Origin of the sequence: Rhizobium hidalgonense (assembly GCF_005862185.2) — a bacterium.
In the GTDB taxonomy this organism is placed as follows: domain Bacteria; phylum Pseudomonadota; class Alphaproteobacteria; order Rhizobiales; family Rhizobiaceae; genus Rhizobium; species Rhizobium hidalgonense.
In genome coordinates this window covers 1,462,572-1,520,242 of the sequence record NZ_CP054027.1, presented here as the reverse complement: position 1 = coordinate 1,520,242, position 57,671 = coordinate 1,462,572, and the positions used below count along the sequence as shown (strand labels likewise).

General features: G+C 61.5%; 49 protein-coding genes and 1 pseudogene (2 of these 50 cut by a window edge). 12 read left to right on the top strand and 38 right to left on the bottom strand.

Annotation, left to right across the window (positions count from 1 at the left end; all coding sequences use genetic code 11):
* The 3 genes from FFM81_RS07140 to FFM81_RS07130 form a co-directional block, all read right to left on the bottom strand.
* On the bottom strand, positions 1-464 hold the beginning of the coding sequence (locus FFM81_RS07140) for an AsmA family protein (protein WP_003564965.1). It extends 3,241 nt beyond the left edge of the window; only the first 464 of its 3,705 coding nucleotides appear in the window; the start codon lies at positions 462-464; the stop codon falls past the left edge of the window.
* A gap of 89 nt (positions 465-553) precedes the next feature.
* Entirely contained in the window at positions 554-1,966 is a 1,413-nt protein-coding gene (locus FFM81_RS07135; RefSeq protein WP_003564966.1) for an FAD-binding oxidoreductase, read from the bottom strand.
* 210 nt (positions 1,967-2,176) lie between these two features.
* Positions 2,177-3,211, bottom strand: a complete 1,035-nt coding sequence (locus tag FFM81_RS07130) for an aldo/keto reductase (RefSeq protein WP_138385730.1) — start codon at positions 3,209-3,211, stop codon at positions 2,177-2,179.
* Positions 3,212-3,303: 92 nt separating this feature from the next.
* On the opposite strand from FFM81_RS07130, the gene FFM81_RS07125 reads away from it, so the two are divergent.
* On the top strand, positions 3,304-4,206 hold the full coding sequence (locus FFM81_RS07125; RefSeq protein ID WP_138385729.1) for a LysR family transcriptional regulator: 903 nt from the start codon (positions 3,304-3,306) through the stop codon (positions 4,204-4,206).
* Between the two features lie 249 nt (positions 4,207-4,455).
* Complete coding sequence (locus FFM81_RS07120) at positions 4,456-5,550, top strand: AbrB family transcriptional regulator (protein WP_138385728.1); 1,095 nt, start codon at positions 4,456-4,458, stop codon at positions 5,548-5,550.
* Here the strand turns inward: FFM81_RS07120 and FFM81_RS07115 are convergent.
* Entirely contained in the window at positions 5,510-6,421 is a 912-nt protein-coding gene (locus FFM81_RS07115) for an AraC family transcriptional regulator (protein WP_138385727.1), read from the bottom strand. The genes FFM81_RS07120 and FFM81_RS07115 overlap by 41 nt on opposite strands.
* 40 nt (positions 6,422-6,461) lie before the next feature.
* Here FFM81_RS07115 and FFM81_RS07110 point away from each other — a divergent pair, with 40 nt between their 5' ends.
* Positions 6,462-6,869 carry a DUF2000 family protein gene (locus tag FFM81_RS07110; protein WP_003564974.1) on the top strand — a complete coding sequence of 136 codons (408 nt, stop codon included), beginning with the start codon at positions 6,462-6,464 and terminating at the stop codon, positions 6,867-6,869.
* Between the two features lie 50 nt (positions 6,870-6,919).
* Here the strand turns inward: FFM81_RS07110 and FFM81_RS07105 are convergent, their stop codons facing one another.
* The 9 genes from FFM81_RS07105 to FFM81_RS07065 form a co-directional block, all read right to left on the bottom strand.
* On the bottom strand, positions 6,920-7,585 hold the full coding sequence (locus tag FFM81_RS07105; RefSeq protein WP_003564977.1) for a YiaD family glycine zipper/OmpA-like lipoprotein: 666 nt from the start codon (positions 7,583-7,585) through the stop codon (positions 6,920-6,922).
* Positions 7,586-7,828: 243 nt separating this feature from the next.
* Complete coding sequence (locus FFM81_RS07100; RefSeq protein WP_097534130.1) at positions 7,829-8,827, bottom strand: flagellin N-terminal helical domain-containing protein; 999 nt, start codon at positions 8,825-8,827, stop codon at positions 7,829-7,831.
* Between the two features lie 276 nt (positions 8,828-9,103).
* The gene (locus FFM81_RS07095; protein WP_138385726.1) at positions 9,104-12,259 is read right to left on the bottom strand and encodes an efflux RND transporter permease subunit; all 3,156 of its coding nucleotides are present in this window, start codon (positions 12,257-12,259) and stop codon (positions 9,104-9,106) included.
* Positions 12,256-13,467, bottom strand: coding sequence for an efflux RND transporter periplasmic adaptor subunit (locus FFM81_RS07090; protein ID WP_097534126.1), 1,212 nt, complete (start codon positions 13,465-13,467; stop codon positions 12,256-12,258). Before FFM81_RS07090 ends, FFM81_RS07095 begins: the two co-directional genes overlap by 4 nt.
* A 266-nt stretch (positions 13,468-13,733) precedes the next feature.
* Positions 13,734-14,642 carry an adenylate/guanylate cyclase domain-containing protein gene (locus tag FFM81_RS07085; protein WP_138385725.1) on the bottom strand — a complete coding sequence of 303 codons (909 nt, stop codon included), beginning with the start codon at positions 14,640-14,642 and terminating at the stop codon, positions 13,734-13,736.
* Between the two features lie 169 nt (positions 14,643-14,811).
* Positions 14,812-16,362 carry a SpoVR family protein gene (locus FFM81_RS07080; protein WP_003564984.1) on the bottom strand — a complete coding sequence of 517 codons (1,551 nt, stop codon included), beginning with the start codon at positions 16,360-16,362 and terminating at the stop codon, positions 14,812-14,814.
* Positions 16,359-17,633 carry a YeaH/YhbH family protein gene (locus tag FFM81_RS07075; protein ID WP_003564986.1) on the bottom strand — a complete coding sequence of 425 codons (1,275 nt, stop codon included), beginning with the start codon at positions 17,631-17,633 and terminating at the stop codon, positions 16,359-16,361. The genes FFM81_RS07080 and FFM81_RS07075 overlap by 4 nt, the downstream gene beginning before the upstream one ends.
* A 12-nt stretch (positions 17,634-17,645) precedes the next feature.
* On the bottom strand, positions 17,646-19,589 hold the full coding sequence (locus tag FFM81_RS07070) for a PrkA family serine protein kinase (RefSeq protein ID WP_138385724.1): 1,944 nt from the start codon (positions 19,587-19,589) through the stop codon (positions 17,646-17,648).
* 405 nt (positions 19,590-19,994) lie between these two features.
* Positions 19,995-20,471, bottom strand: coding sequence for a VOC family protein (locus FFM81_RS07065; RefSeq protein ID WP_128398011.1), 477 nt, complete (start codon positions 20,469-20,471; stop codon positions 19,995-19,997).
* 227 nt (positions 20,472-20,698) lie between these two features.
* Between FFM81_RS07065 and FFM81_RS07060 the strand changes: the two genes are divergently transcribed.
* Complete coding sequence (locus tag FFM81_RS07060) at positions 20,699-23,176, top strand: ATP-dependent helicase (protein WP_003564991.1); 2,478 nt, start codon at positions 20,699-20,701, stop codon at positions 23,174-23,176.
* A 27-nt stretch (positions 23,177-23,203) separates the two neighbouring features.
* On the opposite strand, the gene FFM81_RS07055 is transcribed toward FFM81_RS07060, so the two are convergent.
* Positions 23,204-23,551 (bottom strand): hypothetical protein, encoded by a 348-nt coding sequence (locus FFM81_RS07055; protein WP_003564993.1) that lies wholly within the window; start codon positions 23,549-23,551, stop codon positions 23,204-23,206.
* Between the two features lie 429 nt (positions 23,552-23,980).
* Here FFM81_RS07055 and FFM81_RS07050 point away from each other — a divergent pair, with 429 nt between their 5' ends.
* Both FFM81_RS07050 and pncA read left to right on the top strand, forming a co-directional pair.
* The gene (locus FFM81_RS07050; protein WP_138385723.1) at positions 23,981-24,484 is read left to right on the top strand and encodes an EF-hand domain-containing protein; all 504 of its coding nucleotides are present in this window, start codon (positions 23,981-23,983) and stop codon (positions 24,482-24,484) included.
* Positions 24,485-24,815: 331 nt separating this feature from the next.
* Positions 24,816-25,442, top strand: a complete 627-nt coding sequence (gene pncA / locus FFM81_RS07045) for a bifunctional nicotinamidase/pyrazinamidase (RefSeq protein ID WP_138385722.1) — start codon at positions 24,816-24,818, stop codon at positions 25,440-25,442.
* 36 nt (positions 25,443-25,478) lie between these two features.
* On the opposite strand, the gene FFM81_RS07040 is transcribed toward pncA, so the two are convergent.
* Both FFM81_RS07040 and FFM81_RS07035 read right to left on the bottom strand, forming a co-directional pair.
* Positions 25,479-27,071, bottom strand: a complete 1,593-nt coding sequence (locus FFM81_RS07040) for a hypothetical protein (RefSeq protein ID WP_138385721.1) — start codon at positions 27,069-27,071, stop codon at positions 25,479-25,481.
* Positions 27,072-27,157: 86 nt separating this feature from the next.
* Entirely contained in the window at positions 27,158-27,412 is a 255-nt protein-coding gene (locus FFM81_RS07035) for a DUF2164 domain-containing protein (RefSeq protein ID WP_138385720.1), read from the bottom strand.
* A 131-nt stretch (positions 27,413-27,543) separates the two neighbouring features.
* On the opposite strand from FFM81_RS07035, the gene FFM81_RS07030 reads away from it, so the two are divergent.
* Both FFM81_RS07030 and FFM81_RS07025 read left to right on the top strand, forming a co-directional pair.
* Entirely contained in the window at positions 27,544-28,275 is a 732-nt protein-coding gene (locus tag FFM81_RS07030) for an AzlC family ABC transporter permease (RefSeq protein ID WP_128398014.1), read from the top strand.
* A 3-nt stretch (positions 28,276-28,278) separates the two neighbouring features.
* Positions 28,279-28,587 (top strand): AzlD family protein, encoded by a 309-nt coding sequence (locus FFM81_RS07025; RefSeq protein WP_003565005.1) that lies wholly within the window; start codon positions 28,279-28,281, stop codon positions 28,585-28,587.
* Between the two features lie 67 nt (positions 28,588-28,654).
* Here FFM81_RS07025 and FFM81_RS07020 read toward each other — a convergent pair whose 3' ends face one another.
* A complete protein-coding gene (locus tag FFM81_RS07020) occupies positions 28,655-30,490 on the bottom strand; it encodes an aminopeptidase P family protein (RefSeq protein WP_138385719.1) in 1,836 nt (611 codons plus the stop codon).
* A gap of 278 nt (positions 30,491-30,768) precedes the next feature.
* On the opposite strand from FFM81_RS07020, the gene FFM81_RS07015 reads away from it, so the two are divergent.
* Positions 30,769-30,942 (top strand): hypothetical protein, encoded by a 174-nt coding sequence (locus tag FFM81_RS07015; protein ID WP_003593393.1) that lies wholly within the window; start codon positions 30,769-30,771, stop codon positions 30,940-30,942.
* Positions 30,943-31,157: 215 nt separating this feature from the next.
* Here FFM81_RS07015 and FFM81_RS07010 read toward each other — a convergent pair whose 3' ends face one another.
* On the bottom strand, positions 31,158-32,036 hold the full coding sequence (locus FFM81_RS07010) for a 50S ribosomal protein L11 methyltransferase (RefSeq protein ID WP_138385718.1): 879 nt from the start codon (positions 32,034-32,036) through the stop codon (positions 31,158-31,160).
* A gap of 67 nt (positions 32,037-32,103) precedes the next feature.
* A complete protein-coding gene (locus tag FFM81_RS07005) occupies positions 32,104-32,706 on the bottom strand; it encodes an SCO family protein (protein WP_138385717.1) in 603 nt (200 codons plus the stop codon).
* 409 nt (positions 32,707-33,115) lie between these two features.
* On the opposite strand from FFM81_RS07005, the gene FFM81_RS07000 reads away from it, so the two are divergent.
* Positions 33,116-33,586: a chemotaxis protein CheW gene (locus FFM81_RS07000; protein ID WP_003565015.1), complete on the top strand. Its 471-nt coding sequence runs from the start codon at positions 33,116-33,118 to the stop codon at positions 33,584-33,586.
* A 135-nt stretch (positions 33,587-33,721) separates the two neighbouring features.
* Here the strand turns inward: FFM81_RS07000 and FFM81_RS06995 are convergent, their stop codons facing one another.
* Together FFM81_RS06995 and FFM81_RS06990 are read right to left on the bottom strand one after the other, a co-directional pair.
* On the bottom strand, positions 33,722-34,213 hold the full coding sequence (locus FFM81_RS06995) for a CreA family protein (protein WP_003565018.1): 492 nt from the start codon (positions 34,211-34,213) through the stop codon (positions 33,722-33,724).
* 77 nt (positions 34,214-34,290) lie between these two features.
* Positions 34,291-34,881 carry a 3'-5' exonuclease gene (locus FFM81_RS06990; protein ID WP_003565020.1) on the bottom strand — a complete coding sequence of 197 codons (591 nt, stop codon included), beginning with the start codon at positions 34,879-34,881 and terminating at the stop codon, positions 34,291-34,293.
* A gap of 283 nt (positions 34,882-35,164) precedes the next feature.
* On the opposite strand from FFM81_RS06990, the gene FFM81_RS06985 reads away from it, so the two are divergent.
* A complete protein-coding gene (locus tag FFM81_RS06985) occupies positions 35,165-35,701 on the top strand; it encodes a GNAT family N-acetyltransferase (RefSeq protein ID WP_025416624.1) in 537 nt (178 codons plus the stop codon).
* Between the two features lie 34 nt (positions 35,702-35,735).
* Here the strand turns inward: FFM81_RS06985 and ligA are convergent.
* From ligA to aqpZ, 10 genes and pseudogenes are all read right to left on the bottom strand, one after another.
* A pseudogene (ligA, locus tag FFM81_RS06980) lies at positions 35,736-37,891 on the bottom strand (NAD-dependent DNA ligase LigA).
* A gap of 334 nt (positions 37,892-38,225) precedes the next feature.
* Positions 38,226-38,753 carry a DUF6886 family protein gene (locus FFM81_RS06975; RefSeq protein ID WP_003565026.1) on the bottom strand — a complete coding sequence of 176 codons (528 nt, stop codon included), beginning with the start codon at positions 38,751-38,753 and terminating at the stop codon, positions 38,226-38,228.
* An 87-nt stretch (positions 38,754-38,840) separates the two neighbouring features.
* Complete coding sequence (gene recN, locus FFM81_RS06970) at positions 38,841-40,514, bottom strand: DNA repair protein RecN (RefSeq protein ID WP_097534111.1); 1,674 nt, start codon at positions 40,512-40,514, stop codon at positions 38,841-38,843.
* Positions 40,515-40,519: 5 nt separating this feature from the next.
* Complete coding sequence (locus FFM81_RS06965) at positions 40,520-41,389, bottom strand: outer membrane protein assembly factor BamD (protein ID WP_025416627.1); 870 nt, start codon at positions 41,387-41,389, stop codon at positions 40,520-40,522.
* A gap of 244 nt (positions 41,390-41,633) precedes the next feature.
* A complete protein-coding gene (gene lpxC / locus FFM81_RS06960) occupies positions 41,634-42,590 on the bottom strand; it encodes a UDP-3-O-acyl-N-acetylglucosamine deacetylase (protein ID WP_003565030.1) in 957 nt (318 codons plus the stop codon).
* A gap of 260 nt (positions 42,591-42,850) precedes the next feature.
* Positions 42,851-44,566: a cell division protein FtsZ gene (ftsZ, locus tag FFM81_RS06955; protein ID WP_003565032.1), complete on the bottom strand. Its 1,716-nt coding sequence runs from the start codon at positions 44,564-44,566 to the stop codon at positions 42,851-42,853.
* A 55-nt stretch (positions 44,567-44,621) separates the two neighbouring features.
* Entirely contained in the window at positions 44,622-45,953 is a 1,332-nt protein-coding gene (ftsA, locus tag FFM81_RS06950) for a cell division protein FtsA (RefSeq protein WP_003565034.1), read from the bottom strand.
* Positions 45,950-46,882, bottom strand: a complete 933-nt coding sequence (locus FFM81_RS06945) for a cell division protein FtsQ/DivIB (protein ID WP_025416629.1) — start codon at positions 46,880-46,882, stop codon at positions 45,950-45,952. The genes ftsA and FFM81_RS06945 overlap by 4 nt, the downstream gene beginning before the upstream one ends.
* Entirely contained in the window at positions 46,870-47,796 is a 927-nt protein-coding gene (locus FFM81_RS06940) for a D-alanine--D-alanine ligase (RefSeq protein WP_097534109.1), read from the bottom strand. The genes FFM81_RS06945 and FFM81_RS06940 overlap by 13 nt, the downstream gene beginning before the upstream one ends.
* Before the next feature lie 227 nt (positions 47,797-48,023).
* Complete coding sequence (gene aqpZ, locus FFM81_RS06935; protein WP_097534108.1) at positions 48,024-48,710, bottom strand: aquaporin Z; 687 nt, start codon at positions 48,708-48,710, stop codon at positions 48,024-48,026.
* Positions 48,711-48,925: 215 nt separating this feature from the next.
* Between aqpZ and FFM81_RS06930 the strand changes: the two genes are divergently transcribed.
* Entirely contained in the window at positions 48,926-49,855 is a 930-nt protein-coding gene (locus FFM81_RS06930; protein WP_097534107.1) for a UDP-glucose 4-epimerase family protein, read from the top strand.
* A gap of 3 nt (positions 49,856-49,858) precedes the next feature.
* Here the strand turns inward: FFM81_RS06930 and murB are convergent, their stop codons facing one another.
* The 7 genes in view from murB to FFM81_RS06895 are tightly spaced (at most 22 nt apart) and all read right to left on the bottom strand, a layout consistent with a single transcriptional unit that may run on beyond the window.
* Positions 49,859-50,833, bottom strand: coding sequence for a UDP-N-acetylmuramate dehydrogenase (murB, locus tag FFM81_RS06925; RefSeq protein ID WP_138385715.1), 975 nt, complete (start codon positions 50,831-50,833; stop codon positions 49,859-49,861).
* Positions 50,830-52,245 (bottom strand): UDP-N-acetylmuramate--L-alanine ligase, encoded by a 1,416-nt coding sequence (gene murC / locus FFM81_RS06920; protein ID WP_003565047.1) that lies wholly within the window; start codon positions 52,243-52,245, stop codon positions 50,830-50,832. Before murC ends, murB begins: the two co-directional genes overlap by 4 nt.
* Positions 52,242-53,366, bottom strand: coding sequence for an undecaprenyldiphospho-muramoylpentapeptide beta-N-acetylglucosaminyltransferase (gene murG, locus FFM81_RS06915; RefSeq protein WP_138385714.1), 1,125 nt, complete (start codon positions 53,364-53,366; stop codon positions 52,242-52,244). The genes murC and murG overlap by 4 nt, the downstream gene beginning before the upstream one ends.
* 6 nt (positions 53,367-53,372) lie before the next feature.
* Positions 53,373-54,527, bottom strand: coding sequence for a putative lipid II flippase FtsW (gene ftsW / locus FFM81_RS06910; RefSeq protein WP_003565051.1), 1,155 nt, complete (start codon positions 54,525-54,527; stop codon positions 53,373-53,375).
* A gap of 1 nt (position 54,528) precedes the next feature.
* On the bottom strand, positions 54,529-55,941 hold the full coding sequence (gene murD / locus FFM81_RS06905; protein WP_138385713.1) for a UDP-N-acetylmuramoyl-L-alanine--D-glutamate ligase: 1,413 nt from the start codon (positions 55,939-55,941) through the stop codon (positions 54,529-54,531).
* A 7-nt stretch (positions 55,942-55,948) separates the two neighbouring features.
* A complete protein-coding gene (gene mraY, locus FFM81_RS06900; protein ID WP_003565055.1) occupies positions 55,949-57,049 on the bottom strand; it encodes a phospho-N-acetylmuramoyl-pentapeptide-transferase in 1,101 nt (366 codons plus the stop codon).
* Between the two features lie 22 nt (positions 57,050-57,071).
* Positions 57,072-57,671: the 3' end of a UDP-N-acetylmuramoylalanyl-D-glutamyl-2,6-diaminopimelate--D-alanyl-D-alanine ligase gene (locus tag FFM81_RS06895; protein ID WP_138385712.1), read on the bottom strand. The gene runs 840 nt beyond the window's last position; 600 of the gene's 1,440 nt are visible here — the last part of the coding sequence; its start codon lies beyond the right edge, outside the window; the stop codon is at positions 57,072-57,074.

The window sequence follows — 57,671 nt, the reverse complement described above, 5'->3', positions numbered from 1 at the left end:
TGGTCGTCGATGAACTCGACTTCGCCGCCATTGACATGCACGTTTTCGAGAACGACGTTTTTCGCCGGTATTTCGGCGCGGCTGCCGCGCATCCAGTCGAGCGTGCCGTCCTTGAGCAATCTCAGACGCACCTTCGGATTGACGACGCGCATGTCGAAGATCAGCGCCTCGCCCGACAGGAAAGGCGCAAGCTCCGCATCCATGGAGAACTGCTCGACCTTGACGATCGGCGTGCCGTCAGCTTCCTGGCCGACGCGCACGTCATGCAGCGTGACCGACGGAAACGGCAGGAGTCGTGCATCCACCGTGCCGTAGACGGTGACTTTCTTGCCGATGATGCGGCTTGCCTGATCCTCGAAATTCTTGCGGAAATCCGTCCAGTCGATGAACAGCGGCGCAAGCAGCGCCACAAACAGCACTACGACGATCACTCCCCCCAGAAAGACGAGGAACCGGCCTACCAATGCAAGGATTCTCCATTCGGGAATATCTTGCTGACACTAGCGCTATTCATATCGGGGGCAAGGCCCAAGTTCATGAGAGTATTCCGTTTTCAGCCATGGTGAAAAATCTTGCCGGGATTGAAGATATTGTCCGGATCGAGCGCCTGTTTCACCTGTCGCATCAAATCCACCGTGCCTCCCAGCTCCTGCTCGAGGAACGCCATCTTACCCTGCCCGATCCCGTGTTCACCGGTGCATGTGCCGTCCATGTCGAGCGCCCGCCGATTGAGCCGCTGCACGAAACTCTCGGCCTTGGCGATGTCTTCGGCGCTTTTGTCATCGAACAGCAGCAGCACATGGAAGTTCCCGTCGCCGGCATGGCCGACGATCGGGCCGAGCAGTCCATGGGCCTCGATATCGGCCTGCGTTTCGGAAACACAATCGGCAAGCCGCGATATCGGAACACAAACATCGGTCGAAAGTGCGGCAAGCCCGGGCGCCAGCGCCCTTGCCGACCAATAGGCATCGTGGCGCGCCTTCCAGAGCTTCGTCCGTTCCTCGGCATTGGCGGTCCACAGGAATTCGCCCCCGCCGCATTCCGCCGCGATCTCGCCAAAGGCTGCCGATTGCAGCGGCACCGTCTCGTCGGTACCATGGAATTCGAGGAAGAGCGTTGGGCTTTCGGCATAGGAAAGCTTGGAATAGGCATTGCAGGCCCGCATCTGCATCGTATCGAGCAGTTCGATGCGCGCCACCGGAATGCCCATCTGGATCGTCATGATGACGGCATCGCAGGCAGCCTTCACGCTCGGAAAGGCGCAGGCGCCGCCGGCGATCTTCTGCGGGATCGCCTGCAGGCGCAGCGTCACCGAGGTCAGGATGCCGAGCGTGCCCTCGGCGCCGACGAAGAGTCGCGTGAGATCGTAGCCGGCGGAAGATTTGCGGGCGCGCCGGGCCGTGCGGATCTCCTCGCCATTCGCGGTGACGGCGGTGACGGCAAGGACATTGTCCTTCATCGTCCCATAGCGCACGGCATTGGTGCCGGAGGCCCGCGTCGAGGCCATGCCGCCGATCGAGGCATTGGCGCCGGGATCGATCGGGAAAAACAGGCCGGTATCGCGCAGATGGATGTTCAGCGCCTCGCGCGTCACACCCGGCTCGACGGTGCAGTCGAGATCCTCGGGATTGACCTCGAGCACCCGATTCATGCGGCTGAAATCGATCGAAATACCGCCATTGGCGGCATTGACCTGGCCCTCCAGCGAGGTACCGACGCCGAAACCGATCACCGGCGCCTTATGGGTCGCACACGCCCGGACCGCCGCCTTCACGTCCTCGGCGCTTTCGGCGAACAGTACGCCGTCCGGCAGTTGCGGCGGGATGTAGGTCGTCGTGTGGGCATGCTGTTCGCGGAAGGATCGGCCGGTCTGAAAGCGCTCGCCGAAGCTCTGCTTGAGAATGCCGAGCACGGCTGATATCCCCGCCTCGTTGCGTGTGCCGGCTTTCGCGTCCTTCAGCGCCATCCCTTTGATCTCCCTGCTACAGCGCCGCGCGTCTCTTCAGACGCGCAATGGACGCTGTAGAACTTTCAAATTGCTGCATAATTTCATCCTTAAATCGATTTCGATTTAAGGAATTATGCAGCAGGCTGGGTATGCGGCAAGTCAAAGCGGCTGTCCAGTTAAGAATGGCAGAAGATTTCATTCCCCTTTTCTTATACGCCCGTCCTGCGCCTAGACGATCGGTGGGTTGAGCCGCGCAAAACCCTCCTGCCGCCGATAGGGGAAATAGGGATAGGGCGCCGTCACGGCGCTGACGGCGTCGAGCCTTTCGACTTGCTCCTTCGAGAGGCTCCAGCCGACCGCGCCGAGGTTCTGCCTGAGTTGCTCCTCGTTGCGGGCGCCGATGATGACACTCGATACCGTCGGTCGGCCAAGGAGCCAGTTGATCGCGATCTGCGGCACCGTCCGGCCTGTATCCTGCGCAATGCCATCCAGCTCCTCGACGATGTCGAACAGCTTTTCGTCGTCGACGGGCGGGCCGTATTGTGCCGTGTCGTGCAGCCGGCTTGCCTTAGGCAGCGGCTCTCCGCGGCGGATCTTGCCGGTCAGCCGTCCCCAGGCAAGCGGGCTCCAGACCAGGGCGCCGACACCCTGGTCGGCGCCGAGCGGCATGAGCTCCCATTCGTAATCGCGCCCCGCCAGCGAATAATAAACCTGATGGGCGACATAATGCGGATGGCCGTGGCGCTCGGCGGCTGCGAGCGATTTCATCAGCTCCCAGCCGGCAAAATTGGAAACGCCGACATAGCGGATCTTGCCTGCCGCAACGAGCCCGTCGAGCGTCGATAGCACTTCTTCCACCGACGTCGAGGCATCGAAAGCGTGAAGCTGCAAAAGGTCGATGTAGTCGGTGCCGAGCCGGCGCAGCGCATCTTCCGTCGCGCGGATCAGCCGCGCCCGCGACGTCCCCCAGTCCTGCGGCCCTTGCCCCATCGGCAGTGCCGTCTTCGTCGAGATCAGCACGGCATCGCGCCGGCCGCGGATCGCCTGGCCGAGCACGTTTTCGGAAGCACCGGCCGAATAGACGTCGGCCGTGTCGAACAGATTGACGCCGGCTTCGAGGCAGATGTCGACGAGCCGACGGGCCTCTTCCGCATCGGTAGTGCCCCAGGCCCCGAACAGCGGGCCGCTGCCGCCGAATGTGCCGGCGCCGAAGCTCAAGGCCGGCACCTTGAGGCCGGATGCGCCGAGATTCCTGTATTCCATGGACTTGTCTCCTTTGTTTCCTAAGAGATAGACCCAGCCCGTTCGGTGATATAGATTGCCTTAAAGCAAATCATCTGTGACATGAATTCATCGTGAGCCGTCAGGACATCAATCGCTCCGGCGAAATGGAAGTCTTCGTCAGCGTCGTCGAGCGCGGCGGTTTTTCCGCGGCCGCTACGGCGCGACGCATGACGCCGTCGGCCGTCAGCAAGCTCGTCGCCCGGCTGGAGACACGCCTCGGCGCCCGCCTTGTCAATCGCTCGACGCGGAAGCTGCAACTGACGCCGGAAGGCTGCGCCTTCTATGAGCGCAGCATCGCGATCCTTGCCGATATCACCGAGGCCGAACGCCAGGCTTCCACCGGCGAGCAAGCCTCGGGCCGCATCCGCATCAACACCAGCGGCTCCTTCGGCAATCATGTGCTGGCGCCGCTAGTGCCGGCCTTCATGGCGCTTCATCCCGCCGTCACGCTGGATATTTCCCATACCGACAGAATCGTCGATCTGATGGAGGAGCGCGCCGACGTCGCGATCCGCGCCGGCCCCTTGAAGAATTCCAGCCTAATCGCCCGCAAGCTCGGCGCCACCGGCAAAATCATCGTCGCCTCGCCGGATTATCTAAAGCATCACGGTGAACCGCGCAGCGTCGCCGATCTCCACCGCCATTGCCGCATCGGCTTTTCCTATGCCCGGGCCGTCGAGGGCTGGCCGCTGCGCGAGGACGGCGAAACGGTAACGATCCCGATCACCCCTGGCGTCCAGGTCGGGGACGGCGAAGCCATGCGGTATCTGGCATTATCCGGCGCCGGCCTTGCGCGGCTGACCGCCTTCACCGTGCGCGCCGATATCGACGCCGGGCGATTGACGCCAGTGCTCGATGCGGCCAATCCCGGCGATCTCGAAGAATTCTACGCCGTCTATATGGGCCAGGGCGGCCCGCTGCCGACGCGCGTGCGCGCCCTGCTCGATTTTCTCGCCGGCCATGTGCGCCTCTGATAAATTTCGCCCAAACCGCTCTCAAGCGACGACTTGGAAAAACAATAACTTGAAGCGGCCGGATGAATCAGTTTGGCATCCCCGCGGTCGGCGAGAAGCCAGATTTCGCAATTGACCGCGCGCCTTTCACCCACCTATACCAGACCCGCGCCAGCCGGTCCTTGCAGCCGGCCTCTCTTCGTCATGCCGGAGCTTCCTCCCATCTTCAGCCTCAGGGCTTGGCACCGGCCAGGAAAGATACGGGGATTCATGCCATTCAGCGACGCACGCCGCCTGTTGCGGGATGCCGGCCTGTCGAAATGGGCGCTGCTACTCGCGCTTTCCACAGCCTTCACCATCTTCCTCGAACTCTTCGCCCTGCCCGCCTCGCTGCTGATCGGGCCGATGGTGGCAGCGATCCTGCTGGCGCTTACCGTCGGCAAGGGAAAGCTCCGCGTGCCCTTCTGGCCGCTGCAGTTCGGCCAGATCCTCGTCGGCCTGATGATGGCGCGCACCATCACTCCCGACATACTCGGCACCATGGCAAAAGACGCGCCGCTTTTCCTGCTGTTCATCTTCTCGGTCATCGCCATCGCCACCGGCCTCGGCTGGCTGCTGACACGCTGGCAGGTGCTACCCGGCACGACCGCGGTCTGGGGCTCTTCGCCCGGCGGCGCCTCCGCCATGGTCATCATGTCGGAAGCCTATGGCGCCGATGCCCGCCTCGTCGCCTTCATGCAATATCTGCGTGTCGTCTTCGTTGCCGTCGGCGCCTCGGTGATCTCGCGTCTTTGGGTGGCGGCCGACGGCGCCGAACCGCCGCCGCTCATCCTCTTCCCCGCGGTCGACTGGATGGCCTTTGCGGCAACGATGGCTTTTGCGGCCGTTTGCACCTATGGCGTCCGCCGAATGCGCATCCAGGGCGGCACGATCATCGTGCCGCTCTTTCTCGGCGCCTTTCTGCAAGGCATCGGTCTCTTGAAGATCGAGCTGCCGATGTGGCTGCTCGCCCTCGCCTATGCGCTCGTCGGCTGGAGCATCGGCCTGCGGTTCACCCGCTCGATTCTTGAGCATGTGGCACGCGCCCTGCCGCGGGTCTCCGCCTGCATCGTGCTGCTGATGGCGCTCTGCGGCTGCATGGCGGCCGCCCTCCATATCTTCGCCGGCATCGATCCACTGACGGCCTATCTCGCCACCAGCCCCGGCGGCGCCGATTCCGTCGCCATCATCGCCGCCTCCAGCGATGTCGACGTGCCCTTCGTGATGGCGATGCAGACCGGCCGTTTCCTGGTGATCCTGATGATCGGCCCGATGCTGGCCCGCTTCATCGCCAGCCGGTCCGGACTTGCGGAAAATCCCGCATAAAGCGCGGGGCGGACTTGTGGGCGAGCGTTGCCCACTGCCCAGGTGTCATTCCATAGGCCTTCTTGAAATGCCGGTTGAGGTGGCTCTGGTCGGCAAAGCCGGTCGCCGCCGCCGCGTCCGAAATCCCCTCTCCTGCGCCGATCATGGCGCGGGCCCGCTGCAGCCGCCGCATCAGGAGATAGCGGTGCGGGCTGGTGGCGAAGGCCACCCGGAAATGCCGCGACAGCGCGAAACGGTCGAGACCCGTCACCGCTTCCAGCTCGCTTGAGCATACCGCTCGGGTCGCATGCGCCTCGAGATAATCCCGCGCCGCCCGTGCCTGCCGCCAGGCGACAGCTCCGAGCGGCCGGCGCGGCATCTGGGCATGCCTGGACAGCCCGCCCGCCACCCTCGACACGAAATCGTCGACGAAAAGCTCGTCCAGCTCGCGATCGAGTTCGCCGAGTGCGGCAAGCAGCACACCCGCCAGCGCCGGATCGCCGATGACGGGTTCACCGATGAAAGGCAGGCCGACGCCATCGGCCTCCAGGCATTCGAGAAGCAGCGACGGCTCCAGGTAAAGCATGCGATAGTGCAGGCCGTCCTCGGTCCCGGCCCCGCCGTCATGCTCCTCATCGGGATGCAGCACGATCACTTGGCCCGGCAGGCTGAAACGTCGCTCGCCGCGATAGCGGAAAGTCTGCACGCCCTTCAGCGTCACGCCAAGTGCATAGGTGTCGTGGCGGTGCGGCTCGAAGGCATTGCCTGAAAACTGCGCCTCGATGCGCTCGATGCCGGGAAAGGCCGGAGCCGCCAGGATGGCGTTGCCGGACGGTCCCGCGCACAAACGTTCAAGACCTTCGAAGGCCTGCGGATGTAGATCCTGGCTCAATGCGCCCGATACTCCATAACCCGAGGTGAAAGACAGTCAGATGTTTGATACCAAAATTGCCGTCGTACTGCGAAACAATCTTGCCGGCTGGCAGAAGCTGAACGTTACCGCCTTCCTGATGACCGGCATCGCCGGCGGGCATCCCGAAATCATCGGCGAGCCCTACAAGGACCGCGCCGGCAATCTCTATAATCCGCTGTCGATCCAGCCGATCATCGTACTCTCGGCCGACGAGGCGGCGATGTCGACCATCCATCGCCGTGCGCTGGAACGTGACGTCACCGCCTCTCTCTTCATCGAGGAGATGTTTGCGACTGGCCATGATGCCGCCAACCGCGCCGTCTTCGCCGAATTTACGCCCGACGATGCCAAGGTGGTCGGCATCGCAATACGGGCCGAAAAAAAGATCGTCGACAAGATCACCAAGGGTGCGACGATGCAGCAGTAATAAAAACGGCCGGGCATAGCCCGGCCGCTTCAAAGACGGAAAAATCCGGCTCAGCCCTGTGTAATCGGCGCGATCTGGATCTCGACGCGGCGGTTCTGGGCGCGGCCGGCCTCGCTGGCGTTGGAGGCGACGGGCTGCGACGGGCCGAAACCGACAGCGGAGACGCGGCGCTGGTCGATACCCTGGCCGCCGAGATAATCGGCAACAGAAAGCGCGCGGCGCTGCGACAGGTCCTGATTGTGCTGCAGGCTGCCGGTCGAATCCGTGTGGCCGTTGACGTCGATCAGCGTGCGATTGAATTTGCGCAGCACGATCGCCACCGAATTCAGTGTCGGATAGAAGCCCGGCTTCACCGCGTCCTGGTCGACGTCGAAGGTGATGTTCGACGGCATGTTGAGGATGATGTTGTCGCCGTTGCGGGTTACCGAAATGCCGGTGCCTTCGAGCTGGGCGCGAAGCTCGGATTCCTGCTGGTCCATGTAATTGCCGATCGCGCCGCCGGCGAGCGCGCCGACACCGGCGCCGATCAGCGCCGCGTTGCGCTTACCGTGGCCGCCGCCGCCGACAGCCACGCCGACTAGAGCGCCGCCAAGCGCGCCAAGCGCCGCGCCACCCGCCGTATTGGAAACCTTCTGTTCGCCGGTATAGGGGTCGGTGGTGGTGCAGGCGCTGAGATAGCTTGCTGCAACAGCCAGAAGTAGGAATTTCTTGATCATGGACAGGATGGTCTCCGTTCGAAGCTGATGCGAGCAAATGGCAAGGATTGCGGCAAGAAAATGAAGATGCTCTCTTGATAAGGGAATTTCAGGCGCCAAAACAGCAGCCGTGTTGCGGCGATGCGCTGATATCACCAGTTTTAGCAACTCGACTAAGCTTACAGCCGGCAGGCAAGACGGTCAGCCCTCATGGTGAGGAGGCCTAAGGCCCCCTCAGCCACGAGGCTGGTAAGGGCACACCACTCAGAAATTCCGGAACAGCTGCCGTACGGTATCGTAAGTGGCATTGGCGATGTTCAGAGATTGCAGGCCGAGCTGCTGCTGCGTTTGCAACGCCTTGAGCTTGCTCGACTCTTCCTCCATGTCGGCATCGACGAGCCGGCCGATGCCGGCGGTGTTGTTGTCGTGCAATTTGGTGGCAAAATCGTTCTGAAGGTTGATGCGTTTCTCCAGCGCGCCGAAGGCCGAGCCGACCGTCGTCAGCTGTGTCAGTGCCGCATCGACGACACTGATCATTTCGCCGATCTGTCCCTTCGTCGTGGCGGCCGAAAGCGAGATGACTACCTGCCCGGTGGTGGTACCATTCTTGCTTTCCATCAGCACATAATTCTGCGAGGCGCCAAGCTCGGTGGCGAAATGGGCCGATGTCAGTACGCCGTATTCCCCCGAACCGGTGGCGCGATCGTCGATCAAATAACGCGCGTCCTTGGAGGTCGTCGCCCCCACAGGCGTATTGTCGATATGGTAGGTCAGCATACCCACGGAGACCGTGCCGTCGGCATTGCGGATGAAGGAGGCCGGGATCTGGCGCGGCTGCGTCGGCGTCGCGTCGTTGTTGAGGATCACCCAATTATCGCTGTTGAAGGTTGCCGATTCCGAAACGCTGCGCAGCTGCTCCTGCAGCTGCTTGATCTCTTCGTTGACCTTGTTCTTGTCAATGCCGTCTTCGGTCGCGGCAACCAGCTTGGCCTTGATCTCGGAGACAACGTCGATGACGTTCTCGACGCCGGTATAGGCCGTGCCCATCGTCGCCGCCGCCATGCCGAGCGCATCCTGGATCGCCGAAACAGCCTTGTTGTCGGTGCGGGCGGTGGTGGCGACCGACCAATAGGCGCCGTTGTCGGCGGCTTTAGCGACACGCGTGCCGGTCGTGATGTGGTTTTGCGTGACCGTCATATTCCGGTTGATATCGCGCAGCACATGAAGCGCCGCGTCCACGGAGACGCGCTGATAAATACTCACGGGAACTAAACTCCAAAACGCAAACAGGACGCAAACTGCACAAGAAATGAACCGTTGCCGCGCGGACATTCATGTCCGGGGTCGCTGGGAGTCCAGCGCGTTGCAGCCTTCAGGAAAACGAAGAAGACCAGCCGGTTGCTGGCCACGATCATTGCCGTTTATGCTTAACAAACGGCTAAACTTCAGAAGAAATTTATCTTATTTTACAAGGTTTCATACATCATAACAAACGCCGCCGAATGGGGACCCGGCAGCGGTTTCAATTCGGACAAAGACCTATTCGGCGGCCTGCAACTGCTCCTCGTCGGGCACGGCCCGTGGCCGCGTGGCGACCGCCATCTCTTCGTGCAGCCGGGCTTCCTCATGGGCGTGCGGCTTGCCGAAGCGGGCAAGCAGCAGATAGGCGACCGGCGTGATGAACAGCGTCACCAGCGTCGCGAAGCCGAGACCGCCGACGATTACCCAGCCGAGTGCGACGCGCGCTTCCGCACCCGCGCCATGGGCAAAGACCAGCGGCACGCCACCGAGGATGGTGGCGATCGTCGTCATCATCACAGGGCGGAGGCGCAACGCGCAGGCCTTTTCGATCGAGGATCGCACGTCCTCGCCCCGGTCGCGCAGCTGATTGGCGAATTCGACGATCAGAATGCCGTTCTTCGCCATGACACCGACCAGAAGCACCAGGCCGATCTGGCTGTAAATGTTGAGGCTGGAGCCGGTGATGATGAGCGCGAAGACGGCGCAGGCTAGGCCGAGCGGCACCGTCGACATGATGATCAGCGAGGACAGAACGCTTTCGAACTGCGCCGCCAGCACCAGGAAGATGATGACGATGGCAAAACCGAAGGTCAGCGCCATGCCGCTCGAATTCTCTTCCAGCGTCGCAGCTTCGGCGAGCGGCAGCAGACGCGAGCCCGCTGGCAGTAGCGGCGCGGCAAGTTCAGTGACCTGCTTGACCGCATCGCCGAGCGACATGCCGTTCTTCAGGCCGGCGGTGATTGCCACCGAGGCCAACTGCTGCTCGCGGTTCAGCTGCGGCGCGACCGAACCTTCCTTCATCGTGGCGATGACCGACATGGGCACGATCTTGCCGTCGCCGGTTTTCAGGAAGACGTTTTCGAGGTCTGTGGGGTCGTCGATCGGCCGCGTCGTCGAGGTCAGCAGCACGGGATAGGATTCGCCGTCGACAAAGACGTCGACCACCGAGCGCCCTTCGAGCAGCGACTGGATCGCCGTCGAAAGGCCGGTTATGTCGATGCCGAGATCGGAGGCACGCTCACGGTCGATCGCCACCGAGACCTGCGCCTGGCTGGGCTCGTTGGTCAGGCGCGGCGTATCGTATTGGCCGGTGGCATCGAGCGCCTGGACCAGCTTGGCGGCCGCCGCCGTCAGCGCCTCGTGATCATTGCCGATCAGCGCCATCTGCACGCCACTGCCGGCGCCGCGGATGCGCAGGCTGTTAGAAGAGATGGCGTTGCCGCGCAGCGCCGGCACCCTTGCTGCCGCCTGGTTGATGTCGCCGACGATCTCCGCCTGCGTCCTGTGGCGCTCTCCCCAGGGGGCGAGCGTCAGCACCATGAAGCCGCTGTTCAGCGAACCGCCCTGGCCGGAAATCGAGAAGATGTTGCGGATGTCGCCGCTGGTCACCAGCGGCTGCAGATTTTCCTCAACGAGCTGCATCTTGTCACGGGTATATTCTAGGCTCGATCCCTGCGGCGTCGTCAGCCGCATCATCACCATCGACCGGTCCTCTTCCGGCGTCAGTTCGCTCTTGACGGTCGAAAACGCGATAACGGCTGCACCGGCAAAGATCACCGAAAACAGCAGGACGACGAAGGGCGCATTGAGACAGCCGTGCAGCGCCCATTTGTAGAGCCGGGCGAGCGCGCCGCCGAAGCGGCCGAGCGCGCCATGATCCTCGAGCATCGGCTTCGTCAGCATACGCGAGGCAAGCATCGGGCAGAGCGTCAGCGCCACGATCGACGACAGGCCGACGGAGAAGGCGAGGACGAAGCCGAATTCACGGAACAGGCCGCCGACCTGTCCCGGCAGGAAGGAGAGCGGGATGAACACAGCCGCGAGCGTCGCAGTCGTCGCGACAACAGCGAAGAACACCTCGCGCGTTCCAAGCACGGCGGCCGCCCGCGGCCCCATGCCTTCGGCGCGACGCCGCACGATGTTTTCGAGCACCACGATCGCGTCGTCGACGACGAGGCCGGTTGCCAGCACGATCGCCAGCAGCGTCAGGATATTGATCGAGAAACCGACCATATAGATCGCCGCCAGCGTTCCGATTAGCGCAACCGGCATGCTGACCGCTGGGATCAGCGTCGCCCGCCAGTCGCGCAGGAAGAGATAGATGACAGCGGTAACGATGACGGCGGCGAGCACCAGCGCCAGTACCACCTCGTGGATCGCACCCTGGATGAAGACGGCATCATCGCTGGTGATCGCGATCGTCGTGCCCTCGGGCAGCGTCTTCGACAATTGCTCGACGGCGGCCTTGATGCCGGTCGAGATGTTGAGCGTGTTAGACTGCGCCTGACGGATGATGCCGAGGCCGATGCCGGGCTTGCCGTTGGAGCGCAGCGCCGTTTCGCCGTCGCGCGGTCCGAGTGTCACCGTCGCGACATCGCCGAGGCGGACGCGATCCTGCAGTATGACGTTGGAAAAATCCGCCGGCGTCTGCAGGTTTGCGGTGGCGCGCACCACGATATCCTGCGTATTGCTCTTCAGGGATCCCGCCGGCACGTCGAGAGCTGCATTATCGAGCGCCTTCGTCAGGTCGCCGATGGTCAGCCCGCGGCTCGCCAGCGCCCCCTGGTCGACATCAACCCGGAAGACCTTCTCCTGGTCGCCATATTCCTCGACATCGGCGACGCCGTCGACGGAGGCGAGGCGATCGATCACCTCGTTTTCGACGAGCTGCGTCAGGTCGTCCATGTTGAGCTTGGTGGAGGTGACGGCAAGTCGCATGATCGCCGAGGAATCCGAATCCGCCTTGACGATCTGCGGCGCGTCCGCTTCATCGGGCAGGTTCTGGGTGATGCGGCCGATCGCGTCGCGTACGTCGTTTGCGGCAACCGCGAGATCGATCGCATCCGAGAATTCCAGCGTCACCCGGCTCTGGCCGAAGGAAGAGGTCGAAGAGATCGATTTCAGGCCGCTGACGCGCGCGACCGCGCCCTCGATCACCTTGGTCAGTTCCTGATCGATCGTCTGCGGCGATGCGCCGTCGAAGGTCGTGCGCACCGTGACGACCGGACGGTCGACATCCGGCAGTTCGCGCACCTCGACGCCGACGTAAGCCGCAAGGCCGGCAACGACCATCAGCGTGTTGAACACCAGCGCCAGGATTGGCCGGCGAACGAAAAGCGCGGTGAAGCTCTGCTTGCCCGAGGCCCTGTCCTGATGAATCTCGGTCACGCTCATTGGGTGACGGCCTCCCCATTCGAGGCCATTTCAGCGGAAACGCGCACCGCCCCGCCCTCGCGCACGCGCTGCAGGCCCTGGGTCACGATCTTGTCGCCGTCCTTGAGATCGGCTTTGACGAGAACGAAATCCGGATTGCGCTGCACGACGCTGACCCGCACCTTGTGTGACTTGTCGTCGTTAACCAGCCAGACGAAGGACCCCTGCGAATCCCACTGTACGGACTGCGGATCGACCGCCGGATATTTGTCGCCGGGAAATTTCATGCTGACGCTGAAGGACATGCCCGCGCGCAGTTCATCCGAACTGTTGTCGATCTTGGCGCGCAGGCGCAGCGTACGGCTTGCCGCGTCGATGCGGTTGTCGACGGCTTCGACCACGCCGGAAAACATCTGCCCCGGCTTTGCCACCGACATTGCCTCGACCGGCTGGCCGACCGACACCGTGTTGGCGAAGCGTTCCGGCACCCAGAAATCGACGAGGATTTCCGAGCGGTCGTCGAGCGTGACGATCGGGATGCTCGTCGTGACGTTGTCGCCGATATTGACTGGTACGATGCCGACGATGCCGTCGATCGGCGCAATGATGTTGCGCCGTGCGAGATTGAGTTCGGCAGCTTGCAGCTGCAGTCGCGCGCCCTGCTCGGCGATCTCGGAATCGAACACGTCCATGCGCGACACGCTGGACTTGATGTTGTGATAGAGATTGGATTTTTCGACGGCGGCCTTGACCGCTACATCAGCCTGGCCGCGGGCGATTACCTGCTCTTCGCTGTCGAGCTTGGCGAGCACCTGGCCAGCCTTGACCTTGTCGCCCGACTTGATGAGGATTTCGCGGATGGTGCCCGATGCCTGTGCGGTCACAGCGACCGAACGGATCGCATCACCGGTGCCGATGGCGTTCAGCCGGTCGTTGACGACGCCCTGGACGACGGCTTCAGTCGCGACAAGAATGGCGCTGTTGCGCCCGCCGCCATTGCGGCGGTTCTGCCCCTGACCTTGTCCGTCGCCACGCTGCTGGCCTTGCACCCGGGCGGGAGCGTCGGCATCCGCCGTCTCCTCAGCCTTCGGCGCGATCTTGGAAACGATGCCGTCTGGAATACCTGCATCGCGCATCATATCGCCGGCACCGGGCACAAAGAAAACCCACGCGGCAAAGCCGGCAGCGATGACGATGAGTGAGAGTATAAACTGCTTCCAAAAGGCCATTCACGTCTCCGGAGGGACTCGAGGTCGGACCAGGGTCGGTCGAAAGAGGCGCTGCGGGATCAAGGTCCCGACTGATGCGACAATATCGCGCGTTTACAGCTTACCGGCAAGCATAAGCAGCCGGCATTACCGATTTGTAATATCAGGAAAGAATGGAAATAACCCGGCCGCTCACTTTTGCTTGAACGAACACTCGCCATGTCTTTGACGCCGCCGATTGACGGGCGGGATGCCGTGCAAAATCTCTGCCGATGCGGGTTGAATGTCTATCGACGCATCGACCATCGCAAACCGATGACGGCCGCAATCCCCAGTATCGGCCACACCGCCCAGAACTGCCCCGTCCAGGTGAAGAGGTTGATGCCGACAATGCCGAGCGCCACGATCGCCAGCGAGGTGATCTTCCGGTTGAACAGGATCTGATTGCGATTCCAGGCGAAAGCCGCGACGACGGCGAGCGCAAGCACCGGAAAGCGCGCCCAGAAAACGCCCTGCCACGATAAAAGATTGATGCCGATCAGCACCGCCGCGATGACGCCGAGCACAGCGAACAGCCTGCGTCTGCCAGGTCGCGGGCTTGCTTCGGCAATCTCAGCCGCCGGCTGCGGACGTGCTGGGCCTGGTCGTTGGGGAGGCGGCATCTCGTCCTTGGCATCGCCGATCTTCACCGCGTAGCTCGGCACGCCTTCATCGACGTTCTTCACCATCAGCGGCCCGAGAAATTCAAAACCGACCGCGACCTTGTTGCGGACCTGATCGTAGACGGTGCTTGATATAACGATGCCGCCGGCGGAAGCCGAGGCCTGAAGCCGTGCGGCGATGTTGACGCCGTCGCCATAGATGTCGTCGTCTTCGACGATTACGTCGCCGAGATTGATACCGATGCGGAACAGCATGCGCCCGTCTTCCGGGCGGCGGGCGTTGAAACCGGCAAGTTCGTTCTGGGTATCGACAGCGGCGCGCACCGCCTCAACCACGCTTGGGAAATCAGCGATCAGCCCGTCGCCCCAGGTATTGATGACACGGCCGCCATGGCTTTCGATCAGGCGCCCCATCGCCTCCCGGCAGCGCTTCAGCGCCGCAAGCGTCCCCTCCTCATCGGCCCCCATCAGACGGGTATAATCCTGCACGTCAGCACAGAAGATCGTCGTCAGCTTGCGCCGCGTTTCACCCATGGTCTCTCGTCTCCGCGCTGTCCGCTCCCGGAAGGTCGCTGCAAACGTCGAATGTCGGTGAGTGATGGGCGATTGCAGCGGCGGTAAACTACTAAGCCTTTGTCTTCGTTACCATCGATAATTGCACCTTATCGTCGGCAAACAACGCGGCTTGGAGACATATCGGGGATCATTGAACGATCTTGCGCGGGCTCGCCGTGTGCTCCCTCGCCACGGTGTTCGAACTATCGATCTCCTGAAGCAACACGTCGTAGCCCCAGAGATCGGCGAGATGCTGCAGGACAAGCCTCGTGTCGGCCTCCTGAAGATAGCTTCCGTTCATCATGATATGTTGCAGCAGCAGGCGGCGGTCACCGGCGAGGTCGACGTCGACGATATCGATGGCCGGATCGGTCCAGCCGATGTCGTATTCGCGGGAAAGCTGACGGCGGATGCGCAGGTATCCGCGCTCATTGTGGATCGCCGAAACCAGAACCCCTTCAGTCTGCTCCGGATCATCGTAGAGATGGAACAGCCGCAACTGGCGGATCAGGTTCGGGCTGAGGAATTGGCTGATGAAACTCTCGTCCCGGTAATTGGCCCAGATGTCGCGCAGCACGGCCATCGCATCGCCGCGTCCTGATATATCGGGGAACCATGTGCGGTCTTCCTCCGTCGGCTTCGTGACGATCCTCTCGATATCCTGCATCATCGCAAAACCGAGCGCATAAGGGTTGAAACCCGAGAACCGCCGATCGTCATAGCTCGGCTGGAACACCACGTTGGAGTGCGATTTCAAGAATTCGAGGAAGTTTCCGTCGCTGATCTGCCCCCGCTCATGAAGCCGGTTCATGATCTGGTAATGGACGAAGGTCGCGGTTCCCTCATTCATCACCTTGGTCTGCCGCTGGGGATGGAAATATTGGGCGACATGGCGGACGATGCGAAGAATTTCGCGCTGCCATGGCTGCAGCCGCGGGGCGGTTTTCTCGAGAAAATAAAGGATGTTGTCCTGCGGAAGACCAAGCGCGGCACGGCGCTTTTCCAGGCCGCCGTCGCTCGCCTTTTTGGCCTTGCCGACGGGAACCGTGCGCCACAGATCGTTGAACATCTGCTCCTCGTGGGCCCGGCGCTCCTGCTGCCGCTTCTCCTCCTGGCGAAGGTCTATGGTAGTCTTGCCCGCATATCGATGCACCCCATGTGACATCAGCGCATGCGCCGCATCGAGCGTCCGCTCGACGGCCGTCTCGCCATAACGCTCCTCGCAGCGGGTGATATATCCTTTGGCGAAATCGAGGTAATCGAGGATTCCTTCGGCATCGGTCCAAAGCTTGAAGAGATAATTGTTCTTGAAGAAGTGGTTGTGGCCGAAGGCGGCGTGCGCGGTGACGAGCGTTTGCATCGTCGCCGTATTCTCCTCCATCAGATAGGAGATGCAGGGAGAGCTGTTGATGACGATCTCATAGGCAAGGTCGCGCATGCCGCGGCGGTAAAAGGCTTCGTGATGCGCGAAGTGCTTGCCGAAGGACCAATGGCGGTAAAACAGCGGCATGCCGGTCGAGGAATAGGCATCCAGCATCTGCTCCGAAGTGATGACCTCGATCTGGTTCGGATAGACGTCAAGGCCGAGTTCGCCGAGCGCGATTTCCTCGCAGGCGTCGTGGATGCGCTGCAGCGTTGAAAAGTCCCAGTCGGCCCCCTCGAACAACAGCCGCTCTTTCGGCCTCATTGTCATGGTCATGGCGTCACCCTCGACTGCGCGTCACGCTTCTGGAAGAGATCGTGGAAAACCGGGAATATTTCGCTTCGCCGGCAGACCTTGCGCATCGAAAGCGGCAGCAGCTCGGAGCGGATGCCGTCATAGAGCATCCAAAGCGGTGAACGGGATACCGACGAATCGCCGCCTTCTTCGCCGACCTCGATATAGGCGAAATACTGGCACAGCGGCAAAATCTCGCGCAACAGCTGACCGCTGAGGTTGCCGTCCGAATGGGCGTTGTCGCCGTCAGAGGCCTGGGCGCCATAGATATTCCACTCTGCCGGATCGAACCGCGCCGCGATGATCCCGCGCATGGCCGCAAGCGCGCTGGAGACCAGCGTGCCGCCGGTCGCCGGACCGTAGAAGAAGGTTTCCTCGTCCACTTCTTCGGCCTTGTCGGTATGGCGGATGAAGACGATCTCCACCTTCTTGTAGCGCTTAGACAGGAAAAGATAGAGCAGCAGGTAGAACCGCTTCGCAAGGTCCTTCATGTGTTCCGACATCGAGCCAGAGACGTCCATCAGGCAGAACATCACGGCTTTGGCCACTGGCTTCGGCTCGTTCTCAAAACGGCGATATCGGACGTCGAGCGGATCGATATAGGGAATGCGCCGGCTCTTTTCCGTCAGGGCTTTGAGTTTTACCTCCAGCCCTAGGCGGGTCTCATCATCCTCGCACTCCTCGATCTGTCGCTGCAGGGCTTCGATCTCTTCACGACGTGGACGGTGAAGCGCGACACGCCGCATCATCGCCAGCCTCGTCGTGCGACCGACGGCAATATTGGACGGCGATCCGGACACGGAATAGCCGGCCCGGAACGGCGTTTCCTCTTCAGTTTCGGCTAGACGCCGTTTGGCAAGATCAGGCAGTTCCAGGTCATCGAGAAATACATCGAGGAACTCCTCGCGCGTCAGCACGAAACGGAAACCGTCCTCACCATCACCTTCGCCGGCATCTTTTGGTTTTCCGCCATTCCTGCCCGGCGGCCGCGGAATGATATCGCCTTCGACGAAGGCCCTGTTTCCGGGCAGGATGTGATCGGCGGTGCCGCCTTCGCCCTTTCGAAGGCTCGGCTCGGCCATTCCGTCGATCGGCAGGCTGATCTCACCGCCGTCGAGCACATCGCGAATGTTTCGGTTTTGCAGAGAACGCTTGACCGCCTGCTGCACGGCGCCTTTCATGCGCCGAAGAAACCGTTGCCGATTTTCCAGACTTTTACCGCGCGGATTTAGCCGACGGTCGACAATGTGCATAGTGGCTCCACATTAACTTGCCTGTTTGACGCGCATGTACCATTCGACGAGGCGCCGAACCTGCCTCTCCGTGTAACCCCGCGCGGCCATGCGCGAGACGAATTCACTGTGCTTTTTTTCTGTCTCCGAATCCTTCTTCGAGCCGAAGGAAATCACCGGCAAAAGATCCTCAACCTGCGAGAACATACGTTTCTCGATCACTTCCCGGATCTTCTCGTAGCTCGTCCATGACGGATTTTTTCCGCCGTTTGCTGCCCGCGACCGCAACGAGAACTTGACGATTTCGTTGCGGAAATCCTTCGGATTGGCAATTCCTGCCGGCTTTTCGATTTTCGTCAGTTCCTGATTGAGGAGCTCGCGGTCGAGAAGCTGGCCGGTATCGGGATCCTTGAAGTCGACGTCTTCGATCCAGGCATCGGCATAGTCGACGTAGCGGTCGAACAGGTTCTGTCCGTAGTCCGCATACGATTCAAGATAAGCCTTCTGAATCTCATTGCCAATGAACTCTGCGTAGCGTGGCGCAAGATCGGCCTTGATGAATTCCAGATAACGCTTCTCGACATCGTCGGAAAACTGCTCGCGGCGGATCGCCTGCTCCAGCACATACATCAAATGGACAGGGTCGGCGCCGATATCCGTTGTATCGTGATTGAAGGTGGAGGCGAGCACCTTGAAGGCGAAGCGGGTCGAAATCCCGTCCATGCCCTCGTCGATGCCGGCAGCATCCCGGTATTCCTGAACGCTGCGGGCGCGCGGATCGGTTTCCTTCAGGCTCTCGCCGTCATAGGTGCGCATCTTCGAGAAGAACGTCGAATTCTCGTGTTTGCGTAGGCGTGAAAGCACCGAAAAGCGAGCCAGCATTTCGAGCGTTGCCGGGGCGCATGGCGTATTCGCGAGTTCCGATCCCTCGATCAGCTTCTCGTAAATCTTCTGCTCTTCCATCACCCGGAGGCAATAGGGCACCTTGATCACACAGATACGGTCGATGAAGGCCTCGTTGTTCTTGTTGGCCTTGAAGGTCTGCCATTCCGCTTCGTTCGAATGCGCCAAGACGATACCCGAGAAAGGTATGGCGCCGATATTCTCCGAGCCGATATAGTTGCCCTCCTGCGTCGCCGTCAGCAGCGGATGCAGCATCTTGATCGGCGCCTTGAACATCTCCACGAATTCGAGGATGCCCTGATTGGCGCGGTTGAGCCCGCCCGAATAGCTGTAGGCATCGGGATCGTTCTGAGAGTAAGTTTCGAGCTTGCGGATGTCGACCTTGCCGACCAGCGACGAAATATCCTGATTGTTCTCGTCGCCGGGCTCGGTCTTGGCGACGGCGATTTGGCGCAACCGCGAAGGTTGCACTCTGACGACACGGAAGCGGGAAATGTCGCCGCCGAAGTCGTCGAGCCGCTTCAGGCACCACGGGCTCATCAGCCCGTTCAGGCGCCGTAGCGGAATGCCGTATTGTTCCTGGAGCAGCGAACCCATTGTCTCCGGATCGAAGAGGTTGAGCGGGCTTTCGAAAACGGGGCTGATCTCGTCGCCCGCCTTTAGCACGTAGATCGGATGAACCTCCATCAGCAGCTTCAGCCGTTCCGCCAGGGACGACTTGCCGCCGCCGACCGGCCCGAGCAGATAGAGGATCTGCTTGCGCTCCTCGAGCCCCTGCGCCGCGTGCCGGAAGAAGGAAACGATGCGTTCGATCGTCTCTTCCATGCCGTGAAAGCCGGCAAAGGCTGGATAGATCCGGATGGTCCTGTTCATGAAAATCCGGCCGAGCCGCGCATCCCTGGCGGTGTCGACCATCTGCGGCTCGCCGATCGCGGCGAGCAGGCGCTCGGTCGCATTGGCATAGGCGATCGGGTCCTTTTTACAGAGATCGAGATACTCGGCCACCGACATATCGGTTTCGCGGCGCGCTTCGTAACTGCGCGTAAACGCATCGAATACGGATTCGTTCAGCATGGGCCCTCCAGTAAGGTTATGCCGCAGGCTCAAAGTCGTATAACCATCGAGATGGCTACGACGTTCCTAAGAATCAATAATTTCGTAGGTATATTCGACGCTCACCGGCCGTTTCTTGCAACGCACAAAAACGTGCATGCACCGGTTATTTTTACTCTACGAAACTGTTTCTCATTATAGTTGAAAAAAGCACCCGTGCGGTATCAGCACATTTCGCGACGTGACAGAAAGATGAAAAGGGTGTGCAATGTCGCCCGTGATTCGAGTTTCGGAAAATCGACGATTGGCAGTCAAATCTGCACAGAGTCGATGCCGGACAGCACGTGCCGATCCGCGCCTGAGGTGATGGAAACGGCCGCATACGGCCGTAAGCCAATCATTCGAATCGGTCGCCGCCGGCGCAGTTCAGCCGTTGAATGCCTTCTCCAGTGCGGCGACATCGATCTTGACCATGCCGAGCATCACCTCGGTTACGCGCCTGGCCCGCTCGCGATTGTCGTCGGCGATCATTTCGGAAAGCATGCGCGGCACGATCTGCCAGGATAGACCCCAGCGGTCCTTCAGCCAGCCGCAGGCCTCCGGCGTGCCGCCATTGGCGAGAAAGGCATCCCAGACCCGATCGATCTCGTCCTGGCTCTCCAGCAGAATCGCGATCGAAAAAGAATGGTTGAAGCTATCGAGCGGGCCGGCCCTCATCGCCAGAAAGGCCTGATCGCCAAGCGTGAACTCGATCAGCTCGACGCTGCCAGGAGGTCCGCTCGGCGTTTCCGCCGGAAGGATGGTCGTACGGCCGATCCTGGAATCCGGGATGATGGACACATAGAATTCGACGGCTTCGCGCGCTTCCTCAGCGAACCAGAGATTTGAAACGACCTTCGCCATGATACAGCCTCCTTGTTGACGATTGATCCGGACCACTGTCCGATGATCCAAGGACGCCCCGCCGGCGTGGGTTCCGACAGAGGGCGGCTGAAATTTTTCGGTCGTGTCGCCGCTTCCGTATCCAGCGGCCCGGCCGCCATGCAAACCCCTTGGGATAGCGGCGACTTGGGAATGAAAGCAGAACATCTTTTCTGGTCTTTCCTTCCCGAATCACTACATTACGCGCCATGAGCAATAGTTTCGATGATATCCCCTTCTTCGACGAAGAGCCGGGCGAGATGGCGCGCAAGCCGCAGCCGCCTGCCGCGCCCGCCGGAAGGCCGCCTGCCACCGGTGGCATTGCCGCCCGCGCCATGGCGGCCCGCGACGGCGGCAGCCGGCCGGATTATCTCGCCGGTCTGAACCCCGAGCAGACCGAAGCCGTCGAAACTTTGGAAGGCCCTGTCCTCGTGCTTGCCGGTGCCGGCACTGGCAAGACGCGCGTGCTGACGACGCGCATTGCCCATATCCTCAATACCGGCCGTGCCTTCCCATCACAGATCCTCGCCGTCACCTTCACCAACAAGGCCGCCCGCGAGATGAAGGAGCGCATCGCGCTACTGGTCGGCGGCGCCGTCGAAGGCATGCCTTGGCTCGGCACATTCCACTCGATCGGCGTCAAACTTCTGCGCCGCCACGGCGAGCTCGTCGGCCTGCGTTCCGATTTCACCATTCTCGATACCGACGACGTCGTCCGCCTGATCAAGCAGTTGATCCAGGCCGAAGGCCTCGACGACAAGCGCTGGCCAGCCAAGCAGTTCGCCGGCATGATCGACACCTGGAAAAACAAGGGTCTCGCGCCGGCCGATATCCCCGAGGGCGACGCCCGCGCCTTCGCCAATGGCCGCGGCCGCGACCTTTATTTCGCCTATCAGGCGCGGCTGACCACGCTGAACGCCTGCGATTTCGGCGACCTGCTGATGCATCCGATTGCGATCTTCCGCAAGAACCCGGATCTCCTGAAGGAATATCACGGCCGCTTCCGCTATATCCTCGTCGACGAGTACCAGGACACCAACACCGCCCAATATATGTGGCTCCGGCTTCTCGCCCAGCGCGCCAAGGGAGAGCAGCAGAATGTCTGCTGCGTCGGCGACGACGACCAGTCGATCTATGGCTGGCGCGGGGCCGAAGTCGACAACATCCTGCGCTTCGAAAAGGATTTTCCCGGCGCCAAGGTCATCAAGCTCGAGCGCAACTACCGCTCGACCGAACATATCCTCGGGGCCGCCGCCCATCTGATCGCCCATAATGAAGGGCGGCTTGGCAAGACGCTGTTCACCGACCGTTCCGATCCCGACGACGTCAGGGTGCAGGTCCACGCCTCGTGGGATTCGGAGGAGGAAGCCCGCGCCATCGGCGAGGAAATCGAGCAGCTTCAACGCGGCAAGCATCTGCTCAACGACATGGCGATCCTCGTGCGCGCCTCCTTTCAGATGCGCGAGTTCGAAGACCGCTTCGTCACTCTCGGCCTCAACTACCGCGTCATCGGCGGCCCGCGCTTCTATGAGCGCCTCGAAATCCGCGATGCCATGGCCTATTTCCGCCTCGTCGCCCAAGCCGCCGATGATCTCGCCTTCGAGCGCATCATCAACACGCCGAAGCGCGGCCTCGGCGACACGACGGTGCGTGCGCTGCATGATTATGCCCGGGCCCGCGATATCCCGATGCTGGCGGCGGCCGCCGACATCATCGAGACGGACGAGCTGAAGCCGAAGGCGCGAAAAGCCCTCTTCGACGTGATTCAATCTTTCCGCCGATGGCAGGAACTGCTTGAAAACACGCCGCATACCGAACTTGCCGAGCAGATCCTCGAAGAGTCCGGCTATACCGATATGTGGAAGAACGACAAGAGCGCCGAAGCGCCCGGCCGCCTCGAGAACCTCAAGGAACTGATCCGCTCGATGGAAAGTTTCGAGTCGATGCGCGGCTTTCTCGAACACGTCTCTCTTGTCATGGATGCCGAGACCAACGAGAATCTCGATGCCGTCTCGATCATGACGCTGCATTCGGCAAAGGGTCTTGAGTTCGACACGGTCTTTCTGCCCGGCTGGGAGGAAGGCCTCTTCCCGCACCAGCGCTCGCTCGATGAGAGCGGCCGCGCCGGACTGGAGGAAGAACGTCGCCTCGCCTATGTCGGCATCACCCGCGCCAAGCACCGCTGCCACATCTGGTTCGTCTCCAACCGCCGCATCCATGGCCTCTGGCAATCGACCTTGCCCTCGCGCTTCCTCGACGAACTGCCGGAAACCCATGTCGAGGTCGCCGAAATGGAGCAGAGCTACGGCGGTTACGGCCGTGGCGGCTACGGCCAGTCCCGCTTCGACAAGGCGGAGCCTTTTGCCAATTCCTACTCCACCCCCGGCTGGAAACGCGCCCAGGCCAACAAGACCGACGCCACGCGCGACAATTGGGGCAGCCGCTCCGGCCACGCCGTCGAACGCATCGGTTATGGCGAAAGCGGCCCGAAGGGACGCACGATTGAAGGCGAACTTGTAGCGAAATCCACCTCGTCGGAACCGTCGAAGTTCACCCTCGGCGACCGCGTATTCCACATGAAGTTCGGCAACGGCAATATCACCGGCATAGAAGGCAACAAACTGACGATCGAGTTCGACCGCGCCGGGCAGAAGCGGGTGCTGGACGGGTTCGTCGAGCGCGTGTGACTCGGGATCAGCATGGCGTGAAAACGCTCACCCGAGCATCCGCATTCTTCCAAGACCCAGGACGTCGTTGACAAGCGCGATACCTATGCCCGCGGCAACGATTCCCAATCCGATCAGAAAGAGCCGGCGCGATCGATCGTATTTGACGGCAAAGAGGGAGTCGCGTGACAAGAGGTCCGCAAAGACCTTCACCTGAATGGCTATGCCGATGGTCAGGAACAACATCGGCGGGATATCGATGCGGCTCCAGTCATTGGGATTGGAAACCCAGACACTGATGAAATTAAGCGAGAAACCGAGGATAATCCCGGCCGCCGTCAGCGATCCGTTGCGGAACGTCGCATCGATCTTCTCGTTCGGCTCTGCCTCGGACATGGTTTCGCTTCCGGCTTGCGTCTGAGCAAGAAAGGCAGAAATCTCGGCCGGGAGCAAGATCGGCCGAGAGCATGATGCCGAAAAGTGAAAGCGGTTTTCGGGCGACGTCATGCTCTGACTCCTGTTCTAGACTAGTATCGCGCTTCGGGCGCGGCGGACGAAATGCCGTCGCGGTGAAGAGCCGGCGCACCGCTCCATGTCCTTTCCGCGAGCCGCGCCGAAGAGATCTGATGTGATCAGCGACGCCTAACTCGTTTTGCTGAACCCGGATAATTATAAAAATTCAATAATTCCAACGTGTTATTTTTGGTAACCGAAAAGTTAACGTGTCAAAACGTCGCTTTGACGCTTTCCGCAAATCAGCTTAGCCCGGAAGACGCCCGTCCATGAAAGGCGGGCTTCACGACGAACTTTTCGAAGGAGGTTCAAGTGACCAGTGTTTCATCTCTCGGCAGCACATTATCCCAGTACCAGTCTCCGCTTTCCAGCCTCGACAAGAATGGCGATGGCGTCGTTTCGGCGGACGAACTCGCCGCCGCATCGCAGTCCTCGTCATCCGGCACGGCTGCGACCCCCACCGACAGCGGCGACAGCAGTGCCGATATCCTCAAGAAGATCACCGGCGACATCCTGTCGCTGATGCTGTCCCTGCAGAAGACCGAGGGCAGCGACGATCAAAACGACGGTAGCGATCAAAGCGACGACTCTTCCAACGGCGTCTTCGCCTCGATGGATACGAATGGCGACGGCAAGTTGACCGAGTCTGAACTCCTCGCGGCCGATCCGAGCAGCATCAATACGTCAGGCGACAGCGATCCGCTCCTGACCAAGGTGTTGAGCGACATGCAGACAGCCCTTCAGGCCTACCACAATACCTACGGCTCTTCCGCCGCCGCGGCCGATACGGCAACCGACGAGGTGACCGCGGCCTAGTCGGCCGGGATAAGGCTCCGCCGGGGGGAGCCTCGATCCTTCTTTACCGCAAAAAAGCGCGCCCTTTCAGGCAGCCGCGTTTGCGGCCGTCGCCGGCTCTGCCGGCTTGCTGCTAGCTGCGATCCCGCATCTCATTTGAGCCTTGCCCTCCATTTCAGCACGACTGCCACTCCGGATTCTCTCAATGATTGCATTAGGATATGCTGTTTCAGTCATTCGCTACCGCTAGTACCAGAATTAGCACTTGCATCTGCGCCCCCGGAAATTCACTAGTTTATATGTTCAATGTGCTTGGCGTCTTACACTGAAATAAGCGAAGGGATTGGCCTTGATGAAAGCGCTGCTGCTCGTCGATATTCAGAACGGCTTCTGCCCGGGCGGCAATCTGCCGGTGCCGGATGGCGACAAGGTGGTTCCCATCGCAAACAGCCTGATCGACAGCGGCACATACGACCTGATCGTCGCCTCGCAGGACTGGCATCCGCCGGGCCATGGCAGTTTCGCCTCTGCCCATCCGGGCGCGGCGCCTTTCGAGATGGGCGAACTCTCCGGCAAGCCGCAGATGATGTGGCCCGACCACTGCGTCCAAGGTACGCTCGACGCCGAATTTCATCCCGCGCTGAAATCCGCTGAGATCGATCTGATCCAGCAGAAGGGCGAGGATCCCGATATCGACAGCTACTCGGCCTTCCGCGACAACGACCGCGATGCCTCGACAGGCTTATCCGATTTCCTCGAGGACCAGGGTGTCACCGATCTCGACGTCTGCGGGCTGGCGACCGACTATTGCGTCAAGTTCTCCGCGCTCGACGCGCTGGAGATGATCCCCGGTGTCCGCGTCCGCTTCATCGAGGATGCAAGTCGCGGCATCACCCCCGACGGCGTCGCCGCCGCCATCGACGAAATGCGCTCGCACGGCATCGCGATCATCGACAGCTCTAAGGTGCTGACCGGTTAACTCACGCTAAAACGCGTCGCAATCTTTCAGACCATCTTACTTCATAACATAGACGTCGTAGGTCTCATCGCTCCCGGCAGCCGGGCCGAAGCGTTTGACGAACTCTGTCGCATTCTGGAAAGCAGAAATATCCTCCGGCGTCAGGGACAACCGCCAAACGTAGCTTTCCCGCAAGGAGACGGGTGCAGCAATCTGGTCGAGCCGCTGCGAAAGAAGAATGACGACAGGCACCTGCTCACCCTGCTGCAATCGACGTGCCGCTTGCAGTATATCGGCAAAGCTGAGCGAAAGCCGCGCGTTGCGGGTATATCGCACGATGGCGCCGAACCGCTCCTCCCGCAGAAGATAGGTGCGATTGGAAACATAATAAGGCAGCGCTTCCACGAGATAATCGGGATCTGCCATGATGATCGCATCCTTGAGATCGGGGCGCGATTGAATGAACGCACCGAAATCCTTGCTCCGGCTGAAGGGTATTTCGGCCACGAAGGTCCGATTGACCTTTTCGATACCGGACACGACCTGCAGTGCCAGCAGTACCAGGAAGCACAGGCGCCCGAACTTTACGCCGCCGCCGGCAGCCTTGATGGCGGCAACGTCCGCTCCTACACGTTGGAAGGGTGTGGTCGAGGCGGTCATCGCGGTCATGAAAACCAGCCAGAGCGCCTGATGTCTGTATCCGCCGGGATAGACAAGCGTAAAAAGCAGCGACAGTCCTACCAGCACCAGTCCAGCTGCGATCATTGCCGGCCGTCGGTTTGCCAACGCGAACAGGCTGCCGTAGATAAGGACGGACATCAACGCGGCGAAGATACGGAACGCCAACGGATAGGCCATCATCAGTTCAAGAATGCTGTCGGGATAGAAGGACATAAAATGCGAACTAGGCAGGGCCAGAGCACGAAGGGCAAGCACAGCGAAATTCTCGCCGCTGAGATCGTTCTGCCCCGTATCATTGAAGGTTGGATAGACAGTGAGGAAACACAGAACAATGCCAACCGCGGCGACGGCAGCGGCTGTCGCGAGGGCTCGATATTCCCTCAAAGGAGGCCTTGGCCGCACCAGCACCAGATCAAAAAACCAATAGGCCAGGAAGCCGCCGACAAGGACGACCGAATGGACGTTGGTATTCGCCAGCAAGGCAAACAACAGGCCGATCGATAGTCCGTTGCGTGCTCCTTTCTCCCAGGTCAGGACGATCAGGAAAATCAACAACATGCTGATGCCGTAATTTCGCGACATCGCAGCGTATTCGAAAATCGAAAAGCTGCCGAACAGCGAAAGCAGCATGATGGGAAGCGGCAGTTTCAGCCTGAAAACAAGGAGATAGGCTGCTGCCGCCGCAATCACCAGCGCCACGGCCTTGAGGGCGACGGGTGAGCCGACCACGACATAGGCCGTGCGCAGCAGGATATACCAAAGAGCAGGATGCCCCTCGCCATGCAGCTGGCGAAGCATATCGGCGAAATTGTCGCCCTGAAGGGCCAGCGACAATGCACGGACCTCGTCGCGCCAGACGGTTTCGGACCAGCAAAGTGCAGACGCAAGCGCAAGCCAGACCAAAAAAATCAACGGCTTGCCGAGCTTCGCAAAACGCGGCTCATCAACAACAGAGACAATCAAGGCCAAATGACACGCAACCCGGTGAATGACAGCGTGACGACCATATCGGCAGCGACATAATTTGGCGTTAAGTGAAGGCTCTGATTTTATTTTCAGGTGCTAGAGTTTTTGTTTTCTCTCTCGAGAAGATGAATGTCCTCGGCCACGTCTTCTATTCTCTTCAACAGGGCGGCCTGAGCATCTCTCAGCCCTCGATTGTAGAGGTACGGCCCGATCTCCTCGGTGAAGAAATCGAGCAGGAATTCGGCCGGCAAGGCGCCGATGGGGTCGAGTTCCCGGTCGAAATAGGCGCGGATGCGCGAAACGATTTCAGCCTTTTCTTCCTTCGAAAACTCGATCTTCTTCATGGGTTCCTCTTTGCCGGTGCGATCAGGGCTTTGATGGTTCAGCGAAATCGATTGGTCAATCAACGAAATTCAATTGCCGCGGCTACCCTTAGACCATAAGTGAAAGCTGAATTTCCAACAGGATCACCTATATGAATCGCGCCGACTTTGTTGAAGGTTTGCGGGGCGGCTCCGCTGTTGCGCTTGCATCGGCGCCCTTTGGCGCTCTCTTCGGAGCGCTGGCGGTCGAAAACGGCATGTCGCTCTCCGAAGCCGCCTTCATGAGCGCCACCGTCTATGCCGGCGCCAGCCAGATGGTCGGCATCGAACTCTTCGGTCACAATGTCCACGCCTGGCTGATCGTGCTGTCGATCCTCGCCGTCAATTTCCGTCACGTGCTCTACTCGGCGGCGCTGGCGCGTTACATCGGCCATTTCACGCCGGTGCAGAAATTCTTCACCTTCTTCCTGCTCGTCGATCCGCAATTCGCCGAAGCGGTAAAGCGCGCCGAGACCGGCCGGCAACTCGCCTTCGCCTGGTATTTCGGCTTCGCCATCATCATCTACATTCCTTGGGTGCTGATCAGCGTCGCCGGCGGCATGCTCGGCGGCTTCATCGGCGATCCCAAGGCCATAGGCCTCGACATCCTGCTGCCGGCTTATTTCCTCGGCATCGTCCTCGGCTTCCGCAAGCGAGACAATTTCCTGCCTGTGGCACTCGTCAGCGCGGTGGCGTCCGTATTCGCCTATCGCTATGTCGGCTCACCCTGGCATGTCAGCCTGGGGGCTGCTGCCGGTATCGTACTCGCCGCCGTACTGCCTTTGCCGCCGCAAGAGCCTGATCTCGAAGCCGACGCCCTTCAATCCGAAATGCACGAGGTCTGAGCCATGGAATTCGATCTTCACATGGCGCTCGTCATCCTCGCCGCAGCAGCCGCGACCTTCGCCACCCGCATCGGCGGCTATATCCTCATCACCCGAATGAAGAGCATTCCCCCGCGCGTGGAGGCGGCGCTGAATGCCGTGCCGGCGGCCGTACTGACGACGCTGGTTGCCCCTGCCTTCTTCACCGGCGGCTGGGAATCGAAACTGGCGCTAATCGTCGCCCTCTTCATCGGCCTGCGCTTCAGCCATACGTGGATGCTGGTCGCCGCCTGGATCGTCGTGATGAGCTGGCGCCACACGATCGGCGCCTGAGCACCGGCCTAAAGCCGGCGCAGAACTCAAGGCATTACAGCGTCGGCGACACTGTAATGCCGTTTTCTCAGTATTCCAGCGGCAGCGTCGCGTTCTCGAGCCATGCCCTGACATCGTGATCGTGGATCAGCGGCATCAGCGCCTCGCACGTGCGGCTGTGATAGTCGTTGAACCAGTGCAGTTCGTCATGGGTCAGAAGCTCTGGAATGACGAGGCTGCGGTCGATCGGGCAGAAGGTCAGCGTCTCGAAACCGAGCATAGCCGTGTCGCCGCCCTCGATCTCCTCGGCTCCACGCACATAGATCAGGTTCTCGATGCGGATGCCGAAGCTGCCGGGCCGGTAATAGCCCGGCTCGTTCGACAGGATCATGCCGGGCAGCAATTCCTGCGTCGAAAGCCTGGAGATGCGCTGCGGCCCCTCATGCACCGAGAGATAGGAGCCGACGCCATGCCCCGTGCCGTGCGCGAAATCGGCCCCTGCCCGCCACAGCGCGATGCGCGCCAGCGGATCGAGGTCGCAGCCGCGCGTCCCCTTCGGAAAACGTGCCGTGCTGATTTGTATCATGCCTTTCAGCACCAGCGTGAAGAACCGGCGATGCTCCTCCGACACCGCACCAATGCCGACCGTGCGGGTGATGTCGGTCGTGCCGTTGATATATTGCGCGCCGGAATCGATCAGGAAGAGCTCGCCCGCCTCGATCATCCGGTTGGATTCGGTCGTCACGCGGTAATGCATGATCGCCGCATGTTCGCCGGCACCCGAAATCGTGTCGAAGGAAATGTCCTTCAGCGGGTTCTGCATGCTTTGGCCGACGCGGGCACGCACCGCTTCGAGGTGCTCGGCGGCAGCAATTTCGCTCACCGTGCCGGGTTTTTCCTGCGAAAGCCAATAGAGGAATTCAACCATCGCCGCCCCATCCTGCAGATGCGCGGCGGCCGAGCCGTTGATTTCAACGTCGTTCTTTACCGCGCGCGGCAGCTTGGCGGGATCAGCACCCTCCACCCCTTCGCCGCCCGCCTTGCGGATAATCTCGGCCAGCGCATAAGAGGCGATATCCGGGTCGATCAGAACACGGCCCCCATCCCTGGAAACGGCAGCGAGCCTCTCCTCCAGCGCCGAGGGCGGCAGCTGTGTGCAGATCTGCGCGAGATAGGCCTCGGGCTCGATGCCGGTCTTGCGCTTGTCGAGGAAAAGATCGGCCCGCCCATCGGCATGGACGATGGCGCGCGCCAGCGGATGCGGCGTATGCGGCACGTCGGCGCCGCGAATGTTGAAGGTCCAGGCGACCGAGGAGGGATCGGCGATCAGCACTGCCGCCAGATTCTTCTTCGAAAGATCGGCGGCGATCGTGGCGATTTTATCCCTGGCAAGCACGCCGGCCTGGCCGACATTCTGGATGCTGACCGCGCCGAGCGGCTCGGCCGGCCGGTCGCTCCAGAGCTTGTCGAGTGGATTGTGCGGCAGGAAGACCAGCGTGCCACCGATCTGGGACAGCGCTCGTTCCAGACGGCGCACCTCGGCACCCGCGTGCAGCCAGGGATCGATGCCGAGTCGAAGGCCCTTGGCTCCGTTTGCGGCCAGCCAGAGATGCGGCGGCTCGTTGACGAGATCGCCACCCGAAAAAACCGACCCGTCGACCTGTTCGGCAAGCTGCGTCACATAACGCCCGTCGACGAAGACGATCGCCTGCGTGCGCAGAACCATTGCAACGCCGGCCGAGCCGGTGAAGCCCGTCAGCCATGCCAGGCGCTCCGAACATGCGGGAACATATTCGCCGTTGAACTCGTCGGCACGCGGTACGAGGAAGGCGTCGATGCCGAGCGAATCGAAAGCAGCGCGTAGCGCCGATACCCGATCCCTGCCGAATTGAGGCGTGGAGGTGACTTCGAAGGACTGGAACATGCTGGAAACCCGAATGGTTGAGACGAATCCGGTAAATGGGATGGCGGCTATGTTAGCGAAATTTCAATCGATGGGGAGAAAAAGCGACGAAACGAGTCGAAACCCTCGGTGCCGCCCAATATTTTGACTGAACTGTGACGCTAAAAGTTAATTTGGCACGCTTTATGCATTGGCCGCATGGCTCCCATGAGCGAAACCCTCTGCCTCCGCTTTTCAGAATAGCTATATAGGCGACATCGAACGGTTCGCGATGAACCTGCAACAAAGGAATTTTTGAAATGACCGCCTCTCTCTCGCGCTTCGCATATAGCAGCCCGGTGCAGGCTGGCGAACGCCAGACCGTACGTCACGTCATCGGCGCCCGCCGGCCGCAGAACGACGACAGCCTGAAGCTGCTCGGCGCCGGCCAGCGCGCCACGCGCCACAACGGCGCCCCCAGCTACGCGTTCTAAGTCTGAAAGCCCGTCCGTCTCCTCCCTCCCGGACCGGCCTATTGGAATGCAGTAGAGCCCGCTCGAGCGCTCCTCCCCTTGAGCTCGCGGGCATTGACCGGATAGACCGGTCCAAGGCGGTGCCATCGGCACCGCCTTTTTTGTTGTATTCGGAAGACTTTCCTTCAGGGTAGTGCGAGAAGCGCAGGATAATCCCCTCGCCTCACCGCCCAAAATCACGGCCGATCGAAATGGATCGTCACCCAGCCATTCCGCCAGATCGTCCGGACATGCCGAAGCCTCGCGCCGCTGTAGGCGGCGATCACCTTCCAGCGCTGTGCGGCGAGAATCCCCGAAAGGATGACCGATCCGCCGGGCGCAAGATGCGTCGCAAGCTTCGGCGCCATGCGCATTAGAGGCCGGGCGAGAATATTGGCGATGATCAGATCGAAGGGACCATGCTCGGAAAAGGCCGTCGAATGAAAGCCCGGCGCAGTGCGGGTGACGATGCCTGAGGCGATGCCGTTGCGGCGCACGTTTTCCGCCGCTACCCGCGTCGCAATCGGATCGATGTCGGTCGCCAGCACCGGTATGTTCTTAAGCTTGCGCACCGCAATCGCCAGCACGCCGCTGCCGGTGCCGAGATCGAGCGCGTTGCGGACCGGGCGCGAGCGCACCACGGCGTCGATCGCCTCGAGGCAGCCGGCCGTCGTGCCGTGATGGCCGGTTCCGAAGGCCTGGCCGGCATCGATCTCGATGGCGATATCGCCCGGGCGCACCTTATCGCGGTCATGCGAGCCGTGCACCAGAAAGCGCCCCGCCCTGACGGGCTTCAGCCCCTCCAGCGATTTCACCACCCAGTCGACATCTGGAATGACTTCCCGCTCCAGGCGGGCACCAGGAAAGGCGCTCTTGAGAGCTGCCTCGACGCGGGAGCGCACATCGGCCTCGTCCTCGGTCATCATATAGATCGAGGCTTCCCAAATATCTTTTTTCTCATCAATTTCGGTGGTGCCGATGGCAAAGTCTTCTTCGCCGAAGACCTCGCTCAGAAGGTCGAGAATCTCTTCAGCCTTGCTCTCGGTCGTCGTCACGTAAAGGCGGATTTCACTCACGATAGGCGGTCTTTCCCGTTTCCGTTGCCCGCCACGGGTCGAGTCAACGCCTCATCACCTGAAGCCATCACCCCTTGTTGACGAGATTCTCCAGCTTCTTTACCGCCGTGTCCGGATTTTCGCCATAGGCGATCGTTCCGGCAAATCGCCCGGCCGAATCGAGCAGGAAGACCGAGGCGGTATGATCCATCGTATAGTCGCCGTTCGTATCCTTCTCGTCGATCGGCACCTTCTTGGCGTAGACGCGGAAACCCTTGATGACCTCGGCAATCTTGTCGGGCGCGCCTGAAATGCCGGTGATGCGCTTGGAGACGTTGGAAACATATTCGTTCATGATCTCGGGCGTGTCGCGCTCAGGATCGACGGTGACGAAATAAGCCTGCAGCTTGTCGCCCTTCGGGTCGACCTTTTCCATCCAGCCGTTCAGCTCGAAAAGCGTCGTCGGGCAGACTTCGGGGCAATGGGTGAAACCGAAGAACAGTGCCGTCGGCTTGCCGCGCAGCGCCTGCTCAGTGATCGGCTGCCCGCTCTGCGAGACTAAGGTGAAGGGTACGCCGTAGGGCGATTCCGCCACGACATCCCCGGACTTCGTGGGGTAGAACTGAACCGCGCCGAGAACGCCGGCAAGTATCAGGACGCCGACCCAGACGGCGATGCGGAATGTCTTCATTGGCGTGATCCTCGCTCCAGGCGGATGTGCCGCCCGCCCTTGCCCGCGTGATATAGTCCCGATCGGACGCACGCAATTCAAGAATATGTTTCCCAAGCCGTGATGAATTGTCTCACCGGTAGAAATTGCCACGGTAACGAAGTCCCTGCGGAACCTGCATGGACAAAAAGTCCCACGCATTTCAACAGCTTACCTTTAAAGCGCGTCGTATCAAACTTGCCTCATACGACGGGCTTTGGCTTTTTGTTTTCACGCATGTGGTCATCCCCCGCCGCACATTTCAGGGCGACATGCGTTCGAGAGGCGGGCAATCGCAAAATACATATCGTTAGGAAAGACTTAAGCCGTCACATCTATATTTAAAAGCCATCGCTTCTCCCGCCGGGGACAACTGGGAAGAATTCTGATCATGAACAACAACAATGCCATCAAGCAGTCGGGCTCTTATCTCGAAATCGTTTCGTTTCACCTGGGCGATCAGGAATTCTGCATCGACATCATGGCCATCCGCGAAATCCGCGGCTGGGCGCCGGTGACGCCGATGCCGCATACCCCGCCTTACGTGCTCGGTCTCATCAACCTGCGCGGCGCGGTGATCCCCGTTATCGACATGGCCTGCCGCCTCGGCATGAAGATGACCGAGCCTTCCGAGCGCTCGGCGATCATCGTCACCGATATCGCCGGCAAGTTGGTCGGCCTGCTCGTCGAACAGGTTTCCGACATGATGACCATTAAGAGCGAAGACCTGCAGCCGCCGCCGGAAATCATCCCGGAAGCCCAGCGCGCCTTCTGCCGCGGCATCGTCGCGCTTGAGAAGACCATGGTCTGCTTCCTGAACCTGGATACGGTTATTGCCGACGAACTGACGCAGGCGGCTTGATATTATTTATACTGATGTTGAAAGGCCCGGCTCGTCCGGGCTTTTTTGTTTGGTGCGGTGCGCGAGCGTGGCAGGGTTCAGACTCTCTTGTGGGCAGGGATTAGGGCGGCATATTCTCCGACCAGAACCTTCCGCCTACGGCTTCCCATTCTTCCACGTCACGTTCTGCCCATAGAGCGGAATCGTCGAAATCGACATCTTCGCCGAGCCATCCGTCAATTCCCTGGAATGGGCGAGATAGATCAGCGTGTCATTGGTCTTGTCGTAGATGCGGTTGACGACCAGCGTCTTCCAGATCAGCGACATGCCCTGCCGGAACACTTCGCTTCCATCCTTGGACAGGTCGATATTGCCGATCTCGATCGGCCCCGTCTGCCGGCAGGCGATGGAATTGTTGGAGGGATCTTCGAACCAGTTGCCGTTCTTGAACCGGTCGATAAGGCTGCGGTCGAAATAGGTGACGTGGCAGGTGACGCCCTTTACCTCCGGATCGGAGACCGCCTCGACGATGATGTCGTTGCCGATCCAGTCGACGCCGACCTTGCCGACGACTTCGGCCGAGGCAGCACCTGCGGAAAGGGCAGCGAAGGAAAAGGCGGCGAGAAGAAGATTGCGCGGTTTGGACATGGCGGCTCCCTGAGTGATCCGCATTCTAGATAAGTGCGCCCCGATGCTTTGCAAGAAATGGCGGCCTGAGGAAGCGATCAGCCTTTCCGGCACGTGCAGGGCTCGTAGGCCTGCGCCGTCAGCCGGCCGGGCCGCATGCCGATCAGCGCGGGTATGGCGTGAACGGCATTGGCCTTGACCGCTTTGGCCATCTCGATGGCAGCGGCCGCGCAGACGACGGCGTCCTCGGCGGCGTTGTGGTGCACGAAACGCAGGCCGAGATGCTCGGCGATCAGGTTCAAACGATGCGAGAGGAAGTGCGGCCAGATCCGCTGCGCCATCTTCAAGCTGCAGAGATAGGTCAGCTCCGGATAGGATTGCCGGTAGTGATCGAGGCTCGCCCGCCAGACGCTGAAATCGAAAGCGGCATTATGGGCGATCATGGTGGCGCCGCTGATATCGTCGTGGAACTCGTCCATCACCTCGGGAAATTCAGGTGCATCCTCGACATGCTCCGGCCGAATGCCATGGATCGCAATGTTCATCCCGGAAAAGCGCATGTCCCGCGGCCGGATCAGCCGTTCCTCGACACGAGTGACCCTGCCCTCCTCGATCCAGGCAAGGCCGACGGAACAGGCGCTGCCGCGCTGTTCGTTCGCCGTCTCGAAGTCAATCGCGATGGTCTTCAAATCAGTTATCCGAATCATTTCCCGGAGAACAGAAATACCGTCCCGGTTCCGGCCGCGCAAATTCGACACGACGCACGGTTGACTTTTCAACCGACATATCGAAACTTTCCGCCATGATCGGTTCCGTGACCATGGCAGCGCTTATCCATCACACCACCACCCTTGAAGGGTACGTGGGAGCGATGGCGCGTTAGCAGCGATCCGATCATCCCGAAAACCCTGCCGAGGCGACTAGGGTTTTCAGAAACTCGGGCTCTCCTCCTGAAACCAACGGAGAGCAGCCATGTCCGAAAATGAAGAGAATGAGCCTGGCCGCCGAGCGCGCCTGCCGGACGGCGTCCTTGTCCGCGCCGTCCGCCTTTCCGATGCGGAAGAGATCACCGATCTAATAAATCTGCCGGGCTATCGCGCCGGCACCCTGCGGCCGCCGTACCAGAGGGTCGAAGAGGTCCGCAAATACATGGAAAATCCGTCGCCGGATGCGCTGAACCTGGTCGTTACCCTCAATGGTAAGATCGTTGGCAATGGCGGTCTCAACCGCCTCTCCGGCCGCAGGCAGCACGTCGCCAGCATCGGCATGGGCGTGCATGACGATTTTACCGGCCGTGGTTTCGGACGGATCCTGCTCGGCGCTTTCACCGACGCCGCCGACGACTGGCTGGATATCAAACGGCTGGAACTGACGGTCTACACTGACAACCTTGTCGCCATCGGCCTCTACGAGAAGTGCGGCTTCGAGCGGGAAGGCCTGCTGAGGGCCTTCGGTTTTCGATCGGGACAGTATGTCGACGCCTATACGATGGCCCGGCTCAGGCTATGAGCTACGCGAGGCTGGCGGCACCGCCGTCGGCCTCTCACCCGCTGATCAGTGCCAGCCACTCGTCCTCGTCCATCGTCTGCACGCCGAGTTCGCGCGCCTTGTCGAGCTTGGAGCCGGCGCCGGGGCCGGCGACGACGATGTCGGTCTTCTTCGACACCGATCCCGCGACCTTGGCGCCGAGGCTTTCTGCCCTCGCCTTCGCCTCATCGCGGGTGAATTTTTCCAGCGAGCCGGTAAAGACCACGGTCTTGCCGGCGACCGGGCTGCCTGTCGTCACCGGCTGTTCGGCCTGCTGAGGCGTCACTTCCTCAAGCAGCCGGGTGATCACCTCGATATTGCGCGGTTCCTTGTAGAACTCGACCATGGCACGCGCCACCACTTCGCCGATGCCCTCGATGGCATTGAGATCGTTCCAGGCGTCGCCGGAAAGCGGCGCTGCCTCCGTCATTGCCGTGGCAAAGGCTTCGTAAGTGCTGTAGGAGCGCGCCAGCAGCTTTGCCGTGGTCTCGCCGACATGACGGATCCCGAGCGCATAGATGAAGCGATGGAGTGCAATGCTGCGCCGTTCGTTGATCGCCGCATACAGCTTGCCGACGCTGACCTTGCCGAAGCCGTCGATATTCTCCAGCTTGGTCAGCGATTGCTGCTGGCGCTTCTCCAGCGTGAAGATTTCGGGCGCGGTGCGGATCTGCAGCGACGCGTCCTCATGTTCGAAGAAGAAGTCGATCTGCTTCGAACCCAGCCCCTCGATATCGAAGGCATTGCGCGAAACGAAGTGTTTCAGATGCTCGGTCGCCTGCGCCCGGCAGATGAAACCGCCGGTGCAGCGGCGCACCGAATCCATCTTGCCGGTCTTCTCGTTGACCTCGCGCACCGCATGCGAACCGCAGACCGGGCAGGTTTTCGGAAACTCATATGAGCTGGCCGCAGCCGCGCGTTTTTCCATCAGCACGTCGAGGATCTGCGGAATGACGTCGCCGGCGCGCTGGACGATGACGGTATCGCCTTCGCGGATATCGTGGTCCTCCGGCCGAATGCGCTCGCCACTATTGCCGATACCCTTGATGTAATCCTCGTTGTGCAGTGTCGCATTGGTGACGACCACGCCGCCAACGGTAATCGGCTTCAGCCGCGCCACCGGCGTCAGCGCCCCGGTGCGGCCGACCTGGATCTCGATCTTCTCGACCTCGGTGAAGGCCTGTTCGGCCGGAAATTTGTGCGCGGTCGCCCAGCGCGGCGAACGCGAGCGGAAGCCGAGACGGGCCTGCAGCTCGAGACTGTCGACCTTATAGACGACGCCATCGATGTCGTAATCGAGATCCGGACGCTCGAGGCCGATCTCGTCATAATGCGCCAGGATGTCGGCGACCGAATTCAGCCGCTTCATCAGCGGGTTTACAGGAAAACCCCAATCCTTGAAGGTCTGCACCATGGCGAACTGCGTATCGGCCGGCATTTCCGACATTTCGCCCCAGGCATAGGCGAAGAATTTCAGCTTGCGGCTCGCCGTCACCTTGGCATCGAGCTGGCGCAGCGATCCGGCGGCCGTATTGCGCGGATTGACATAGGTCTGCTTGCCCTCCGCTTCCATCTGCCGGTTCAGCGCCAGGAAGTCGCTCTTGGCCATATAGACTTCGCCGCGGATCTCCACGACCGCGGGGACACCCTTCGGCAGTTTATTCGGGATTTCGGCAATGGTGCGAATATTGGCGGTGACGTTTTCCCCGTCGTGCCGTCGCCGCGCGTCGCAGCTGTCACCAGCCTGCCGTTCTCATAACGGATCGACATCGACAGACCGTCGATCTTCGGTTCGGCGGTAAAAGCGATCGACTGGTCCGGCAGGCGGCCGAGGAAACGATAGACGCCGGCGACGAAATCCTGCACGTCCTCCTGCGAAAACGTGTTGTCGAGCGACAGCATCGGCCGTGCATGGACGACGGGCGAGAAGGTGACGGAGGGTGCTGCCCCCACATGCCGCGACGGGCTGTCCTCGCGGATCAACTCGGGAAACCGCGCCTCCAGCGCATCGTTGCGGCGCTTCAGCGCATCGTAATCGGCATCGGAAATCTCCGGCTGGTCCTTGCCATGGTAGAGCGCGTCGTGATGCGCGATCTCCTTTGCCAGCCGCTCGAGTTCGGCGGCAGCCTCTTCGATCGTCAACGTGTCGACGGCGGAACCTTCGGTGGACATGGAATATCACTCCAGGGAATCTGGCCAGAAAATCTCGATTGTTTTTAGAGCAAAATTTCTGGATGAAAAGAGAGGCGGAGTATGTCGCGCCGGGAAGATTGCCTTGCAGCATTGACAGGCCCCTAACCCCTCCGCCCTCATTCCTGTGCCCGTCACAGGAATCCAGCCACGGCGCGTCTGCGCCGTGAATGACTATTTTAATAAGAAGGGTCTCTTGCGCCCAAGGACTTGGGCGCGCTGGATCCCTGATGAGGGAGTGTGGAGCAGCGCACGCCAAACTTACAGCCGCCGACTGCACTAATGGGTCAGAGCATGTGCAGGCGCTTGCCCCGCCCTATTCCCAATCCCTCGCATTGCGCAGCCGAATGCCGCTGACATGCAGGGTGGTGTCCCAGAGGCTCTTCAGCGGCCGCAAGCTGTCGACCACCCGAAGTTCCACCCTGCGCGGCGCAAATACCCGATCGAGCCGTGTAATAACGCTCTTCCCCATGGGAATCACGCGTCTGCGGGAAACCCACATGCCCGTATCATTGAGGTCTTCGAAATCCTCAGCCGGAAGCTCATAACGATGGATCGCCTGCGCCTCGAGCCGTTCCAGCCAATGACGCTCGATGAAGGCCACAGCCCGCCAATCGCCGAGCCAGCGCCGTCGCTCTGGCTCCGACGTCTCTGCTGTCGCCCAGAGCAGGATGCGGGGACAGTCGCGGGGAAAGAGATACATGAAGTCGTAATCGCCATCGATCGCCCAGACGAGCGGACCATTCAGCCATTCCCGGCCGACCGGGCGGACGGAGGCGATACGGACCGGGCGCGGTTCGAACACGGCGATATCGGGATCATCGCTGAAGTGGAAAAGACGCATGGGCTACGGATCGCCGCTGATCGGAATACTGCGGATAGCGTGAAGCGGAATATTTGTCACCGTTGCCGGTGCGGCCGATTTTGGCGATCAACCGTTGCCGGCCAGAAGCCGCTTGGCGGCCGCCCTCGCCTCTTCGGTTACCGAAGCGCCGGCCAGCATGCGGGCGATTTCCTCGGTGCGGTCCTTCTGCGCCATCGTCGCCACGCGCGTGGCGATCTTTTCCGATCCCTCGGCGGCCGGCCCCTTGGAGATCAGAAGATGCGTCGCCGCCCTTGCCGCGACCTGCGGCGCATGCGTCACCGACAATACCTGCACCCGATCGGATAGCCGCTTCAGCCGCTGGCCGATCGCATCGGCCACGGCGCCCCCGACGCCGGTGTCGATTTCGTCGAAGACGAGCGTCGGGGCCGATCCGCGATCGGCGAGCGCCACCTTCAGCGCCAGCAGGAAACGCGAGAGTTCGCCGCCGGAGGCGACCTTCATGATCGAGCCCGGCCGCGTGCCGGGATTGGTCTGGACATGGAATTCGACGATGTCGATGCCTTCGGCGAGCGCCTCCTGCCCGTTCGTGGTGATCTCGACCATGAAACGGGCGCGTTCGAGCTTCAGCGCCGGCAGCTCCGTCATGACGGCCGCAGCCAGTGCGGTGCCGGCGTGATGGCGCCTGTCGGAGAGTGAGCGCGCTGCCGCATCGTAATTCTCGTGCGCCAGGCCGACCTCGGCTTCGAGCCTGGCAAGCCGCTCCTCGCCCGCGTCGAGGTCGGCAAGATCGGCGATCATGCGCACGGCAAGTGCCGGCAGTTCGGTGACCGGCACGGAATATTTGCGCGAGGCGGCCCTGAGCGCGAAAAGCCGCTCCTCCACCCGCTCCAACTCCCTCGGATCGTATTCGGTCTTGCGCAGCGCCGCCTCGACTTCCATTTGGGCGTTAGAGAGCTGGTCCAGCGCGGCATCGAGCAGCGTCACCGTGTCTTCGAGCAGGCCCGGCGCCTCATGGCTCTTGCGCTCCAGCCGGCGCACCAGCGAGGCGATATGAGGCACTGGCGAGGCATTGCCGTTCAAAAACTCGGACGCCTCGGCAATATCGCCGGCGATTCGCTCGGCTTTCATCATCTTCTGCCGGCGATCGGCGAGTTCGTCCTCCTCGCCATCTTGCGGCGAAAGCTTCTCCAGTTCCGCGACGGAGGAGCGCAGATAGTCGGCTTCGCGCGCCGCACCTTCCACCTTCTCGCGGTGTTTCTTCAGCGCCCGCTCGCTGTCGCGCCACAGGCGATACAGTCGGGAAACCTCCGAAACCTCGTCGGTGAGGCCGGCGAAGGCATCGAGCAGAGTGCGATGGGCATTGGTGTCGACCAGGGCGCGATCGTCGTGCTGGCCGTGGATTTCGACCAGCATCTGACCCGCTTGCCGCATCAGCTGCACGCTGACCGGCTGGTCGTTGACATAGGCCTTGGTGCGCCCGTCGGCCGATTGCTGACGGCGAAAAATCAGGTCGCCTTCGTCGTCGATGCCGTTTTCACGCAGAAGCCTGCGGGCGCCGTGATCCATGCCGACGTCGAACACCGCCGTCACCTGGCCCTTGTCCTCGCCATGGCGCACCAAGTCGCCGTCGCCGCGCCCACCGAGGGCCAGCGACAGGCTGTCGAGCAGAATGGATTTGCCCGCCCCGGTCTCGCCCGTCAGCACGGAGAGGCCGGTCTCGAAGGCAAGATCCAGCCGCTCGATCAGGACGATATCGCGGATCGAAAGCTGGATCAGCATTGGGCTTATGAACCGAGCAGGAGTTTCTTGCCTGCTGCAGCGATCCACGAGCCCTTGTTTTCCCGCGGCTCGGCGCCACCGGTCTGCAGCAGCTTGTAGGAATCGGCGTACCACTGGCTGTCGGGATAATTGTGACCGAGGACGGCAGCCGCCGTCTGCGCCTCGTCGACGATGCCCATTGCGTAATAAGCCTCGACGAGACGCGCCAAGGCCTCTTCGATCTGGTTCGTGTTCGGATATTTCTCGACGACGATGCGGAAGCGCGAGATCGCGGCGAGATATTCCTTCCGCTCCATGTAGTAGCGGCCGATCTGCATTTCCTTGCCGGCGAGCTGGTCGCGCGCAAAGCGGATCTTGGCCTGCGCGTCGTCGACATATTCGGAGTTCGGATAATTGTCGATGACGGCCTGCATTGCCTCGATCGTCTTGGCCGAGGCGCGCTGATCCTGCGTCACGTCGACGATCTGCTTGGAATAGGTGAGACCGATGAGATACTGCACATAAGCGGCATCCTGGGACTTCGGATATTGCGACATGTAGCGGTTGCCGGAGGCAAGCGCATCGTCCAGCTTGCCCTGGCGGTATTTGACGAAGGTGCTCATCACAAGCGCCTTGCGCGCCCATTCGGAGAACGGGTTCTCGCGGTCGATGGCATCGAACTTGCGCGACGCTTCCGCCATGTTGCCGGCCTTCATGTTGGCAAGGCCCTGGGTGTAGAGCACGTCAGGCGGATCGGTTTCGAGGCCGAGCTTGGTGATGTCGATATCGGGATCGGACTGGCAACCGGATATCGCGGCGCCTGCGCTCAGCACCAGAAGCGATGCGAACAAAGCGCGCGCTGTCTTCATCATACCGTCAGATCCTGCATAACCCATTCGAAAGAACCCCACTGCCGCCGCTCGCTCCACGGCAGCCACGCCTCGCTGGCGTTTCTAGCCATAAATGTGCATCAAGAGCAACGCAATGATAAGGCATTAACGCATTTTTGTGGCAGCAGCCGGGGAATGACCGGCTTTTCCTCTTCTTCCCCGACCTGTGGCAGTAAAGCATCTGACCCGGTGGACATAAAAAAACCGCCTCCGGGAAAGAGGCGGCCTGGTCTTGAGAATGTGCTGGAGGTCATGCCGACCAGGGAGCGAATTCCGAAGCGTTGACCGCGATCAGTTCGCGGGCGGCGACGCGCTGGCGCGGTATCGACGTCTCCACCACCTCATAGGCGGAGGGATCGGCGAGCAGCGCCTTCAGTGCATTGGCATTCATCTTATGGCCGCCGCGATAGGAACGGTAGCAACCGATAAACTGAACGCCGGCAAGCGACAGATCGCCGACGGCATCCAGCGTCTTGTGGCGGACGAATTCGTCCTTGGCGTAACGCAGGCCTTCGACGTTGATGACGGTATTGTCGTCCGAAATGACGACGGAATTTTCGAGCGAGGAGCCGAGCGCGTGGCCCGAGGCCCAAAGGCGCTCGACGTCGCGCATGAAGCCGAAGGTGCGAGCGCGGGAAAGTTCGGTCTTGAAGACCGCCGCGGTCATGTCGCCGGCCCACTTCTGCCGGCCGATCAGCGGGCAGTCGAAATCGATCTCGACTTCGAAGCGCGTGCCGTCATAGGGGCGGAATTCGCTCCAGGAACCGCCGTGTTCGATTCGAACCGGCTTGGTGATCCGGATATAGCGGCGCTTGACGCCGAGCGAGACCAGACCGACCTGCTCGATCGCCTCGACGAAGGGCAGCGAGCTGCCGTCCATGATCGGCATTTCCGAGCCCTGCACCTCGATCACAACATTGTCGAGGCCGAGCGCATAGATCGCCGCCATCACATGCTCGATCGTCGCGACCGAATGGGTGGGAGAGAAGCCGAGCACGGTGCAGAGGTCGGTATTGCCGACCTGCGAGGAGACGGCCTTGAGTTCGGTGATGTCGCCATTGGCATGCAGGCGCTGGAAAACGACGCCGGTATCCGATTCGGCCGGATTCAGAGTGATCGAGACATTAGCGCCAGAATGGACTCCGATGCCCGAAAGCGTCACGGGACGCGATACCGTCGTTTGAAAACCCAGCAAGCCAATTGCCATAAATTCTGCCTTTATTCTTCCGCACCGGCAGTCTGCCCAATCGGCGCGGTCATCGTTCATTCTATACAACGAGCCTGTGGAAAGGACTCGTGGGGCAGTTTCCTTGCACCATACTTACGTGTGCCGGCGCTCCAATCCAAATCACTGTTTCTTTCGCTTTGTTACGAAGTCACACGATTGAAATCGCTTGCGAATCACGGGCTGAAAAACAGCAATGCCCGGGACCTGGATCCCGGGCATAAAAGCTGCTGATCAGCCGCTCAATTCGATTGGCGACGCAGGAACGCCGGGATTTCCAGCTGGTCGTCTTCCTGCATCATCCGGGCCTGCGGAACCGCCCGGCCCTGCTCGTCGAGATTGCCGCGGCGCGGTGCGTAGAGGCTCGCTTCAGGCGACAGCGGACGGCGCTGCTGCGAAGCGGCCGGCGGTGCGGCAGTCATGTCGGCGGCAACGGCTTCGTCGTCGCGGCGGCCAAGCGAATTGGTGATTCGCTTCAGCAAGCCCATCGGACCGCGCTCTTCCGCTGCGTGCGCGGAAGCCGGCTGCGTGCGGTGGTCGAGTTCGGCCTGGACGACCGGCGGGAAATCCTCGACCTTCGGCATGCGCATCGGTTCGGGCGCCTGGCGGATGATCGGCTCCTGCCGGACCGGCTGCTGCTGGACGGGCTGGCTCATGACCGGCTGGCTCATGACGGGCGCCGGAGCCTGCTGCTGCACCTGAGGACGCAGCACCGGAGCTTCCGGTGCAGGCGCGAAGATCTTGCTCTGCGGACGGAAGGTTTCCTGCTGGACCACAGGCTGCTGTACCGGTGTGGCGGCACGCGGGGCCGGGAATTCGAGCTCGCGTTCCATCTCGGTTTCGCGGATGGTCTGCGCGATCGGATCCATGACCTTCGGTGCCTGCATCACGGGGGCAGGCTGGACTGCGGCCGCTGCCGGAGCAACAGCCGCGGAGGGACGGATAGCAGGCCTCGCGGCCGGCTGAAGGTTGCGCTCGGCTGCCTCGCTGATCGCCCGGTCGATACCGGTTGCGACGACGGATACGCGGATAATGCCTTCAAGCGATTCGTCGAAGGTGGCGCCAAGGATGATGTTGGCGTCGGGATCGACTTCCTCGCGGATGCGGGTCGCGGCTTCGTCGACTTCGAAGAGGGTGAGGTCGCGACCGCCGGTGATGGAGATCAGCAGACCCTGGGCGCCCTTCATCGAGGTTTCGTCGAGCAGCGGGTTGGCGATTGCGGCCTCGGCGGCCTGCAGCGCGCGGCCGGAGCCGGAGGCTTCGCCGGTGCCCATCATAGCGCGACCCATTTCGCGCATGACCGAGCGGACGTCGGCGAAGTCGAGGTTGATCAGACCTTCCTTCACCATCAGGTCGGTGATGCAGGCAACGCCCGAATAGAGAACCTGGTCGGCCATCGCGAAGGCATCGGCGAAGGTCGTCTTGTCGTTGGCAATGCGGAAGAGGTTCTGGTTCGGAATGACGATCAGCGTATCGACAGACTTCTGCAGTTCCTGGATGCCCATCTCGGCCAGGCGCATGCGGCGCCCGCCTTCGAAATGGAACGGCTTGGTGACAACGCCGACCGTCAGGATGCCCTTGTTGCGGGCGGCCTGTGCGACGACGGGCGCAGCGCCGGTGCCGGTGCCGCCGCCCATGCCGGCGGTGACGAAGCACATATGCGTGCCGTTCAGGTGATCGATGATCTCGTCGATGCACTCTTCGGCGGCCGCCCGGCCGACTTCCGGCTGCGACCCGGCGCCGAGACCTTCGGTGACGTTGGCGCCGAGCTGGATGACCCGTTCGGCCTTCGTCATGGTCAGCGCCTGGGCATCCGTGTTGGCGACGACGAAGTCGACGCCCTGGAGACCGGCGGTGATCATGTTGTTGACGGCGTTGCCGCCACCGCCGCCAACGCCGAATACGGTGATGCGCGGCTTCAGCTCTGTGATGTCAGGCTTTTGCAGCTTGATGGTCATGGTACCTGTTCCTTCTCTCTCTGGCCGCATCGCCACGCCGGCCAATCACTCAATTTCAGAAGCTTTCCTTCAGCCACTGGCCCATCCGGGCTATGCGGCTGTTATTTCCCCCAAGCGACATGAGCAGACCGCTCTGTGACGCATGTGTCTCCATGTCCGCGACCTGCGGATAGATCATCAGTCCGACGGCCGTCGAAAAGGCCGGGCCCTTGGCCGCCGTCGGCAGTCCCGAGACGCCCATCGGACGGCCGATGCGGACGTTGCGGGCAAGGATGCGGCGCGCCACATCGGCAAGGCCGGTCAGTTGGCTCGCGCCGCCGGTCAAGACGACGCGCTTGCCGACGATCGGGCTGAAGCCGGAGCGCTGGATGCGGTCGCGGATCAGTTCCATCGTCTCTTCGATCCGGGCCGAAACGATGCGCGAAACCAGCGCCCTCGGCACCTGCGACGGCTGGTCGCGATCATCCTCGCCGATCGGCGGGATCGAGATCAGCTCGCGCTCGTCGGAAGAATTCGAAAGCGCCGTGGCATGCACGACCTTCAGCCGCTCCGCGTCCTCGATGCGGGTCGAAAGGCCGCGCGCCAGATCGGTTGTGACGTGATGGCCGCCAAGGCCGACGGCATCGGTATGAACGAGCTTGCCTTCGGCAAAGACCGAGATCGTCGTCGTGCCGCCGCCCATGTCGATCGCCGCGCAGCCGAGCTCGACCTCGTCGTCGACGAGAGCCGCAAGGCCCGATGCATAGGGCGTCGCGACGATGCCCTCGACCGACAGATGCGCGCGGTTGACGCTGAGCTCGAGGTTTTTCAACGCCGAGCGCTCCGCCGTCACGACATGCATATCGACGCCGAGCGCATCGCCATACATCGCCAGCGGATCGCGGATGCCGCGCTCGCCGTCGAGCGAAAAGCCGGTCGCCAGCGAATGCAGCACCGAACGGTCCTGGCGCAGCGACTGCTGGCAGGCGGCCGACAGCACCTTCTTCAGATCATTGAGTTCGACTTCCTGGCCGCCGAGATCGATCGTCGCGGTGTAGATGTCGCTGCCGAGTCGACCGGCCGTCAGATTGACGATCAGGCTCTCGACTGTCAGCCCCGCCATGCGTTCTGCCGCGTCGACGGCCAGGCGAATGACGCCTTCCAGCGCATCGAGATCGGCAATTACGCCGGTCTTGATGCCGCGGGAACGCTGGTGCCCGATGCCGATGATCTCGATATTGTGCGTGCGGCCCGGCAGGATCTGGCTTTCCTCGCGCGGCGTCAGCCGGCCAATCATGCAGACGACCTTGGTCGAGCCGATGTCGAGCACCGAAACGACATGCGACCGCTTCGACGAAAGCGGCTTCAGGCGCGGCAATCCGAAATGGGATGAACCGAACAAGCTCATATATTTTGCCCCGCCTTCTTCAATTCCTTGGTACGCTCCGTCACCGCCGTCTGCCGGCGGACCGCAGCCTCCGGCGTCAGCTGAATTGCGGTCCTGTCGGACAGCCTGAGGTCGACCGCAGCAATGTCCCGCTCCAGGAGCTGGTGCTCCTTGTCGAATTTCGAAAGCGTTGCCAGCGCCTGGTCGATACCGTCTTCCGGCAGCTTGACGACGACGCCATTATCCATGTGCAGGTCCCAGCGACGGCCTGATATCCAGACATAGGCCTTCACGCGGGCCTTCACGTCGGGCCACTTGGCGAAGGCGTCGTCGAGCGACGCCGCTGCCGTTTCCGCATCGCGACCAACGACGAGCGGCAGCGCCGAAAACTTGTTGTCGCGTAGCGGTGCAATGACGCTGCCATTCTTCTCGATCAGCGACAGCTCCTGCCCGTGCTGCCAGATCGCGTAGGCTTGGCGCTCCTTGAGCTTTACCTCGATCGTCTTCGGATAGATCTTGCGGACCTCGACACTTTCCACCCAGGGCAGATGCGCGATCTTCCGGCGGGCGGCATCAACGTCGAGGGCAACCAGCGAGGTGGTGCCGTCGAGGCCGATCAGCTGCAGGATTTCGATTTCGGAGGTCTCCGAATTGCCGGAGACCTTCACGTCCTCGATTGCAAAACCCGCCGCCGTCGTCGTCGCCTGCGCGACGGCTTCGGTGTGGCCGCCAAGCGACATGCCGTAAAGCCCGGTCGCAGCCAGGAAAGCCAACGCCGAAACCGTGCCCGTATGGGCCGGGATGTAGATGCGGCCGCTGCCGAGGCTGATCAGGAAACGGGTGACGCGGCGCAGCGGACGCGGCAGCACGAACCGCTCTTCGGCTTCCATGACCGGGAGCACGGCATGATGGCTGGGGCGCCCTATCCTCTTGACTGTCAACGCAAACAAGACGCGTCCTCCACCATCCACCGGAGAAACTCACCAAAGGAATAACCGGCATGACCGGCCATTTCGGGCACAAGCGAGGTTGGAGTCATGCCTGGTTGGGTATTGACCTCCAGCCAGATGATTTCGCCGTCTTCGGAGAAACGATCGTCGTAACGAAAGTCGGACCGACTGACGCCGCGACAACCGATTGCCTGATGCGCCCTTAGGGCCAATGTTTGTATTTTTTGGTAAATATTCGGTGAAATTTTCGCCGGGATGACGTGTTTTGAACCGCCCGCCGCGTACTTGGAATCGTAATCATAAAAATTGTGGCCCTGCGGCACCACCTCGGTGACACCGAGCGCCGTCTCACCCATGACGCCACAGGTCAGTTCGCGGCCGTAGACGTAGCGCTCGACGAGCACCGCTTCGCCATAGTGCCACTCGGGCGAACTGACGACCTGCGGCGGATGCGCCTGATCTTCCGTGACGATGACGACGCCGAAGCTCGAACCCTCACGCACCGGCTTCACCACATAAGGCGGCTTCATTGGGTGCGTCGAGGGAAAGGCGAAACGATTGATGACTTGTGATTCGGCGACCGGAATGCCGGCGGCGGCAGCGACAAGCTTCGCCTTGTCCTTGTCCATTGCCAGCGCCGAGGCAAGCACACCCGAATGCGTATAGGGGATTTCGAGATATTCGAGGATGCCCTGGATGGTGCCGTCTTCGCCGAAAGGCCCATGCAGCGCGTTGAAGACGACATCGGGCTTCAGCGCAGCAAGCTTCTCGGAAACGTCACGCGCGACATCGATGCATGTCACGTCGAAGCCTTCCGCTTCGAGGGCCCCTGCGCAAGCCTTTCCCGAGGAAAGGCTGACAGGCCGTTCCGAGGAAAATCCGCCCATCAGGACCGCGACATGCTTGCGACTCATCAACACCCCCAAAAATAACTTTCATTCTCGAAATAGACGCTTGCGCGAAGCTGTCGGCGCCGCGTCAGGCCTTTGCCCGACCCGAATGCATTAGAGCATCATTATGGTTAATGAAGTGTTTACTTTCGTTAACTTCCTCTTCCCATGCGCGGCATTTGTCCGTGCCGACAAAAAAGCCCGCGCAAAAAAATCGCGCGGGCTCAACGGGATAGCTCCGGATCCTGCAGTCAGTCGGCGTCGTCGAGGAATTTCCAGACGAGACCGCCGAGCGCGCCGCCCGCAAGCGGTGCAATCCAGAACAGCCAGAGCTGCTGCAACGCCCAGCCGCCGACGAAAAGCGCCTGGCCGGTGGAACGTGCCGGATTGACCGAGGTATTGGTCACGGGGATGGAAACGAGATGAATCAGCGTCAGCCCGAGGCCGATCGCCAGCGGCGCGAAGCCCGCAGGCACCCGGCTGCCCGTCGATCCCAGGATGATGATCAGGAAGAACATTGTCAGCAGCACTTCGATCAGCAGTGCCGAAAGCAGCGAATAACCGCCCGGGGAATGATCGCCATAGCCGTTGGCGGCAAAGCCGCCGAGTTCGAAACCCGCCTTGCCGGTGGCAACGAGATAGAGCAGCGCTGCCGCGGCGACGGCGCCGACAAGCTGGACGGCGATATAGGGAAGGAGGCGCACGGCGGGAAACCGTCCGGCAACGGTCAGACCAAGGGAGACGGCGGGGTTGAAATGGCCGCCCGAAATGCCGCCCACGGCATAGGCCATGGTGAGCACGGTCAGGCCGAAAGCAAAGGCCACCCCGACAAAACCGATACCTAGCTCGGGATAGGCCGCGGCCAGGACGGCACTGCCGCATCCGCCGAAGACAAGCCAGAACGTGCCGAGAAACTCGGCAACCAGACTCTTTTGCATGCGCGCCTCCTCAACCTCAACCTCAACCAGAGAGGTCACAGTGAATCCGCCACAATTCGAGTCCGGTCAAGCCGGCGGGAAATACTTCGGCAAGCTTCACGCAAGGATCGTGAAACGGCGCTTGCGAGGAAGCCTGACGGCCAGCGCGGCTTTTTTATTGATGCGGCCGACACTTCCGGGTAACCGGAGCATTCAGGTAAAGCGGGGAACAGATCATGCGATGCCTCATTACCGGCGCGGCCGGCTTTGTCGGCGGGCCTCTCGTCGACAGACTGCATCGAGAGCGGCTGTGGGAGCTTCGGGTGACGACGCGATCCGCAACCGCCAGGTTTCCGGCAGATATGCGGAATTTCCCCATCGACATAACAAGCGAAACGGACTGGACGGCAGCTCTCGACGGTGTTGATGTCGTCGTCCATCTCGCCGCCCGCGTGCACATCATGAATGACCGCGCAGCCGATCCCCTGACGGAATTCCGCCGGATCAACACCGCCGCCACGCTGAACCTCGCCGAACAGGCCGCACGCGCCGGGGTAAAGCGGTTCGTCTTCATCAGCAGCATCAAGGTCAATGGTGAAGAGAACGACAGGCCCTTCCGCCACGACGACACGCCGATGCCGCTTGATCCCTATGGCGTTTCGAAGATGGAAAGTGAAATCGGGCTGCATGAAATCGCCAAGCGTACAGGCATCGAAGTCGTCATCATTCGGCCGCCGCTCGTCTATGGGCCCGGCGCCAGGGGCAACTTCGCCCTGCTCGTCGGACTTGTCCGCAAAAGAATACCGCTCCCCTTCGCGTCACTGAAGAACCGCCGAACGCTGGTTGCGCTTCCAAATCTCGTCGATCTGATCGTCGCGGCGATGACGCACCGGGGCGCTGCCGGCCAGACCTTTCTCGCCGGCGACGGAGAAGATCTTTCAACGCCCGGGCTCATCGAAGGGATTGCCGCAGGCTTGGGTGTCAAACCGATGCTGCTCCCCTTCCCGCCCGCACTGCTGCAGCTGGGCGCGAGAGCAACGGGAAAAGACGCCGTCTACCAGCGCCTTTGCGGCTCCCTGCAAGTCGACATATCCCACGCCCGCAACGTGCTCGACTGGTCGCCCGTCGTCACCCCGCGCGAAGGTCTGAAGCTTGCCGTGACGTAATACTTATTCGCTGGTGACGCCGTGGAACGGGCGCACTTCGCGGCCGGGCATGAAGACGCCGAGGCGCTTGATTTCCCATTCGAGCTTGATGCCCTCTTTCTCGAAGACCTCGCGGCGCACCTGTTCGCCGAGATATTCGAGATCGTAGCCGGTCGCCTGCCCCATATTGATCATGAAGTTGCAATGAAGCGACGACATCTGCGCACCGCCGATAACGAGACCGCGGCAGTCCGCCTCGTCGATCAGCTTCCAGGCCGAATGGCCCGCCGGGTTCTTGAAGGTCGAGCCGCCGGTCTTTTCGCGAATCGGCTGTACCGTCTCGCGGTGATTGCGAACGGCGTCCATCTCGGCGCGGATCTGGGCGCGATCCTCAGGATAGCCCTCGAACAGCACCGAGGTGAAGATCAGGTCGGCAGGCGCTGTGGAATGCCGATAGGAGTAGCCCATCTCGGCATTGGAAAGCACGTGCTTGTTGCCCTTGCGGTCGACCGCGTTGACCTCGATCAGCCGCTCGCGCGTCTCGACGCCGTTGGCCCCGGCATTCATGCGCGCCGCGCCTCCGATGCTGCCCGGAATACCGTAGAAGAAATGAAAGCCTCCGATGCCGTTGTCCATCGCCATCGCCGCCACATGTTTATCCGGGCAGATGGTGCCGGCCAATATGCGGTTTTCGCCGGCAAGCTCCACGAAGCCGAAGCCCTTGGCCGACAGGCGCAGCACGACGCCAGGAATGCCGCCGTCGCGCACCAGGATGTTGGAGCCGACGCCGACCACCGTCAGCGGCACCTCTTCCGGCAATATCTTCAGGAAGGCGACGAGATCGTCGATGTCGTGCGGCTGGAACATCAGTTCGGCCAAGCCGCCGGCCCTGAACCAGGTGACGCGGTCCATGGGGGCATCCGGGGTGATACGACCGCGAATACCCTTTACACCGTCTCCAAGAGACGCGAGAAGCTTTTCCCCATTCACCTGTTTCATGCGGACTTTCCCGATAGGCCTTCCAGTTGCTTGGGCAGCGCCGCCGCCCAGGATGTGATGCTCCCAGCCCCCAACAGAACCACGAAATCGCCAGGCTTTGCAACCTCCGCAACCATCTGCGGCAGAAGTTCCGCCGAGGTGAGAAATCGGGCGTCGCGATGGCCGCCGGATTTGATCCGCGAGACCAGCGACACGGAATCGATTCCCTCGATCGGATCTTCGCCCGCCGCATAGACCGGCGCCAGGAAAATGCTGTCGGCGTCGTTGAAGCAGGCGGCGAATTCCTCGAACAGGCTTGCCAAGCGGCTGTAGCGGTGCGGCTGGTGAACCGCGATGATGCGCCCCTTGCAGGCTTCGCGGGCAGCGCGCAGCACTGCCTTGATCTCGACGGGATGGTGGCCGTAGTCGTCGAAGATCTGCACCCCGTTCCATTCGCCGGTCAGCGTGAAACGGCGCTTGACGCCGCCGAAGGAGGCGAGCCCCTTGGCGATATCGGCGCTCGATATGCCGAGCCGGTTGGCGACGGCGATCGCCGCGGTTGCATTGGATATATTATGCCGCCCGGGCATCGGCATGACCAGCCCCTTGAGCTCGATCACCTGGCCGGTGCGGCGGCGGCGAATGGCGACATCGAAGATCGAGCGTGTGCCGTCGATGCGCACATTGGTGAAGCGCACGTCGGCCTGCGGGTTCTCGCCGTAAGTGATGATCTTGCGGTCCTCGATGCGTCCGACCAGCGACTGCACCTCGGGATGGTCGAGGCACATGACGCCGAAGCCGTAAAACGGCACATTCTCGACGAACTGCCGGAAGGCGGCGCGCACGGCGTCGAAATTGCCGTAATGGTCGAGATGCTCCGGGTCGATATTGGTGATGACGGCGACATCGGCCGGAAGCTTCAGGAAGGTGCCGTCCGATTCGTCCGCCTCGACCACCATCCACTCGCCCTCGCCCATACGGGCATTGGTGCCGTAGGCGTTGATGATGCCGCCGTTGATGACGGTCGGGTCGAGACCGCCGGCTTCGAGCAGCGTGGCGACCAGCGAGGTGGTGGTCGTTTTGCCATGCGTGCCGCCGATGGCGATCGCATTGCGGAAACGCATCAGCTCGGCGAGCATTTCGGCACGACGCACCACCGGCAGCAGCTTTTCGCGCGCGGCGATCAGTTCCGGATTGCTCTTCTTGATCGCCGTCGAGACAACGACGACTTCGGCATCACCGAGGTTTTCCGCCCGGTGGCCGACAAACACCTCGATGCCTTTATCGCGCAGGCGCTGGACATTGGCGCTGTCTGATTGGTCCGATCCCTGCACCTTATGGCCGAGATTGTGCAGCACCTCGGCGATACCGCTCATGCCGATGCCGCCGATACCGATGAAATGGACGAGACCGATCGCCTTCGGCAGTTTCATGCGCGTGTCCTCTTGAATTCCGCTATTGTCCGTTTGGCGGCAATAGCCTCAACCATGTCGGCAAGCAAGTTCGCGGCATCGGGTTTGCCGGCGCGTTTCGCCGCCGCCGCCATATGCGCAAGCTTTTCCGGGTCGTTCATCACAGCTGTCAGGATCGCCGCGATCTTCTCCGGCGAAAGCTCCGACTGGGAGATCACTTTCGCCCCGCCGGTGGCCGCCAGTGCGGCGGCATTGGCCGCCTGGTCGTGATCGAGAGCATGCGGGTAGGGCACGAGCACGGCAGGCCGGCCGATGACCGAGATTTCCGAAACGGTCGAAGCGCCGGAACGGCAGATGACGAGGTGCGCCTTTGCCAGCCGCTCGGCCATGTCGGTGAAGAAGGGGGCGATGTCGGCCTCCATCTCCAACTGCGCGACACAGCCGCCGACCATTTCCATATCCTCGGGGCGCACCTGCTGGGTGATGCGCAGCCGCAGGCGAAGCGCGTCTTCGAGCAGGCTGATTGCCGTCGGCATCGCCTTGGAGAAATATTGCGCACCCTGGCTGCCGCCGACGACGACGAGATTGAAGGCTTCGCCGGTATGCGAGGGCGTGTAAGGCACCTCGGCGGCGGCGATGATTGCCGGGCGGACCGGATTGCCTGTTGTCACCGTCTTCTCCGGGAAGGCGCCGCCGCCTTCCGGCAGGAAACCGCCGGCGATACCCTGCACGCGGGTCGCCAAGGCCTTGTTGGCGCGGCCCATTACGGCATTCTGCTCGTGGATCATCGCGGGCACGCCAAGCCGGGTGGCGGCCAGCACCGGCGGCACGGTGGGATATCCGCCGAAACCGACGACGATGACAGGCTTCAGCCGCTGGATCAGCTTCTTTGCCGCCCGCATACCGCTCCACAGCGTCCACAGTGAACGGGCGACGGCAGCCGGGTTCTTCGAGCCGATCGTTGCCGACGGCACGACATGGATCTCCTCGGCCGGGAACTTGCCGGCATAACGCTCGGCCCGGCTGTCGGTGACGAGATGCACCGAATAGCCGCGGTCCTTCAGCTTAAAGGCCAGCGCCTCCGCCGGGAACACATGGCCGCCGGTTCCCCCGGCGGCAAGCAGCACGATGCCTTTGCTCATAAGCTTTTACTCCGCCGGCATGCCGTGCGGGACGCGGAAAAGGCTCCGATCCTGCGCACGTTTTTCCGGTCGATGGCGCGTCAGCGCCAGAATGAAGCCGGCGGTGACGCAGATCGCCACCATTGACGAGCCGCCGTAGGAAATCAGCGGCAGCGTCATGCCTTTTGCCGGCAGCAGTTCGAGATTGACGCCGATATTGATGATCGACTGGATGCCCATCTGCAGCACCAGGCCGGCAACGGCGAAGCGATTGAAGTCGTTGCGCTCGCGATAGGCATGCGAGAGGCCGCGCAACACCAGCACGGTAAACAGCGCCACCAGCGCCATGCAGAAGACAATGCCGAACTCCTCAGCCGCGACCGAAAAGATGAAGTCGGTATGCGCATCCGGAATGATGCGCTTGACGATGCCCTCGCCCGGTCCCTGGCCGAACCAGCTGCCGCGGATGATCGCCTCGCGCGCCGTGTCGATCTGGAAAGTGTCGCCTTCGCCGGTCATGAACTTGTCTATTCGCAACGCCACGTGCGGGAAGACGTAATAGGCGCTGAGCAGGCCGCCAGCACCACCAATGCCGAGCAGCATGATCCAGATCCATGGCATGCCGGCCATGAAGAACATCCCGCCCCAGACGGCCGTCGTCAGGATGGTCTGGCCGAGGTCAGGCTGCGCGACGAGCAGCGCCGCGACAATGGCAAACAGGATGATGGCGAAGAGATTGCCGGGAATTTCCGGCTGGCGCGCATGTTCGGCAAACAGCCAGGCGCAAACCACGACGAAGGCGGGCTTCATGAATTCCGACGGCTGGATGGAAAGGCCGGCGATCCAGATCCAGCGCCTGCCGCCCTTGACCTCCTGCCCGACGAACAGCACCAGCACCATCATCGCGAGCGAGATGATCAGCAGCAGGATCGCCGTTCTCCGCACCTGCCGCGGTGTCAGGAACGACAGTCCGAGCATGACGGAGATAGACGGGATCATGAAGGCGGCATGGCGCTTGACGAAGTGGAAGGGCTCGAGCCCGATGCGCTCGGCAACCGCAGGAGAAGCCGCAAACGACAGCATGAAGCCGATGCCCATCAGGAAAATGAACATCGCCAGGAAGAAGCGGTCGATGGTCCAGAACCAATCGGCCAGAGGCCCACGTTCCGCGCGGCTTACCATGTCATTTCTCTCCTGTTGCCGAACCGATCAGCATCGCAATTCCGTCAAGTGCTGCCACGTGTCCGACGAAGGCTTCACCCCTGACTTCGAAATTCTTATACTGGTCGAAGCTTGCGCAAGCCGGGGATAACATAACGACCGAAGCGGCCGCCTCGTCGCGCTCGGCATCGGCCGCCGCATGCACGACCGCTCGCTCCAGCGTGCCCGAGATCTCGTAAGGCACGGCCTCGCCGAGCGTGGCTGCAAATTCCGCCGCCGCCTCGCCGATCAGATAGGCTTTGGCGATGCGCGGGAAATAGGGAGCAAGCGTGGTGATGCCGCCTGATTTCGGCAGGCCGCCGGCGATCCAGTAGATGCGATCATAGCTCGAAAGAGCAGGTGCGGCAGCATCGGCATTGGTCGCCTTGGAATCATTGACGAAAACGACGCGGCCACGCTGCCCCACCGGCTGCATGCGGTGCTTGAGGCCGGGGAACGAGGCAAGGCCGGCGCGGATGTCGTCAGCGGAAACCCCGACGGCAAGGCAGGCGGCCACAGCTGCGGCGGCGTTCTGCGCATTATGGCTGCCGCGCAGCGTCTGGACGCCGTCGAGATCGGCGAAGGGCAGCATGGCGCCACCGGCTACCTGAATGAGCCTGGTGCCCTCGGCGTAAATGCCTGATGCCACCACGTTGCGGCGCGAAATGCGCACCACCTTGACGCCTGCCCGCTCGACGCGGTCGGCAATCAAGGCCGAATGGCTGTCGTCGATGCCGACGATCGCCACATCGCTGCCGGCGACCAGCCGTTCCTTGATATCGGCATAATGCTGCATCGTGCCGTGACGGTCGAGATGATCGGGCGTCAGGTTGAGCAGGATGCCGGCAGAGGGGTTCAGCGTCGGCGCCAGATCGATCTGGTAGGAAGAGCATTCGACGACGTAGTAACGCCCGGCCTTCGGCGGATCGAGCGTCAGCACCGCCGTGCCGATATTGCCGCCGAGCTGCGTGTCGTAGCCTGATGATTTCAGAATATGGGCGATCAGCGCCGTCGTCGTCGACTTACCGTTGGTGCCTGTGATGGCGATGAACGGGCAATCCGGCGCATGGGCGCGGCGCTCGCGCACGAAGAGCTCGACGTCGCCGACGATATCGACGCCGGCGGCGCGCGCAAGATCGACGGTCCAGTGCGGCTTCGGATGAGTGAGCGGCACGCCGGGCGACAGCACGAACAGCGCCTGCTGGCTCCAGTCGATAGTGTGCAGATCTTCCGTCCTGATGCCTTCGGCCGAAGCCTTGGCGACGCTGTCCGGATTGTCATCCCATGCGGTCACCTCGGCGCCGCCTGAAATCAGCGCCCGGGCGGTGGCGAGGCCGGAGCCGCCGAGCCCGAAGAGCGCGACCTTCCTGTCCTTGAGCGTCGTGATCGGGATCATCGCCGCCTCACCGGAGTTTCAGCGTCGAGAGGCCGAGCATGGCAAGACCGACGGCAATGATCCAGAAGCGGATCACCACCTGGCTCTCGGTCCAGCCCTTTTTCTCGAAGTGGTGATGGATCGGCGCCATCAGGAAGACGCGCCGGCCGGTCATCTTGAAGAAGCCGACCTGGATGATGACCGAGAGCGTCTCCATGACGAAGAGGCCGCCGATGATCGCCATGACGATCTCGTGTTTGGTGGCGACGGCGACGGTGCCGATCGTACCGCCGAGGGCCAGCGACCCCGTGTCGCCCATGAAGATGGCGGCCGGCGGGGCATTGAACCAGAGGAAGCCAAGGCCGGCGCCTATGACAGCGCCAAGCACGACGGCAAGCTCACCGGTGCCGGGCACGAAATTGATCTGCAGGTAGTTCGCAAAAACCACGTTGCCGGCGAGATAGGCGATGACGCCGAAGGAGGCGGCGGCGATCATCACAGGCACGATGGCGAGCCCGTCGAGGCCGTCCGTCAGGTTGACGGCATTACCGGCACCGACAATGACGAAGCCGCCGAAGACGACGAACATGATCCCGAGATTGATCATGAAGTCCTTGAAGAAAGGAAAGGCGATCGACGAGCCGAAGGTCGAACCGGCAACGCCCGAGGCAAGGGCAGTGCGCATCATGAAATAGACGGCGATGCCGGCAATGACGAATTCGATGCCGAGGCGCGCCTTGCCCGAGAAGCCCATATGGCTCTGCTTCGTCACCTTGAGATAGTCGTCGTAGAAGCCGATCGCGCCGAAGCCGAGCGTCACCAGCAAGGTGGCGACGACATAGACGTTGGAGAGATCGGCCCAGAGCAGCGATGCGCCGACGATGCCGGCAAGGATCATCAGCCCGCCCATGGTCGGCGTGCCGGCCTTCTTGAAATGGGTCTGCGGCCCATCGGCGCGGATCGGCTGGCCCTTGCCTTGCCGGATGCGCAGCGAATTGATGATGGTCGGCCCGAACAGGAAGACGATCAGCGCTGAGGTGAAAAGAGCGGCGCCTGTACGGAAGGTAATATATCTGAACAGGTTCAGAAATTTGAAATATTCCGACAGTTCGACAAGCCAGATCAGCATTCAGGGCCCCTTGTTTACCCGATCAAAGTTCGCGTTGCGTGTCGGAAAATGGCGGGAACTTGTCAAGGAGCGCGGCGACGATCTTGCCGAAACCGATGCCCAGAGACGATTTCACCATCAACACGTCGCCCGGTGCGACCGAGTCCAGTACATAATCCGTCAATTCGCCGGTGTTCTCGCGATACTCGACATGGACGCTTTCCGGCAATGATTCCTTGAGCGCCGCCATCTCTGCGCCGGCGAGCCAGACATGTGCGATGCCGGCTGCAAGCAGCGGCACGGCGAGATCGGTATGGACCTTCTGCGCATAGTCGCCCATCTCCAGCATGTCGCCGAGCACGGCGATACGGCGCCCGCGGCCGGCCGGCTCGGAGGCCGCCAGCAGTGCGATCGCCGCCCGCATCGAAGCTGGATTGGCATTGTAGCTCTCGTCGATCAGCGTGAAGCTGTCCCTGCCATTGCCGATCGAAAGGCGGTGGCGCTTGCCCCTGCCCTTTTCCGGCTTCAGCGTCGCCAGCGCTTCGATCGCCTTTCCCATGTCGGCGCCGACGATCCTGACGACCCCGAGTGCTGCGAGCGCATTTTCGGCGATATGGCGGCCGGGCGCGCCGATCGCGACCTC

What these genes read in the sequence shown, in the direction of transcription:
- murD (WP_138385713.1), bottom strand. Translation starts at nt 55,941, where the DNA reads ATGATCCCGATCACGACGCTCAAGGACAGGAAGGTCGCGCTCTTCGGG.
- ftsW (WP_003565051.1), bottom strand. Translation starts at nt 54,527, where the DNA reads ATGGTAAGCCGCGCGGAACGTGGGCCTCTGGCCGATTGGTTCTGGACC.
- FFM81_RS07000 (WP_003565015.1), top strand. Translation starts at nt 33,116, where the DNA reads ATGAACAACAACAATGCCATCAAGCAGTCGGGCTCTTATCTCGAAATC.
- FFM81_RS07005 (WP_138385717.1), bottom strand. Translation starts at nt 32,706, where the DNA reads ATGAAGACATTCCGCATCGCCGTCTGGGTCGGCGTCCTGATACTTGCC.
- FFM81_RS07020 (WP_138385719.1), bottom strand. Translation starts at nt 30,490, where the DNA reads ATGTTCCAGTCCTTCGAAGTCACCTCCACGCCTCAATTCGGCAGGGAT.
- FFM81_RS07130 (WP_138385730.1), bottom strand. Translation starts at nt 3,211, where the DNA reads ATGGAATACAGGAATCTCGGCGCATCCGGCCTCAAGGTGCCGGCCTTG.
- mraY (WP_003565055.1), bottom strand. Translation starts at nt 57,049, where the DNA reads ATGCTGATCTGGCTTGTCGAACTGTCGGAATATTTCAAATTTCTGAAC.
- FFM81_RS07120 (WP_138385728.1), top strand. Translation starts at nt 4,456, where the DNA reads ATGCCATTCAGCGACGCACGCCGCCTGTTGCGGGATGCCGGCCTGTCG.
- FFM81_RS06940 (WP_097534109.1), bottom strand. Translation starts at nt 47,796, where the DNA reads ATGAGTCGCAAGCATGTCGCGGTCCTGATGGGCGGATTTTCCTCGGAA.
- FFM81_RS06930 (WP_097534107.1), top strand. Translation starts at nt 48,926, where the DNA reads ATGCGATGCCTCATTACCGGCGCGGCCGGCTTTGTCGGCGGGCCTCTC.
- FFM81_RS07030 (WP_128398014.1), top strand. Translation starts at nt 27,544, where the DNA reads ATGAATCGCGCCGACTTTGTTGAAGGTTTGCGGGGCGGCTCCGCTGTT.
- murB (WP_138385715.1), bottom strand. Translation starts at nt 50,833, where the DNA reads ATGAAACAGGTGAATGGGGAAAAGCTTCTCGCGTCTCTTGGAGACGGT.
- FFM81_RS07060 (WP_003564991.1), top strand. Translation starts at nt 20,699, where the DNA reads ATGAGCAATAGTTTCGATGATATCCCCTTCTTCGACGAAGAGCCGGGC.
- FFM81_RS07090 (WP_097534126.1), bottom strand. Translation starts at nt 13,467, where the DNA reads ATGGCCTTTTGGAAGCAGTTTATACTCTCACTCATCGTCATCGCTGCC.
- FFM81_RS06975 (WP_003565026.1), bottom strand. Translation starts at nt 38,753, where the DNA reads ATGCGTCTTTTCCACTTCAGCGATGATCCCGATATCGCCGTGTTCGAA.
- FFM81_RS07075 (WP_003564986.1), bottom strand. Translation starts at nt 17,633, where the DNA reads ATGCACATTGTCGACCGTCGGCTAAATCCGCGCGGTAAAAGTCTGGAA.
- murG (WP_138385714.1), bottom strand. Translation starts at nt 53,366, where the DNA reads ATGAGCAAAGGCATCGTGCTGCTTGCCGCCGGGGGAACCGGCGGCCAT.
- FFM81_RS07065 (WP_128398011.1), bottom strand. Translation starts at nt 20,471, where the DNA reads ATGGCGAAGGTCGTTTCAAATCTCTGGTTCGCTGAGGAAGCGCGCGAA.
- murC (WP_003565047.1), bottom strand. Translation starts at nt 52,245, where the DNA reads ATGAAACTGCCGAAGGCGATCGGTCTCGTCCATTTCATCGGTATCGGC.
- pncA (WP_138385722.1), top strand. Translation starts at nt 24,816, where the DNA reads ATGAAAGCGCTGCTGCTCGTCGATATTCAGAACGGCTTCTGCCCGGGC.
- ftsA (WP_003565034.1), bottom strand. Translation starts at nt 45,953, where the DNA reads ATGAGCTTGTTCGGTTCATCCCATTTCGGATTGCCGCGCCTGAAGCCG.
- FFM81_RS07095 (WP_138385726.1), bottom strand. Translation starts at nt 12,259, where the DNA reads ATGAGCGTGACCGAGATTCATCAGGACAGGGCCTCGGGCAAGCAGAGC.
- FFM81_RS07025 (WP_003565005.1), top strand. Translation starts at nt 28,279, where the DNA reads ATGGAATTCGATCTTCACATGGCGCTCGTCATCCTCGCCGCAGCAGCC.
- ftsZ (WP_003565032.1), bottom strand. Translation starts at nt 44,566, where the DNA reads ATGACCATCAAGCTGCAAAAGCCTGACATCACAGAGCTGAAGCCGCGC.
- FFM81_RS06985 (WP_025416624.1), top strand. Translation starts at nt 35,165, where the DNA reads ATGTCCGAAAATGAAGAGAATGAGCCTGGCCGCCGAGCGCGCCTGCCG.
- FFM81_RS07070 (WP_138385724.1), bottom strand. Translation starts at nt 19,589, where the DNA reads ATGCTGAACGAATCCGTATTCGATGCGTTTACGCGCAGTTACGAAGCG.
- FFM81_RS06965 (WP_025416627.1), bottom strand. Translation starts at nt 41,389, where the DNA reads ATGGGTTATGCAGGATCTGACGGTATGATGAAGACAGCGCGCGCTTTG.
- FFM81_RS07015 (WP_003593393.1), top strand. Translation starts at nt 30,769, where the DNA reads ATGACCGCCTCTCTCTCGCGCTTCGCATATAGCAGCCCGGTGCAGGCT.
- FFM81_RS07105 (WP_003564977.1), bottom strand. Translation starts at nt 7,585, where the DNA reads ATGATCAAGAAATTCCTACTTCTGGCTGTTGCAGCAAGCTATCTCAGC.
- FFM81_RS07080 (WP_003564984.1), bottom strand. Translation starts at nt 16,362, where the DNA reads ATGACCATGACAATGAGGCCGAAAGAGCGGCTGTTGTTCGAGGGGGCC.
- recN (WP_097534111.1), bottom strand. Translation starts at nt 40,514, where the DNA reads ATGCTGATCCAGCTTTCGATCCGCGATATCGTCCTGATCGAGCGGCTG.
- FFM81_RS07055 (WP_003564993.1), bottom strand. Translation starts at nt 23,551, where the DNA reads ATGTCCGAGGCAGAGCCGAACGAGAAGATCGATGCGACGTTCCGCAAC.
- aqpZ (WP_097534108.1), bottom strand. Translation starts at nt 48,710, where the DNA reads ATGCAAAAGAGTCTGGTTGCCGAGTTTCTCGGCACGTTCTGGCTTGTC.
- FFM81_RS06995 (WP_003565018.1), bottom strand. Translation starts at nt 34,213, where the DNA reads ATGTCCAAACCGCGCAATCTTCTTCTCGCCGCCTTTTCCTTCGCTGCC.
- FFM81_RS07035 (WP_138385720.1), bottom strand. Translation starts at nt 27,412, where the DNA reads ATGAAGAAGATCGAGTTTTCGAAGGAAGAAAAGGCTGAAATCGTTTCG.
- FFM81_RS07110 (WP_003564974.1), top strand. Translation starts at nt 6,462, where the DNA reads ATGTTTGATACCAAAATTGCCGTCGTACTGCGAAACAATCTTGCCGGC.
- FFM81_RS07085 (WP_138385725.1), bottom strand. Translation starts at nt 14,642, where the DNA reads ATGGGTGAAACGCGGCGCAAGCTGACGACGATCTTCTGTGCTGACGTG.
- lpxC (WP_003565030.1), bottom strand. Translation starts at nt 42,590, where the DNA reads ATGGCAATTGGCTTGCTGGGTTTTCAAACGACGGTATCGCGTCCCGTG.
- FFM81_RS07135 (WP_003564966.1), bottom strand. Translation starts at nt 1,966, where the DNA reads ATGGCGCTGAAGGACGCGAAAGCCGGCACACGCAACGAGGCGGGGATA.